Genomic DNA, 57,671 nt, shown 5'->3' on the forward strand with positions numbered 1-57,671 from the left:
TCAGACACAAGCAGATGATCTTCGTTCTCTTTTATTGAATAACGGGAGCGGTAAAGAAATAACGTACTTCGACAATCAGACTCTTTATCCAATACCGAATGAAGTCATTCAACAAGTTCTCCTCTACGTAAGAGACAACCTAACCCATAAGAGACTGACACGTAGCAAGGCAATTAAGTATCTTTACGCCCCCTTTCGCTATTGTCTTTCTCAGACGAAGCTCTGATTGAGCTAACCACTGCGATGGGAGACATCTACTGAATGTCCATTATATAGCTTCAACTCATACACCTACGCCAATTCCTCAAATTGAGGAAATCGAAATTAGATCGATGATGAGAGTACAGCCTATTAAGACTGTGGGAAAACTGGAGAATAACTAGGTGAATCAACCGGGTCAGATCAGACATCGCTGGAAGGACGGAACCTCGTTATTTCACCTAGTCTAATCTACCAAAAATCGCCAGTGGAAGGAGCATTGCGGCAGGGAGAGATTTTGTCTGGAATTTCTCTAGTACGCTTGAAATTGGTAGACGAAAACTCGCAACAACCCTATAAAGCTGTTAGGGAACCTATACCACATGCAATTATTGTCACCCAAGATTGTGATCTTGAGCAAGACTATGATGCTCGTTTTAATTCGACCGCTGGAAAACACAGAAAACTACCAAATATACTGTTCTGTGAGGTTGAGATAGCAGATGATGTTCAAGCAGAAAAGAATAGCAAAGAGGTAATAGAAGAAAAAAGGGTACGAAGTGAGAAACTTGATAGCGGTATATGGGAAGCCATTCCGCAAAACAAAGATGAGCGTTTTCAGTTTTTTGCGAGGTATTCTTCCAAGTGAAGATGCACTAAATCAGGGATTTCCTGATTTAGTAATTGAATCTAAGCGCTACTTTTACAGTGTCCACAGACCGAACTCTATCATCGCATAAAAAAACTGAGATATTCAGACGTTCGCAATTGAAAAGTCCATATTTAGAACATTTCACTGTGCGTTTTCACTACTATCACTACCGTATAGCGTTGCCGGAGGATCACTTAATAAAGAAGTAGAAATCAATTTTTAAGGTATATTTATCTTAACTGTTACATTCTTCGTTAATCTGCAAACATGGAGTTTGACGTTTGCTATGTCAGCGAGCGCTTTACCCCCCTCCATCTCCCGAGGCAGCGTGCGTCGAGGCGGCGCGGCTTGTGGTCGGCGTTCCCCGAGGATGGGGCGTTCGATCAACTGGTAGGTCACATAGGCCAGCGCCAGCGCGATCCCGAAGACCGCGGGGTAGACGCGCACCCCGGCCATCCCGGACGCCCCGACGATGAACAGCGCCAGCATGTGCCACAAATAGATCCCGTATGTCAGGTTGCCCAACCAGCGCACGAAGCGGTTTTCGATCACGAAATGCCCGGCGCTGATGTTCAGGATCAACCACGCGAAGACGAGCGTCATCGCATAATCCATCCACACGACATGCGCGGGAACTTCGGCGACGATCAGCAGGCCGAGCACCACCAGCAAGCCGATCCGCGCGGGCCGCGTGGTCAGCGTGCGTTCGACCGCCGCGCGGCGATAGTGCCATAAACACGCGGCCAACCCGCCCAGCGCGAGCGCATCCACCTTGAGATAGAGCACAATCTGATGCAGCGGGCTCTCGACCGGAGTCAGCGCGAGGAGCAGCAGGCGCAGGCCAATCACCAACCCGAAGGTCAGCGGGACGAAGCGCGCGCGCACCACCCACGGGAGCAGCCCGTAGAAGATGACTTCCACGCTCAGACTCCAGAAATGGCTGATCATGCCAGAGACACTGTTCAACGCCAGCGGAATGAAAGCGGCGAACAGCGCCGTCGCCGGGTACTGAAGCGCGTTGAACTGGCGACCAAACACGATCCCATAGTCGGGCGCGGTGGCGATGCTCACCCCCGCTGTGACGGCCAGCACCAGATAATAAGCAGGCACCAGGCGACGCAGGCGGCGTTCATAAAAGCGCAGGGGCTTAATCGGCTGCCGCTGTTTGTCGGAGAGCAGAATCGAGGTGAGCAGAAAGCCGGAGAGCACATAGAACAGCAGCACCGCTCCGCCCCCGGTCAAGGTCAGATTGCGCAGAATTCCCGTATTCACATCGATCAGGAACCAGCCGGGGATGAATTCGTGGACATGTCCGACGACGACGGATAGGGCTGCGTAGACCCGCAGCGTGTTTAAACCCGGGATATACCGGGCGTTTGAAGCCTTGAGAGATACATGCATTCCGGCATAATAGCACAGAACATGGCTGAACAGCACCCGCAGTCGGGTAAGACTGAGAAGACATTTATCCTATGGAAAGCGAGCAGCCTCTGTGGAAAGCATCATTTTGAGCGGCGAACGCGTCCGGTTGCGCGACTGGATACTGACGGATCTGGAAGCATTCGCCCACTGGCAGCAGCCCGGTCACCGGTGGCAGGAGCTCGACGGCCCGTACTACCCCGGCCCCAAAGCGGACGACATCTCGGGCATCGTCGAGCGCATCAAAACGCGCATCGAAAGCGGCAACTTCTCGACGCCGCGCCAGAACCTAATCATCGCACTCAAAGAGTCGAATCAGTTGATCGGGCAGGTGTCGCGCTACTGGATCAGCGAGGAAACGAACTGGTTAGCGGCGGGCATCTCGATCTACGACCCGGCGTTGTGGGGGCAAGGCTATGGAGCAGAGGCGCTCAGCCTGTGGACGGGCTACCTGTTTGCGGCCTTCCCGCAGATCGTGCGGCTGGACTTGCAGACGTGGTCGGGCAACCCGGGCATGATGAAACTGGCGACCAAACTCGGCTACCAACTCGAAGGCCGCTTCCGCCAGGCGCGGATCGTGCGCGGGGAATACTTCGACGCGCTCGGCTACGGGATCTTGCGCGAGGAGTGGGAGGCACGGTCACCCAAATAAAACGGGCAGACCGAATGTGGCTGCCCGCTGATAAGATCCCTGCCTACCGCGCCTAGTTGAGCGGGGCGGTGCCCTTGCCGTCGAGGGTTTCCGCGTCTTTCAGCGTCACAAAATCGTGAATGAAGCCGCCGCTGTTGCTGGCGATCAGCACGCCGCTCAGCTTTTCGACCTTCAGCTCGCCCGCGTGACTGATCGCGCGGCTGATCTGCTCGCGCACAATCAGCATCAGGTCATCCCAGAAGACACCGCGCGGGAGCTGCGGTTCGCGCAGCGAACGCAGGCTTTCCATGTACGCCATGACCGGCTCGACCTGCGGGAAGATCAGCTCGCCGGGGAGGTCGTGACGCACCACCGCATAAAAGTGCTTGGCGAGCAAGCGCACGCCATTTTCCAGCGAAAAACGCAGCGAATCGGGCTGCATGGGGCGGCGGTGAATGTTGCCGGGCGTGCTGAGCAGCAGCATGCCGCGATTGAGCAGCGCGAGGAATTCGCGCATAGTCTGTACGCTGTTGGTCGCGGTGATGAGCACGCCGCCCGGTTTGAGCACGCGTTTCATCTCGCGAATCGCCATGTCGATATCCGGCACATGGTAAAGCATGTGATTTGCCATGACCACGTCGAAGGTGGCATCGGCGAACGGCAGGTGCTGCGCGTCGCCCGTCAGCAGGCGCTGCGAGGCATTGTGCGTCGCCAGCATGCCCGCGGAGCGATCCAGCCCGTAGTAGGTGATGTTCGGCCGTTGTGCCCTGAGCGCATTGAAGTATGTCCCGGAACCCGAGCCCACATCCAGCACGACTTCATCTCCACGCCAATGAATGCGCGTGATCACCCAAGCGGGAAAATCCACCTTTGGCACACTATACTGATGATGAATATCCTGCCGGGTTTTCAGGAATATGTCGTTCGCGTACTGATGATTCAGTGCGTCGGAGTCGGAATTGGAAGTCATATGAGTCCAGAGGGTATCGTGGTTCACTCTTATGATTATACTCCATCTCGTTCGCAACACACTACTTAAGGAAACGGAAATGCTGAATTTAGGCGAAGTTGAAGCGGCGGCGGCGCGCCTGCGCCCGCACCTGCTGCCCACACCGCTCGAATAGGTCGGGGATAACCTGTGGTTGAAGCTGGAAAACGCCAACCGAACGCACTCGTTCAAGGTGCGCGGGGCGCTTAACGCGCTGCTGGCGCTCAGTGAGGCGGAGCGCGCCGCCGGAGTGATCACCGCGTCATCGGGCAATCACGCGCAGGGCATCGCCTACGCCGCCCACCTGACCGGGACGCGCGCCCGCGTGCTCATGCCGCTGCACGCGCCCAAAAAGAAGATCGCCGGGGTTAAGCGTTATGGCGCGGAAGTCGTACTACACGGCGAAGAGTACGGCGCGACCGAGATCGAAGCGCGGCGGCAGGAACGCGCGGACGGCCTGACCTACGTCTCGCCTTACAATGACCTGCGGGTGGCCGCGGGCAATGGTACGGTCGGGTTGGAAATTGTCGCCGCGCTGCCCGAGGTCGAGCGTGTGCTCGTCCCGGTGGGCGGCGGCGGGCTGATCTCCGGCATCGCGACCGCAGTGAAAGGACTGCGCCCGAACGTCGAGGTGATCGGCGTGAACGCGGCGGTGTCGCCGGACATGTACAACCTGTTCTACGGCGCGGCGCTGCCCGTCGCCTATGACACCTTGGCCGACGCGCTCCCCGGCGACATCGAAGCGGGGTCGATCACCGTGCCGGTCACGCGCGCACTGGTGGATCGCATTGTGCTGGTGAGCGAAGCCGAGATCGCCGCCGCCATGCGCTGGCTGATCGCCGAAGCGGGCTGGTTGGTCGAAGGCGGGGGCGCGGTCGGGTTGGCGGCGGTGCTCGCCGGGACGATCCCGCGCGACAAAAAGACCGCGGTCGTCATCAGCGGTGGCAATGTCGATTTAGAGGTTGTACGGCAGGTGATCGGGTAGGGCAACCTCACCCCAGCACACTCTCCAAAAAGAGGCGAGGGGGAGACGTGGCGAGCAATGTTGTCTCCCCTCCCTGAATTCAGTTGAGGGGCCGGGGGGCTCTCAGGGGTAGGTTTTTAATTGTAGGGACGAGGCATGCCTCGTCCTCCTGTGCTCACACAACCACCCTATCCGTTAAACCACCTCTTTTGCTTTCACAGACAAACGATCTATTGCCTAATCCAAAGGAAAAACCGGACGAGGCATGCCTCGTCCCTACAGGTTCTCAGCGAAGAAAACCGTATTCGATGGGGAAGCATAAAAACCTACCCTGTTAGGGGCCGGGGGTGGGTCGGACGCAGCGGACGCAATGAAGTGTCCCTACACAAGTACCGCAGGAATCACACGGGCGCACATGTGTGCGCCCGTGTGCCAAACCCGCTCGTTAAGTCGAGCAGGTGGAAACTCCGGTGAACCTTACCGCCGCCGCAAAACCAGCACAATCACGATCAGCAGGATGATCAGCACGAGCGCGATGATCAGGATCGGGATGATGTCGCCGCTGAACGGCGCGGTTTCGGTCTGCTGCGGCACGAGCGTCGGCGCGGGCGTCGGGCTGGACGCGGACTGCGCGCCACCATCAACGGGCGTCGGCGTCGGGCCAACCGCGCTCAAGCGGATTTCAATGGTCGCATTCGCTTGCGCGGTCGCGGTTGCCTGCGCGTCTTCAGTCGCCGTGCTTTGCGCGGCAGCCGTCTGTGCGGCGACATTGGCGCTGTCGGCGGTGGCGGTTTGCGCGGCGGCTTCCGTGCCCGTCGCGCCCGTCTCTGCGGTGACCGTGCTCGCCTGCGCCACTAACGTCTCTTCGGTCTGCGCGGCTTGCACTTCTTGGGTCTGCACTTCTACGGCGCTCTGCGTCTCAGCGGCGGTCTGGGTCGAGGTCTGCGCGGCAGCTTGCGTTTCTACCGCGGCTTGCGTCGCCTTCGCGTTCGCTTCTTCGGTTTGCGCGGCCTGCGTCGCGGCGTCACGAGTAGCGCGGGCGTCCTGCGTCTGCTGGACTTCAAGGCGCGTCTGCGCGGCGCGGGTTTCGAGCGCGCTGCGCGTTTCCACCTGACTTGTCGCGCCGATCTCCGCCCGGGCGGTTTCGCGGGCATCAACCGTGTTCTGTGCGGTCGCTGTCAGGTTGACGGCCTGCGTTGCGCTCGCATTCGCCTCGACTGTCGCGGTCAGCGCCACGGCGGCGGCGGTCGCGCTGGCGTTCGCCTCCTGCGTGGCCTGCTCAATGGCCGCTTGGGTGGCGGCGGCGTTCGCTTGTTCAGTGGCCGTTAGCGCCGCGGTCGCCGTCAGCGCGGCGAGCTCGGTGGCATTGAGATTAGCGGCTTGCGTTGCGGCAGCAGCAGCCGTGCCGGTGGCGCCCGCTTCTGCTGTGGCGGTGACCTGCGCGCCGCGTGTCACGGCGGCGACTTGGGTCGACGTAGCCTGTGCGAATTCGGTGGCGGCGGCATCGAGCGTGCTGCGCGCAATGTTGGTCGCGGCCTGATCAGCGGCGGCTTGCGTCGACGCCTGCTGATCGACGAACTGCTGGGTAACCGCCAGCACGGCGACTTCCGTGGCTGTTGCGTTGGCTTCGACGGTCGCGGTTTGCCCCGCAACCTGTGTCGCGGTGGCGTTCACGGCCAGCGTCGACTGCGCGCTCACCGTCGAAATCGCGTCACTGGTGGCCTGTGCCTGGGTCGCCGTCGCATTGGCGAACTCAGTCGCTTGGACAGCGGCGGCGGTCGCCTGCACGACCTGCGTCGCCTGCATAGCGGTGGCCGAGGCGTTCGCGACCTGTGTCGCGGTCGCAATCGGCGCTTCGGACACGCTGAACGGTACATCGAGCGTCGAGCTCTGGCCGCTGGCGTTGTCGGCGATGATGCGGAGGTTGTGCTCACCGGCACCGAGCGCCAGCACATCCAGCGTCACCGGGATCGGCAGCGCGGTGAAGTGCCCGACTTCGGCGTCATCCAGCAGCACGGCGACATGCACGACCGTGGTCTGGCTGTTGGCATTGATTTCGATCTCGCGGCTGGCATCCAGCGTTTCGCCGGGGGTCAAGCCGCTGATGAAGATCTGCGGCGGGAGCGCAGCGGTCAGGAAGTTGAGGCTGGTCGTGCCGCTCTGCCCGTTTTCGAGCGTGGCGCTGACGGTGATCGTCGTGCCGCCCGGCGGGAGCGTCATCGGGTCGATGGTATAGCTATTGTCAGCGTTCGGTTCGAGTTCTTCTCCGCCGACCGTCACTGTCACATCGCTAACGGGCACCTGCCCGGCAACGGTGACGCTGATGTCCACCGGACGATCCACCGTTTGGCCATCCTGCAAGCCGCTGATCACGATGGCGGGTGGGAGCGCGGCAGCGGTGAACGCGCCGCTGGCAGTGCCCGATTGGCCGCCTTCGTTGAGCGCGGTCACGGCGATGGTGTGTTCGCCGGGGGTGAACTGCGCCGGGTCGATGATGAAGGTGTACGGGGCGTCGAGTTCAACCGGCGCGTCGCCGTCAAACTGCACCGAGACGCCTGTGACCTGGGTCTGGCCGCCGCCCTCAACCGTGACGGTGACGGGTTCGGTCAGCGTACCGAGCGCGGCGAGATCCGGCGTGAAAGTCAGTTCCGGCGGCAGCGCGGCAATGCTGAACGTACCGCCCGATGTGCCGATGTCGCCCGTCGCGTCGAGCGCGCTCACGGCCAGCGTATAATCGCCGGGTGGGAACGCGACCGGATCAATCGTGAAAGTGAAGGGTTCCGCGTCGAGCAGCGACCCAATTTCCGTATCGGCCACTGCGAAATTGACGCCTTCGATGTCGTCATCGGCGCGCACGTCAGCGGTGATCGTCGTCGGTTCGGTGATCGGGGCATCCGGCAGCGTCAGGTCGATGATCGGCACAGGGATGGGCGCGCGCAGCGTCGCGTTGGCGACCGAAACGCCGCCGTCCGTGCTCACCTGCAAACCGAGCGTGTATTCCGTGCCATCGGCGGGCAGGTCGAGGTTGAGCGTAATCACGTACTGGCTGCGCAAAATCGTCGCCAGTTCGCTGTAAATTGCCAGCAGTTGATCGGGCGTGGGCGATTCGTAGTTGCGCGCGTTCGTCCCCGCCGAAAGTTCCTGCAAGTAGGTGCGATCCGTACCATAGCCGAGGCCGATGGTGTAGACCGGGACGCCGCGCGTGATCGCTTCTTCGAGCGCCGCGCCGCGCCCAACATTGCTGTGACCGCCGTACTCTGCGCCGTCGCTGAGGAGCACGACCGCGCGCCGCGGCACAGGCGAATTGGCGGCCAACTGGACGCCATCATAGGCCGCTTGATACAGCGCGGTCTGCCCGCCGAGCGGCAGGTTATCGATGGCGCTGAGCAGCAGATTTTTGTCAGTCGTGTAATCCTGAACCAAGCGTGTGCCCGTACCGAAGGTGAGAATCGCCACCGGGTCGTTCGCGCCGATGCTCTGCACGAACGCGCGGGCCGCATCTTTAGCGGCGAAGAACGGCGCGCCTTCCATACTTGTGCTGACATCGATTACCAGCACGGTCGCAATCGGCAGGTTCTGATCGGTGATGTTCTGCACATCGACGATCTGTCCGAAGGGAGCGAGGTCGCCGATCAAGCTGAAGTTGGCGGCAGTGAGATTGGTGATCGGCTGGTTCACGTTATCAAATACGTTGGCCGAAACCGTCACCGTCGGCAGTTGACTCGCGTTCACCCCGGTGATTTCGAGGCGCGGCGCAGGAAAACCCTGCATCACGCCCAGGCTTACGGGGAGTAGGATGATGAGCAGAAACAGAAAATATCTTGTGAGCCTCAAAATGCGCCCCCGCGTCTTATGCAAGCAAATCCATTAATTCCTGCTCTATGGTATGCGGGATTCGTGAAGGATGCAACAAATCGTTATATAGGCTGACAGAAGAATACGAGAAAGATATGCGCTGACTTATGTGAGGCGCGGTGCGCGGGGAATGCAGCAGTTGCCCCCTCTTCTACAGCCGAAGAGGGGACTGGTTAGCCATGGGTGCGCGGACGCGCTTACCCGCGCTTGTCCTTCTCGCTGAAGAGATCGCTGGTGGTGGACGGACGCCGGAAGAACAGCATATAGCCGCCCGCGAGGATCAGCAGGCCGGGCACGAGCCAGCGACCAATCGAGGCGTTGCTGTTGAAGATCAGCAGTTCGAAGAAAGCCGCAGCTACCACAAACGCGATCAGACCGAACTGCAGCAGGTTGCGCCCCGTCTTGATCTGCTGGGCGTTGTCGAGCCGCGTGCCGAGGTACATGGTCGCCGCGCCGACGAACACCGGGTAGAGCGTCCACACGTACGCCCACGTCTCATAGCGATCAAATGTGTCCTGGAACCACAGAATCGCGCCTGTGCCCGTGACAATCGCGCCGGGGATGATAAAACCCGCCGCGCGGCGGTCGCCCGTGAAGGCGATGATCAGGAAGATCACGCCGGGGATGACCACGAACAGCGGCCACGAAATGTCGAAGATCCGCCCGATATCAAAGTCAAAAATCTGCCCCGCGAGGAACAGGACACCTAAGCCGATGAGAATATACGCGCCGAGATTGTTGGATCTGGTCGTCATGATGAGTTAGCCCCCTGAATCTAACGTTCTGCATACATATACGGAGGCTGTCAGCAAAAGTTGCGCGAGGTGGACGTTGCGCTTACCTCACCCCAAGAACCTGACGGTTCTTTGCCCCTCTCCCTGGGGAGAGGGGCGGTTGAGCGGCGCGAAACGGGGTGAGGCTCAACGAAATGTTGGAGAGAAAATTACTTTACCGATGCCTAGAACCGATCCGCCAGCCCGAGCGCGCGGGTGATCTGTTCGATGTGGTTGACATCGTGCAAACCCAGCAGCCCTACCTGTTCGCTGACGGTGATTCGACCGAGCGACGAATGGATGCCGCAGCGGGCGTCGGTATCATCGGCGGTCAGCCCCTTGATGTAGCCGATCAGTTCGCGGCGGCGTTCCAGCCACTGCGCCAGCGTCGGCGCGAGCGCTTGCTCGCTGTAGCGGTTCTGCGCGGCCAGCGCGTCCGGGTCGAGCGGCGGAAAAGCGGGCGGGTTATCCGCGCTGCTGATCTTCATGCGGTCGCCGAGCACAATCTCGACATCGTTCAGGTGGCACAGGATCTCGATCACGTTCCAACCAGCACCGTCACGGGCTTGCCGGGCGCGCGTCTCATCGACATCCCGCAGGAGCGCCTGCAAAATAGCCGGGGTCTGCTGAATCGAGAGCAGACCGCGCGCAAGTGGAAACGTCATCTAGTCGTCTCCCCCGGCTTTACGGTCGGCGTTGTACTTCTTGAAGCCTTCCCAATCCTGACGCGCAGCATAGGCGGCCTGCTGCGCCCAGAACGGCAGCGTCGTACCGGGATAGCGCACCTGCGCTCCAGTGAGGATCTGCCGGAGCTGCTCTTCGGTGGCGTTCGCCAGCTTCTTGAACGAATCGATGCCGGCGGCGCGCAGCGCCCCGGCGATCTTCGGGCCGATGCCGTCGATGATTTCGAGATCGTCGGCGCTGCCCACGGCGGCTTCGGGATCGGTCACGGCGATAGTGAGTTCTTCCGAGGCAAGCGTGGTCGCTTTGGCGGCGGTCTCCGACGGCTGGTCGTTCACGACTTTGTCGACTTCTTCGGGGGTGAGCGTGCCCATAGTCGCCGTTTCGTAGGCTTGCTGCGGCGCGGCGGTCTTCTCCACCACTGATTCTTTCACGGGGTCGTCATGCGGCTGCGCGGTTTCACCCTGCGCTTCCGGCGGCGCCGCGGGTTTTTCCTGCGTGGCGGCGGCTTCGGCGGGGCTGTGCTCGGTGCGCGCGGTGAAGCCCGGCGTGGGCGCGGGCGCGCCTGGTTCGGTCGCTTTTTCCAACGGCATCCCCTGACTCGGCTTGTCCTCACCCGCATGGGGATCGATCACCGCGTTTTCGGGCGTCAAATCGACTTCGACGGCGGCGGGCGCGGCTGCCTGCGTGCTGGGAACGGGATGGGCGGCGCTCGGTGCTTCGTCGGCATCGGCGGCGCGTTCGGGACGGATGAACATGGTGTTGACGGGCGCGGCGGGCGGGGCAACCACAGCCGAATTATCGGCGGCGGGGAAGTCGCTCACGCGGTAGGTGCGTGTGCCGCCAACGGGCAGCGGCGCGAGCTCGGTCGTCTCCGGTTCGACATCAAATGCCGGAGCGGCTGCGCCCAGACGCCAGCCGAAACGATTCAGCAAAAGCAAGCCGATCGCCAAAACGAACAGCAGGATCGGCAGCCACCAATCCGCAAAGGGCGCGGCCTCGACAGCGCGATTGGCGGCGACGAGCAGCGCGGCGGTCAGCAGGGCGGCAGCGAGCAGCGTGCGACCTGAATTCTGTCCTTCCATCCTCAGTCCCTTCACAAGAAGCGTAATCTCAGCAGATCGTTATTATGACATGGTGAGCAGAAAGTTCACAGTTTACAGTTTTCAGTATATTCGACCCCACCTCGCACCGAGTGAGTCTATGCAAAGGGTGGTTTTTGTAGGGACAGACTCTGCGGCAGCACGAAGTCCATTTGGAAGCAGCGGACGCGGTAAAGAGGGTGTCTAAAAAAAGGACTTTCACGACACCCCTCACCCTGCTTGCTGCGCAAGCCGTCCCTCTCCCACGTAAACGGGGAGAGGGGACTTGACTCCCCCTTCTCCCCGCTTGCGTGGGAGAAGGGGCGAGAATGAGGGGCATTTAGACACCCTCTAAATCGCGTCACTACGAAAACGGTTTCGGTCTGGGAAACATGGCTGGCTCCCCTCTCCGAATTCGGGGAGGGGCTGGGGGTGGGGTCGGACATGTCGGACGCACCGCCTTCATCACCTCACCCCCCGACTTGGAATGTGCCGATCTCGACCTCGTTGCCCGCACATACGCCTGCTTCATTGAGCACGCAGAATGGTGCGATCTCCGGGTAGGTATACCAGCCGACGAACACGTGATACTCCCCCTCTGGCAGCGGAGTCGCGAAATTGATCGTCACTTCCTCCGCCCACGCCGAGCGGGCGAGCTGGACGCCGAGCGTGTTGTCCTGCTGGCCGACCAGCGTCCCGTTCGCGTCGAGCACGTGCACGTAGCGGATGTCGTTTTCGCCCCGCGCCTGTGTGAGCGTCCATTCCAGCCACACGGGCAGCGGTTCCCCGCTCGTAATCGTCGCCGGGACATGCCAGTTGCTGAGCGCCACGCCCCGGTCAAAGCGGTGATCGGATGGAATTTCGAGAATCGGCGGCGCATCGACGAATTCGACCGCTGGATCGCTCAAGGCAACGGTGTGACATTCGAGCGCGGGGTCGGTGTTGATCGGGCAGGCGGGATCAAGCGCGAAGCGCACGGTGCTGTAGCCGAACACGGGCAGCGGCACGCGGATCGGCGCTGCGCCGTCCACCTGCCAGCGATGCACGGGGACATCATCGAGCAGCAGAGTCACGGTGCGCGCTTCTCCAGTCAGCGTCGCCGTGAGTACTATCCAGTCGACTTCGTGGAAGGTGCAGCCGGGACAGCCGCGTTCCGGCGCATGCAAGTAGATGTCCGCTGTGTTGCTGATTTCGCCTTCCGGCGGGAGTGTGAACGTCAGCGTTTCCGGGTGGTCGGCGTCCGGGGTATTGAACAGGGCAACGCGCTCATCTTCATAGAACGGAGCGCCGAGCTGCGCCCGCGCCGCCGCTTCCAGTGAGCCATCGTCAAAGTCACGGTGGACGAGCACCACATCCGCGCCCGCGTCCTGCAGCAGCGCCGGATCGAACGTTTCCAGCAGATTCAGCTTGGCCGGGTTAACGGGCGTCTGCCGCGTGACCTGCCCGGCGATCAGCGCGTGCTGATGGGCCGTTTGCCAGTAGAGATCGGTCTTGGCAGCGACGAGATTGTTCCACGGCGCGCTGAAGATCGCCCGCACGTCGGCGCGGTCGGCCAGCGCCGCGACCCCGACGGGCACCGCGGCGGTGGTCGTCGGCAGCGGGAAGAACGTCTGATATTCGAACACGATGACCGCGCCGACGATCAGTGCGACGACTACGCGGAAGGCAGGACGGCGCAGCCACCCCCAGAGCACGGTCACACCGTAGCCCGCGAGGATGGCGACCGCCGCCGCCAACAAAAAGCCGAAGCGCCCCGGCGTGCGCGCCAGATTGAAGATCGGCAGGTCGGCGACCAGCGCGAACGGCATCGGGATGTAACTGCGATAGGCGTCTGCGCTCAGGCTGAAGGGCTGGTCGAAGATTTTGAGCAGCACGCCGAGCGACAATATCCATGCCAGCAGTCCGATCCAGCCCCACACCCGCGCTTTCGGCACGCGGATCAGCGCGACGAGCGCCAGCAGCCCAGCGATCACGCCGAGGTACAGCGCGCCTTCATCGAGGTTGATGCCGAGCACGGTATGCGTGTACGGCAAACGTCCAAACAGCGGATGATTGAAGGACGGCGTCACCAGCGCCAGCAGATCGGCGCTGTAGCGCACGGTGTCGCCCGTCTCTTCGTAGGCTGCCGTGCCGACCGCCGCCGTCGCGCTCGGCAGCGCGAAGATCAGCGCGAATGCCCCACCGATCACGCCAGCCGCGATCAGCCGCAGCAGGGACGCGAATTCGCGCCGGAGGAGCAGCCATAGCGCGTACACCCCCATCAGCGGCAGCACCACATAGATCAACTGGAGGATGTGCCCGCTCACGCTCAATTCGATGGCGACCGCCGCGAGGGACACATAGCGCCAGCCATCGCGCAGGCGGTAGAGCGCGTAGATCAGAATCGGCACGCCCCACTGCACCATCAAGCCCGCGTGCCCCGCGCCGAGATGTCCCTGCATCGTCGGGTAGAGCATGAAGATCAAGCCAGCAATGAAGGCCGAGATAACCTCACCCCCCAACCCCCTCTCCAGGGGGCGAGGGGGAGTTTGTGTTTCACGCTCTGTGTTCTCTGTGGTTAATGTCTTTTGCTTGGCAGTCAGGTACTTCACCAACCAGAACATGCTCGTGCCGTTGAGCGCGACCGTGAGCAGAATGGTCACGTTGGCAGCGACGGGAAGCGGCAGAACGAACGCCAGCAGCCACGCCGGGAAGAACTGGAGCGGGTGCGACCACAGCGTCACGCCGTTGATGCCGTCCGGGTAGGCGAGATTCGCCGCGAAGAACGGGTTTTGCCCCGTTTGCAGCGCGTACTTGATCCACCAGATGTGATGCGTCATCTCGTAGGCGTCGCCATGCACATAGCCGACCAGCGCCGTCGACAGGTTGAGGATCAGCGGGTAGGTGACGAGGATGGCGAGGACCAGATAGACGAGCAACGCGATCAGGGTGACGGGAAATTTTCGGCTCATGCTCATGACTGCCTGAGTGGGCGATAGTTGCGCAGTTCAAGTTGTTCGACGTGCAGCGGGCGGCACACCAGCGCCTCAGCGTTGGGCGGCGGGCACGCCGGATCGACGGCTAGGGTCAGCGTGTGATACCCGGCCTCCGTGAGGTCGATGGGCACATTCCAGCCCTGTTCCCCCGTCACCGTCCACGTGACCAGCGGCGCGCCATCCAGCAGCAAGCGCGCGCCGCGTCCGTCCGCGCTGATGCGTCCGGTCAGCGTGACCGTGCCGGGCGTGGGCGCGTACAGATAGACCGCCGCCGTGTCGGTCACCTCGGCGTCCACGCGGCTGATCCACGTGAAACCGGGCGCAGCCCCGGTAAAGGGCGCGACCGCGAACACGGCGAAACGTGCGTCTTCGTACAGCGGCACGCCGAGACGCGCATAGACGGCCGCCTCTAATTCTGCATCATCCCACTCGCGGTGCAAAATGACAAGATCCGCCCCCGCCGCGTCGAGCAGCGCCGGGTCGAAGGTTTGCAGCAGCCAACCCGCTGCCGGGTCGAGCGGCGTCTGCCGCGTGATATGCCCACCGATCAATGCCTGCTGATGCCCGGTTTGCAGATACAGCCCTTCTTTATCGACCAGCGGATGCTGAAACGGCACGTCGAACACGGCGCGTACGTCAGCACGCCCCGCCAAACTCCGGATCGCGTCGGGGATCACGGCGTCGGTGGTGGGCAGCGGCCAGAAGAACTGGTATTCAAAGGCGATCAACACGGTGAGGCCGAGCACGACGACCACGCGCAGTCGGAGCGGCTTGAGCCAGCGCCCGACGGTCGCCGCGCCATAGCCCGCGAGGATCGCCGCCGCAAAGCCGACCGCGAAATTGAAGCGTCCCGGCGTCCGCGCGATATTCAGCACGGGGATGTAGGGCAGCAGCGCGGCGGGCAGCGGGATGGCTGTGGCGTAGCCGCCAATGAGCACGGTGAGCGGCGCGTCGTCGAGTTTGAGCAGCGACCCGAGCGACAGCACCCACGCGCTCAGCGCGACGATCAGCCACCAGCGGGATTCTCGCCGCTTGATCAGCGCAACAGCAGCCAACGCCGCTGTAATCACGCCGAGGTAGGCCGCGCCCTCAAACGGGTCAATGCCGAGCACGCGGCGCGGATACTCCAACCCGCTGAACAGCGGATGATTGAAGGACGGCGACACGATGCCGAGCAGCGCCGCGCTGTAGCGCACCGCGCCCGGTTCAGACGTGCCGCCCGTCGCTTCACGCAGGGTGGGCAGCAGAAACGGCAGTGCCAGCAGCCCGCCGAGGATCAGCGTGAGCAGGGTGCGCCCCAGCAGCGACCAGTCGCGCAGGCGCAGGAGCATCAGCGCGTACACGCCGAGAATCGGCGCGAGCAGGTAAAACAGCAGCAGCAGATTGCCCCACAGCGACACGGCGAACAGCGCCGCGCCGATCCCGATGAAGCGCCGCCCGTCGCGCAGGCGCAGCAGCGCCAGCAGGAGCAGCGGCACGCCCCACAGCACAAGCAGCCCCGTGTGCGCGGCGGCCAACTGGCCCTGAAAGGTCGGGTAGAGCATGAAGGTCAGGCCAGCGAGGAAGGCTGGAAGCAGGACTGAGGGCTGAGGACTGAGGACTGAGCCCCCCTCACCCTTTGCTCCTCTCTCCCACGCAATTGGGGAGAGGGGGGGATCGGTCTCACCTCCCTGAGCCGGGGGTGGGGTCGGAATCTGACCTTTTGCAGCACGCTCATGCCTCGTCCCTACGACGACTTCCCCTTTTCCCCCCGGAGAGGGGGCTAGGGGGTGAGGTTGACTCAGGAGGAAGCGTGCCAACCGGAACATCGACCAGCCGTTGAGCGCCAGCGTGAGCAGCGCGGACAGGTTGAAGGCAGCAGGAACTGACATGACAAAGGCGAACAGCCACGCGGGGAAGCTTTGCAGCGGCGCGCTCCACAGCCACGCCGCCGACAACCCCTGCGGATACAACAGCAGCGGCTGGAAGAACGGATTCTGCCCCGTTTGCAGCGCATGCTTGATCCACCAGACATGCGCGGCGTACTCGGTCGCATCCCCGAAGGGATGCCCGATTAGCCGCGCGTCAAGCTGCGTGATGAGCGGAAAGTGATGACACACGCCACCCCGAAATAGACCGCGAACGCGGCGAGATCGGGGACGAAGCGCTTCAACGTTTGCGGGCGGTGATGGCGATGATATCGAACGGGTTGACGTAAAGTGACCATTCCGATAACCGGAAAGCGCGTTCCAGCGACTGCAGCGGTTTCGCCAGCGGCGGCAGATACATGCCCAGACGGTCGAGGAACAACCGCAGCGTGACGTACTTGCCAACGTGGTAGACATCGACCACTTCAAATCCGGCCTCGGTCAGCATGCGCCCCAGCGTCTTGGGCGAGAAATAGTAAAGGTGTTCTTCCGACAGCTTGTAGCCAACCCAGCGCTTCCCCGTGATGTGCGCGGGAATGCTGTCGACATCCGGCGTCGCCAGCGCAATCGTGCCGCCGGATTGCAGCAGTTCCGCCGCGCGCTGAATGTAGGCTTTGGGATCCGGCACATGCTCGATCACATCCCACAGCGACACCATCGCGTAGCTGCCGCGCTCAAAATCGAGCTCGGTGAAGCTGCCGTGCGACGCCGGGAAACCGAAGCGGTCGCGCGTGTAGTTGACGGCGAAACTGGAAACGTCCAGCCCTTCAACCTGCCAACCGCGCGCCTGCGCTTCCGCGAGGAAAAAGCCCGCCGCACAGCCGACATCCAGCAGCTTGCCCTTGCGGCTGACAAACCGTTCCAGACGGCTCAGGCGCCGCCGAAAGGTCTTGCGGATGTTGGCTTCATCGCGGACATAATTGGTGTAGCCGACCGTGCCGGAGTCGCTGTTCTGAAAGTAGGTTTCGCCGTACAAAGCGTAGAGTTCGTGGGCGTCCGGGCGCGGGCTGACGAACACGAGGCCGCAGTTCTGGCATTCAACCAGACCACGTTCGTTTTCGGGGCAATACGGAACGAGATCGGTTCCTCCACACAAGTTGCAGGGGATGTGTTTCTTTTCGACCTCTGCGCGCACGCGTGGGGACTGGTTTTCCGTGGACTCCGCCATCTGCTGACTCGCCTTATCTCGATTTTGTCGTGCAAAACTCGGACAGTATACAAGGGATTATAACGGTAGACAACCGCGCTTTAACATAAGACAAACTTCCTTCCTAGCCGGAAAATGCTAGAGTTTCTTGACATTGGCGCAAGTTAGCGAAATTCGGATGCCCAATGTATTCCTGTAGGGGCGGGGTCTAGCAGAGGTAGGTTTTCATTGTAGGGACGAGGCATGCCTCGTCCTTCTTTGCCAACACGGCTGTCCCCCCTGTTTGCCAAACGATGCTTTTTGACGTCAGTTAGGGATAAAACAGCCGAGTGGCGATGATTTTGCGTGACTGCCCTGTGTATCCGACCCTACCCCCGGCCCCTCCCCGAATTCGGGGAGGGAGACAGATAGTGCGTCTGTGTAGGGACGAGGCATGCCTCGTCCCTACGCGGTTTTTGGCGCAGGAAACCTGTATTCCGTTGGGAAGGATGAAAAAACTACGCCTGTCAGCGCGAATCGCCGTTCCCGTTCTGGTCTTTGAAGGGATTGCGCGGGCGGGTCGGCTCGTCGCTGTACAGGTCACGCGGAATGGGCAGCGGATTCACCGGGCGGTTGCTCGCCCCCATCATCTTCTGGATCGCCTGCATTTCCATCGTCGTCAGCGCGCCCATCACGCCGAACTCGTTGTCATGGTGCGCCTTGCCGAAGGCTTTGTGGAAGGCGATACGCTGAAACTGAATGTTCGCCATGTCGTGCACGAGCAGCGCGTTGGGGTTGATGCCGCGCGGAGCCATATCGGTGGAGCGGATGAGCAGCATGCTCACGCCGAGCAAGGCCACGCCCGCCACCTGCACCGGCGACAGGCGGTCGCCCAGCACGAGATAGGCCAGCGTCAGCGCCACGCCGATTTCGCCGATGGCGATGATCACCGTGCGCAGGCTGCCGAACACGCGAATGCTCGAAAACATCGCCAGGCGCGAGAGCGCGGTCGTGATGCCGAGCACAACAATCGGCGGGAGCGCCGCCTCAAAGACATCGAAGGACAGCGGCGTGCCGACCGCCGCCCACGCCATCAACACGACCACGCCCATTGTCGAGAGGATGTAGAGCGTCGCCGTCGGCGGCGGAATTTCGTAGAGCAGATACTGGCTGAACATCATCGTCCCGGCGAACATGAGCGCGCTGCCGAGCATCATGCCGACGCCCAGCCAATCCAGCGGTTGGTTGCCGAAGCCCGTCAGCATGACGAGCGCGATGATCGACAGGCCGAGGCGAATCGCGAGACTGCGGCTGAGTTTTTCCCCACCGAGATGCGACAGAATCACCGCGAACACGATGTACATGCCGTTGAGGAGCTGCGTCATCGAGGCGTCGAGCAGGCCGAGGCCACCGTAGAAGAAGAGCGAACCGATGCCGTTGATCACGCCGATGATGATGCACCCGAGCAAGCCCGCCGGGTAAATGAAGATGTACTTGCGGAACGCGATGCTGTAGAACAACCACAGCAGCACCACCGCCACGAGCGTTCGCCAGGCTGCTACAGAAAACGGATCGGCGCCCGCGCGAATCGCCAATTTACCGAAGATCGGCGCGACGCCGAGGAACACAGGTGTGAGCAGGGCGGCGGCGACCGCTTGGGCGTGCTCCGAGGGGCGGACCAGACGCATGATTACGGCTCTCGCGACTTCCGGGCCACGTGCGCCACAATCGGCAGCACGACGATGAACTCACTCCCCGGCAGACGGTCCGGGTCGTAACCCCGGCTCTGCATGGAGATCTGCCCCCCGTGCGCTTCGACGATGCCCTTACAGATCGCCAGCCCTAAGCCGATGCCGCCGCCGCGAAACGCCGTTTTGCTGGTCGAATGCAGCGAGAGATCGGTCGTGGTGTGGAAGCGCTCGAAAATCGTCTTCTGGTCAGCGGGCGCCACGCCGATGCCCGTATCGCGCACGCTCAGGCGGATGTGCTCACCATCGGACTGCCCGTGCAGCGTGATCGTGCCGCCATCCGGCGTGAACTTGATGGCGTTGCTGATGAGGTTGCGCATCGTCAGCTCCATCAGTTCCCAGTCGGCGGTGATGCGCTCGGAAAATTCCGCCCGGTTGAACACGATGTTGAGCTGGCGCTCTTGAATCACCTGTCCGTAGCTGTGGAGCACGCGCAGAATGATGCTGCCGAGGTCGGTCGGGCCGAGCGTCAGGTCGATGTTGTTGGTCATGATGCGGCTGATCGTCAAAATTTCGTTGATGATCCCCTGCATTCGTTCAATCGATCCGGTCAGGCCGTCCAGCAGCATGCGCATGCTCGGGTCGAAGTTGGCGATGGATTTGACGTCCGCGTTCTCTTCCAGCAGGCGGCTGTAGCCGTAGACCAGCGTGAGCGGCGTGCGCAGTTCGTGCGCGGTGAGCTGAATGAACGTGTCTTTCATCTTGTCGAGGCGGCGCAGCGACTGGTTGATCGCTTCGAGGTCGCGCACGCGTGTTTCCAGCCGCGCGACGACTTCCTGCGTGTAGCGGGCTTGGGCCGCCGACAGCAGCCCCTGATCGATTTTGTCCTGCCCACCTTCAAGGTAGTAGGCCACCTGCTGCAAAAGCTGATCGATATCGATGGGCTTGGTGATGTAGCCCGTGATCCCGGCGGCGAACGTCAACTCGCGCTGATCTTTGAGCGTCTGCGCCGTCAGCGCGACGATGGGCGTGTGCGTGAAGCGATGATCGCGCCGCAGCGCGGTCGTGATCTCGCGCCCGTTCATGTCCGGCAGGTTGATGTCGGTCAGGATCAGATCGAAGGTCTCGTGCCGCGCCATATCAATGCCTTCGAGACCGCACGCCGCCACGGCGACGTTATAGCCGCCGAAGCGCAGCGTGCGCTCGACCAGCGCGCGGCTGGCGGGATCATCTTCGATATACAAAATCGATTTGGTCATGCCCGCCTCAGTTGAGCTTGTCCACAAGATTCTCGATCACATCTTCGTCGATGGTCGAGCCTTTTTGCAACAGCAGATCCACCTGCGAATTCAGCCGCGCCCGCTCTTTGGCGGTTAGTTCCTTCGCCGTGATCACGACGACGGGAATGTGCTGGAGATCCGGATCAGCCTTCAAGGTATCGATCACCTCAAACCCGTCGACATTCGGCATCATCAAATCGGTGATGACCAGATCAGGCCGCATCTGGCGCACAATCTGCAAGCCCGTCGCGCCATCATGCGCGAGATGCACTTCCGCGCCCTTCGCCTGCAGCACGCGGCGAATCAGGCGGGCAGCGTCCGGCGTATCCTCGATCACAACGACGCGGCGCACCTGCGCGTCGATCTGCTCCATCGCCGACGCGAGCCCTTCCTGCGGCGGGAGCGGCGTGTGCGCGCGTTCCGACACATCGACCGAACGCTGCCACTGGTCGCCGAGAATCTGCGTTTCGACCGGCATAGTATGCCCGGAACAGTTGACGACGACCACATCGTCCGGCTTGATCACGCCCTCGCGCACCATCTTGAACAGCCCGGCGAAGGCGACCGCCGTCGCGGGTTCGACTGACAAGCCATCGTTGCGCGCGACTAACCGCGTCGCATGGAAGGCTTCTTCATCGCTGGCCGACGTGAAATGCCCGCCGTATTTCGCGACGTAATCGTAGAGCAGTTCGTAGGCGCGACCGGGGTTGCCCGTCGCCAGCGTGGAGATGATCGTCTGCGGGTCTTCGACCGGGGTGGCGATGCGCTGCCCGCGGTTGAACGCCTCGACCATCGGCGCACAGCCCGTCGACTGCACCATGCCCATCGCGGGCATTTTGTCGACCAAGCCGAAATCGATCATCTCACGGAAGCCCTTGCCCACGCCGATTGGTCCCATACCGCCGCTCACGCCCTGAATGAACCAATCCGGGGAGCGCCAGCGCTGCCCACCTTCGAGCTGTTCGCCCAACTGCTCGGCGATTTCGTAGGCCATCGTCTTCATTGCTTCGATCGCCGCCACGCTCTTAATGCCGCGGTCGAGGAACAAGCCCTGCCGCTTGGCGTAGCGCGCCGCGATCTCTTTGGTCTGGTCATACGTCCCGGTGATCTTGATCACCTCCGCGCCGTAGACCGCCGCTTCGCGCATCTTTTCGGCGGGGGCGAGGCTCGGGAAGAACGCCCACAGCTTGATCCCCGCGCGCGCGCCGTAAGCGGCATAGGCAATGGCGACGTTCCCCGTGCTGGCGACCACGACCGAGTCGACGCCGATCTCTTTCATGGCGGAGATGGCGACGGTCGCCTGCCGATCTTTGAAGCTGGCCGTCGGTCCCTGTCGCTCATCTTTGATGAACAGGTTGCGCAAGCCGAGCATCGAGGCGAGCGCTCGCGATTTAACAAGCGGCGTGCCCCCTTCGCCCAGACTGACGATGTTCGCCGGGTCATAGAGCGGCAGCACCTCGAAGTAACGCCACAGACCGCGCCCGCGCTGCTTGATGGCCTTGAGCCATTCCTGCACGTTGATCAGGCTGAGATCGTAGCGCGCTTCGAGGATATTCTCACCACACTGAGGACATCCCGCGACCGACTTGGTCAGCGGGATGCGCGTGTGGCAGTTGATGCATTCCAGTTCAATGCGGTTGGTATCTTTGTGAGTGAGCAAATTGCTGTTTCACTTTCCGGGTTAACAGCGGGACGCCCTTGCAGGCGTCCCGACCAAGGTTCTGCTGCTGGTGGTCAATTCTTGCTGTCAAGGTAAGCCTTGACGCCTTCCAGGAACAGCCGGTAGCTGTCCGTGCTGATTTCTGACTTGTACAGCACATTGAGGTTCGTGAGGCTTTCGCGTTCCTGCGGATTCAGGGTTTCACCGGTGACAATCAGGATCGGAATGGTAGCCGTCTCCGGGTTACTGCGCAACTCGCGCACCACGTCGAAGCCGTCCATTTCGGGCATGCGCAGGTCGAGGATGACGAGGTCGGGGCGGCGGCGCGCCACGAGCGAAATGCCGTCCATCCCCGTGTTCGCGCTGAACACGCGATACTTGCCGTTCTGATCCAGCAGTTGTTCCAGCAGGCGCACGGCTTCGGGTTGGTCGTCGATGATGAGGATGCGGTTGATGCGGCTTTCCTGTTCGGCGGCGCGCACGGCGTCGACCAGATCTTCCGGCATGAACGGGCGGCTGATGAAGCGGAATACGCCTCCGTTCAGGGCGCGTTCGACTTCCTGACTCAGCGAGACCACCACCACCGGGATATCCGACATGTCGTCGCGGCTCTTGAGCTTTTCGAGGATGTTCCAGCCCTGCCCGTTGGCAAAGTTGACATCCATTACGATCAGCGTGGGATGCAGGCCGCCCGCCATCGCTTCGGCTTCCAGCGGCAGCGACGCCGAGTAGATGTCGAAGCCTTCGCGACCGAGCGCGCGCCGGATTTGGTCGACCATGTCCGGGTTATCCTCGATGATGAGGATCTGGCGCTTGATGTGCATCGGCGGGCGCGCGGAGTAATCGCCATTCGTGTCGACGGCGGGCAGCAGCCCGGTCACGCGCGGCTGCGTGGGCGCTTCCTCCACATACGACTCGGGTTCGGCTTCCGCGCCGAGGTTGTCGGTGGATTTCTTCTTCTCGTCCGTTTCGATGGGCTCCACGGGAATGAAGATGCTGAAGGTCGAACCGTAATTCACCCGCGACTGCACTTCCATTCGCCCACCCTGCATTTCGCACAGTGACTTGGCGATGGGCAGACCGAGACCCGTTCCACCGGCTGTGCGCGTCAGCGACGAGTCGACCTGGCGGAAGGCTTCGAACAGCAGCGGGATGTCGGCTTCGGCAATACCGATACCGGTATCCGTCACATCGGTACGCACCATCTGCCGTCCGGTCTCCGGGTCGAACATCGGGTAGACGTGGATGGTGATCGCCCCTTCGCGCGTGAATTTCGACGCGTTCGAGACGAGGTTGAGCAGAATCTGGCGCGTGCGGAACTCATCGCCGAACACGGGCTGCAGGCCGGGCGCGAGATCCACGACGATGTCAATCGGCTTGTCCTTGACCAGACCGATACCGATGGAGCGCACACCGTCGATCACGGGCTTCATCTCGAAGTAGTCGAGCTGCAAGTCCATCTTGCCCGCCGCGATCTTCGCCTGATCGAGGATGTCGTTGATCAGGTTGAGCAGGTGCAGACCGGAGTTGTAGATCGTGCTCAGGTCTTGCTCCTGCATTTCGGTCAGCGGCCCGTCGATGCCCTTGAGGATCACGCGGCTGAAACCGATGATCGAGTTGAGCGGGGTACGCAGCTCATGGCTCATATTCGCGAGGAAGTCGCTCTTCAGGCGGTCGAGTTCACGCAGCTGATCGTTCGTCTTTTGCACTTGTTCGAGCAGTTGACGATTCTGGATGATGGCGGACAGTGTCCCGGACAGCGTACGCAGCAGCGTGAGCGTGTCGTTGTTGTAGGCGTTGAGCTGTTCGCTCTCCATCGCGATCAAGCCGATGAGCGCCGCGCCCGACGACAGCGGCACGATGACCGCCGACCGTGCTCCGGCGACCACCGGAATGTAGCGCGATTCGTTCTCCACGTTGTTGAGGATCATCGCGCGGCGGTTGTTGGCGGAACTCGCGATCAGGTTGAACGACTCGTCGAGGCGCACTTCCGACAGTTCCGTGAGCGGCTGATCCGACCCGGCGAGCGCGATTGGCTGCAGGACGGTGAAGGTATTCTCGTCGGCGTCGACGTAGGTCTGCGGCAGGTAAATGCTGACCGAGAGCGATTCCAGCGAGTCGCGCAGTTCGTCGGCGACGTTCTGGATCGCGCCTTGCAGCGATTCGGCAGCGGCGGCGCGGCTGGTCACGTCGAAGAGGAAGGCCATTTCATCCGCGCGGCGGCTGGATTCCTCGAACAACTGCGCGTTATCGATGGCGACCGCGATCTGCCCGGCGAGCGTCGTCAACACGGTAACGTCGTCGTCGTCGAACGCGTTCGGCTGGTTGGACTGTACGTCCAGCGCGCCGACCACGCGCCCCTTCAGTTTGAGCGGCACGGCCATTTCGGAACGGGTATTCGGCAGGTAGGGGTTCGGACGGTGCACGACGCGCGCGTCGGCGGTGTCCAACGCGACGATGGGTTCACCGCGCTCTGTCACCTGCCCGATGACGGAGGCCGAGCCTTTGCTCAGCTTGTGGCGAATGCTGAGGAGTTGGTGCCCGGCTTCGCCCGTACTGGCGCGGAGTTCCGCGAATTCGTCGTCGCCATCCATGAGGAAGACCTGCACGTGGTCGTAGTAGAACGAGTCACGGATGATGTCCACCATCTTGGGGAGCAGGTCGTTGAGGTCAAGAATGGAGCTGGCGATCTGGCTGACCTGCGTGGATGTGGCAAGCTGACGCGCGCGGCGTTCCGTTTGTCCGAGCAGACGGGAGGCTTCCATACGCAGCGAGGCTTGTTCTGCGAACGAGCGGTAGATACGCAGGTCACGCTCGGTATGCGTATACGGCTCGCTGGAACCGAGCACAATTGCGCCGATGGAGCGCCCCGCCACACGCAGCGGCAGAATGCTGATCGAGCGCATTTCCAGGCTTTGCACGCCGATGCGCTCGTTATCGTCGAGCATCTCGTCGATTTCCACATCGTCGATCATGACGACGTTCTGCGCGGCCAGCAGCTTCCACGCGGGGTACTGTTCGGCCATCAGCGTGATGCCCGTCAGGTCGATAACGTTCTCGCCTTCGCGGTGCCAGCTCGACACCACCTGCGCCAGCGCTTCCGGGCTTTCCCAGTCACTGCTGAGCAGCGTAGCCAGGAAGACCTGGGTCACCGGACGGTTAGTCAGGTGGGCGACAACCACATCGAGAATTTCATCCGTGCCGCCCGCGTTGCTGAGCGCGCGGCTCGCTTCGTACAGGATACTCGTTTCGTCGAGCGTCGTCCGGATTTGGTCGAGCAGCAAGGTGTTGGCGATGACGATGGAGCTGGAGTCCGCGACCGCACTCAGGTAGCGCTGTTCGCCGCGGCTGAACAGACGCGGTTGGTGATAGGCGGTGATGAGGCACCCGCGCGAACCGGGCATGTAGATCAGCGCGAACGAGCGGATGTTGCCGAGCGCCAGCAGTTCCTGTTCGAAGGCGTTCGGGTTTTCCCGCGTGCGCAGCTCTTCGACGTAAGTCGTCTTGCCGTCCAACAACCCGTGCCGTGTGATCAGCTCCCCGAAGGGGATGGGCGGGCCGTCGAGGCTCACGTTGAACAGTTCGCGGACCGTCCCCGCTTCGAAGATGTAACCTGCATAGATGTCAGGGGTCTGCGAAGCGAGCGATTCTTGCAACGCGCGCAGAATGTCGGCCTGAGTCTGCGCCCGGCTGATGCTGGTGGTCGCGCCGTACAGCGCCGCCGTTTCATTGAGTGCCGATTCCGTATCACGGAGCAGGTAGCGGTTGTCGAGCGCGACCGAGGCGCCGTCGTTCAGTGTCGTGAGGAAGCGCACCTGCGCCGTGAGGTTCAGGTTAGCCTGACTGTAGGTCATCAGCAGCCATCCGAGGGGTGCATTGCGCCGCGAACGCGCTTGCAGCGGCATGGCGACGAACGCGCCGATTCCCGCGCTGAGGATCGTCTGGCGGTGCGGGTCGGTGAAGTGCGCGGCGACATCCGGCACGATCAGCAGTTGGCGCGCGTCGAGCATGTCGAGCGGCAGCGTCCACTCATCGCCAATGCGCTCTTCGTCGCTGGCGCGGAAGATTTCGATATCGCCCTGATCATCCAGCAGCAGCGCGTAGGCTTGTTCCGGGTTGGTCGTCAGCAACTGCGCGAACGCCACTTCGAGCACCGTTTCGATGTCGTCGGCTTCGGCGAGCGCGCGGGTAGTCTCATACTGCGACACCGACTCACGCAGGTTCTCTTCCAGTTCGGCTTCCGCTTTTCGCAGCGGCGACACGTCCTGGAAGGCGGTGACGATGGCGGTGACGTTGCCCTGCGCGTCGACGATGGGCGCGGCATTGACCAGCAGGTCGATGCGTTCGCCGCTGCTCCGTTCGACGCTCAAGTCGTCGGCGAAGGCCGGGACGCCCGTGTGCGCCGCGCTGTAAATCGGCAGGCGGCCCGTTTCATACAGACTGTTCGACTTGCCTTGCAGAATGCCGTATTCGTCCACGCTGAAGGGTGTATCAAAGTCGATGGTGCGGTTGAGCAGATGCTCGACCTGTTGATTGAACTGGAGGGGTTTGAAGGTCACCGGGTCGAGCACGAGCACGCCGGCGGGCAGCGTGTCGAGGACCGTACGCAGACGGGCGCGTTCGCCTTCCGCCGACGTGAACAGGCGGCGGTTCTCAATCGTGATGGCGACCTGCGCCGCCAGCGTCGAGACGAGCTGTTCGTCGCGTTCATCGAGGTCGGCGTCGTAAATCGAGCGCCCGACCAGCAGCACGCCGATGGTCTCCGTGCCGATGCGCACGGGCGTCGCCAGATGCTTGCCGAACGCTTCCGCCACGCCCACATGCGCTTCATCGGTGAAGGCCGGGTACGTGAACGGATTATTGACGTAGACCGTTTGGCTGGTGTGGTAGGCCTGCATCACCGGATATTCGTCGCGGACGACTTCCAGCTTGTGACCAGCCACCAACGGCATGTGGTCGGTGATGGTTTCCAGCGCTGTGCCGCGGTCGGCACGCAGGAGCAGCAGCCAGCGGTCGTATTTGGCGGGCTGCGCCACCCGGGCGAAGACTTCGCCGAAGCCCGTCGTGAATTCACCTTCGATACGCGCGGTAAGCTGACCGGCTTCCGCGAGCGCCAGCGCGCGCTGCGCCTGCGTCTGCGCTTCTTCAAACGACTGGATGCTTTCCACTGCGACCGAGACTTGATCCGTGAGCACGCGCATGAACGTGCCGTACGCGGTGTTGAAACTGTTGGGCGTGCTGCTTTCGACCATGATCACGCCGTACCAGCGCTGGCGTGAACTGATCGCGGTGAGGGCGGCGCTGTGCGACCCGCTGCGCTCAAGCACGGCGATGAGCGCCGGATGCGCGGCCAGATCGCGCCGCAGATCGTTGAGGCGGGCGACGCCGTCATGTTCGGCCAGCACAGCCGTGAAATCGACCAGCGAGCGCGCGATGCGCTTGCCCACCGTGAGATCCGAGCTGGCGTTGGTCGGCGACCACACATACGCGTATTCGACATAGTCCGGGTGTTCGACCTGCGTCGGCCCGGCGAGCATGACGACCACGCGGGCGACATTCGACCCGGCCATATTGAGGTGCGTTGCCAGCGCCGCGAATACGTTCTGCGCGTCGGCAGCGGTCGCGATGGCGCGGCTGGCGGCGTACAGACGCCGGGTTTCGTCGAGCGCGCGTTCCGTCTGTTCAAGCAGGCGGCGGTTCTGGAGCACCGTACTCATCTGGCCGGTGAGCGCGCGGTAGATTTCAAAGTCTTCGTTGGACAGGTCGCGGCCTTCCGTCGATTGGATGAAGAACAACGCAATCGGCTGGTTGATGCTGTAGAGCGGGAAGGCGGCGGTGAACTGGTAGCCGCGCGACCGCGCCAGCGCCAGCATACTGCTGACCATATCGTCACCGTTGACCAGCCCGCGATCCTGCACGATCTGCGCGTCACGGCGGCGCAGCGGCGAGTCGGCGGGGATATGCAGGTCGTAGTAGGTGTCTTCGGTCGCGATTTCGCTGCCGTGCGATGACGCCATCACGCGGATCGCCGTCGGCCAGCCCGTGGTGTCCAGCGCCCCTTCGAACACGCCGATGGCAAAGTCCAGCGTGGGGTCGTTGGCGGTGTTCACGGCGGCGCGCACGAGGTCGACGAAGTTCTGCGCCATGTTGATGATACGGCTGCCCGTATACAGACGCTCGATTTCGTGGAGCTGCGCTTCGTTCTGGCTGAGCAGCATACGGTTGTCGATGGCGACGCCCGCTTGGTCGATCAGGGCGGTGTAGATACGCCCGTCACGTTCGCTGAACTCGCGCGTTTGCGGGAACTGGATCATCACGAGACCGCGCCACACACCACGCACGTTGAACGGGATGAGCACCATCGACCGCGCTTTCGCGCTTTGCACGATGGCGTTGGTCACCTCGTCAATGCGGGTATCGCGCTCTGTGTCGGTGATGAGCGTGACCTGCGTCGAGTTCATCGAGGCGAACAGCGGGTGATCGGGGATGTGCAGTTCCAGCTCGGTCAGTTTGACTTCGCGGTTTTCTTTTTCGGTCGCCGTCCAGTCTGCGCTGATGATCATCCATTCCGGCGCGTGACCGGGGGCGTACTCGTCAAACACGCCGATCTGACCGCTGCTGGCATCCGGCATCACCGAGATGATGATCGCCTGCACAATGTCTTCGAGGCTGTTCGCTTCGTTGAGGTAGCGGCTCAGTTGATACAGTGTGTACGTTTCGGCCAGCGTGCTCTGCGATTGTTCGAACAGGCGCGCGTTTTCAATAGCGATAGCGACACGATCCGCCACCGCGCGCATAATCGCTTGATCGCCGTCGGTGAAGACCGAACCATCCGGCATCGCAGCGTCCAACGTGCCGATGGTCTCGCCGCGAATGCTGATCGGCACGCTCACGCCCCCCGGCACGTCGGCGGGCACATCTTCCGTGCGTTCGACGGTCAGCAGATCGTAGCGGTAAATGCCCGTGAGGTTCGACCGTTGACCAGCTTCTTCCCATGCGCCGCGGGTGAGCTGCCGGTTGAGCGTGTCGATTTGTTCGACGCGCGTTTCCGACTCCACAAGCAGACGCACGTTCTGGATCGCGATGGCGATCTGGTCGGCGAGCATCTGGAAGGTCCGCACGTCGTCATCCTGAAAAGCGTTGACATGATCGCTCTGGATGTCCAGCGCGCCGATGACTTGATCGCCGATGCGCAGCGGAATCGCCATTTCGGCGCGGGTTTCCGGCAGCAGCGGGTTGTAGCGGTGGGCGATGCCTTCGTCGCGGCGGCTGGTGTCGTTGATGACCACGGGTTTGCTGCCGCTGGTCACGGTACCGATCACCGATTCCGAGCCAATCGGAATCTTGTGCCGCTGGTCAAGCAGCTTCTGACCAACTTCGCCGTAGCTGTAGTACAGGATGGCGTTCTGGCCGATGTCGTCGACGAGGAATACCTGCGCGTGATAAAAGCCGTAGGACGACACGATCAGGTTGATGGCGCGGTTGAGCAGCGTGTCGATGTCGTACAAAGCGGCGGTTTCGCGGCTGATGCGGCCCGCGATATCCATACTGCGGGTGTAACGCAGGCGTTGGTCGCTGAGTTCCGTACTCAAGTGATCGATTTGGCCAGAGAGTGACTGGAGCGCGCGCATCACCTCGCCGATGTCATCGCCCGACTCGCTGACGAGTTCCGCGTCAAGCGGGCTGAGCTTGCTGCCTTCACCGACCAGCCCCTTGGCCATGATCTGCACGCTGCGGAAGCTCTGGAAGGTATTCTTCAGCAGGTGATTGGTGACCGCCAGCACAACTACGCCGACCAGCAGACTGGCGAAGAACCCGCCAACCGGCATGACCAGACCGTTCGCGCCAAAGAGGCTTTCGACCAGCACCATGCGCCATTCGGTGTCGCCGCTGTTGCCCAGCGGGAAGCGTTCGACCGAATACAGCGTCGCGCCATCAACCACGTCGCGAATTTCCGTGCCCGGGTTGAGCGCGCCCGCAAACTGCGGGTAAACGATGCCCAGATCCTGATTGCTGCCGATTTCGAGATCGGCGAGGTAATTCACTTCGGGATGGTGCGAATCGACGAGGACATGCCCCAGATTGTCCGCAAGGATGATATGGTGCACGTCACTTTCAGTGGCGAGTTCGGCGCCCAGCGTGCGGGCATAATCGATCAGGCCGTCGATGCGCACTTCAAATTGGAGCACGCCCGCCACGTTCGTCAGGTCGTTGTCGGAAACGACGGGCGTGGAAAAGCGCACGTACGGGAGCAGTATCCCGCGGAGGAGCGTCTCTTCCGTGCTGGCGAACTCGATATTCCCGGCAATCACGCTGCCGGGTTCGGAGAGCAGCGCCTGCACGATGGTGGTTTCATCCGCGAGGGCGTTCAGCCGCACACTGTTATCAGCCAGCGGCGCGAGGTTGTCGTATTTAGTGACTTCTGACCAGACCGATCCGTTGAAGGTCACATAGCGCGCCGCCATGAAGATGTCGCTCTGATTGCTCAGAATGCCCGTCAGCTCGCCGAGGAGCGCCGTCTGGCTGGTTTCCAGCGAACTGCTGGCGGTCGCCACGAGCGTCTCACGGGCGAAGCTGCGCACCGTGCGGCTGGTCCCGGCGATGCGCACCTCGTTGACGATGTGCTCGATCTGCGCGTTGAGCGCCGCCGCCGCTGTTTCGCGTTCGATGCGGTGCTCGGCAAACTGGACTTCGCTGTCCGCCGACCGCAGCACGAAGAACATCACAACGCCGACCACGACCGAGATGCCCATCACCAGGGGGATGAGCAAGCGCATCACACGATTGTGCATTGATCTGGGGGTTGATCGTCTGGTTTGTGCAGCAGCCATTAGGATGAACTCCCGTTCCCATTTTCGTGTACGCCGTTCGGGCGGCGCAAACTAATGCTGACTTGCGGTGCGCGGAGCGCCTGCCCAACTTCGCGGACAGCCGTCTGCAAAATATCGTTGATGTTGTTCTGGGTCGTCAGCTTGGCGGCGATGTTGTTCACCAAACGTTCGCGTTCCGTCGCGCGCTGGCTTTCCTGGAACAGACGTGCATTGTCGAGACTGAGCGCGAGCCGGTTGGCCAATTCTTTCGCCAGTTCCAGTCGATCTTCACCAAAGCTGGCGGCGGGCACTTCCCACTCCACGGAGCCGAGCGTTTGCCCGCGCAGTCGAATGGGCACGGCGATGGGGACGGTGTTGCGCGCTGTCAACTGCCCGAGCGCGACTTCCCCGGTGCGCATGGGCCTGCTGGCGCAGCGGCGACATGTCGAGATCCGTCGGCGAACCAGCTTCTTCGACCAGCGTTTGCGTGCGTTGGTCGCGCATGTAGTCCTGCCACGCGCGCAGCGTCGCCTTGCGGTTGATGTCTTCGACTTCCGCCACGCGGCGCGTCGATTCTTCGTACAGACGCGCGTTCTGAATTGCCACCGCGATCTGATCCGCCATTGTCGAGAGGATCGCGACTTCATCTTCGGCGAAGGCGTCGCGCAGACGGCTTTGCACGTCCAGCGCGCCGATCACATCGTCGCCGATGCGCAGCGGAATCGCGAGTTCCGCGCGGGTATCCGGCAGGAATTCGTTGCGGCGGTGCACCTGACTGACCGCCGTATCACGCGCGACCACCAGACGCCCCTGCTGCGTCACCTGACCGATGACGCTCACGCTGCCGACGCCGAGGCGGTGACCACGGGCGAGCAGCTGCCGACCGGGTTCGCCCGTGCTGGCGCGTAAGACCGCCCATTCCGTCGCGCTGTCGACCAGAAAGATCTGCGCGTGGTAGATGTTCGGGAAGCGTTCGACGATCAAATCGACGACGCGGTTGAGCAGCAGGCCGAGGTCACGCTGACTCACGGCGAAACGGCTGATTTCCTGTGTCGCGGCGATATCGCGCGAGCGTTTCTCGACGCGTTCTTCGAGGTCGTCGATTAAGCCGCGCACTTGGTCGCGCATGGTGACGAACGAGACGGCGAGCGCGCCGATCTCATCGCCGCGCTGCACGTCGGCTACATCCACGGTGAAATCGCCATCGCGCATCGCTTGGGTCGCGCGGCGCAGGCGGTTGAGCGGCGGCACGATCAGGTTGTTGAAGACCGCCACCATCACGCCGATCAACACGGCCATGCCGATCACGACGACAAAGCCGCGAATGGTGAAGTAGCCGAGCGCGTAGTTATAGGCGTTCTGCGTGGGCGTTTGCACGACCAGCGCAAACGGCGTTTCGCGCAGCGGCGTGAAGTAGCCGATATATTCGGCAGAGGCATCGCCCTGCGTCACCACGTAGGTTTCCACGCCCGTATTGCCCGCCAGCCCTTGGTCGACTGCGACCGACTGGCTGAGGTCGAGGGCCGCGGTCAGCGCATTGGGCGGCGCGATCACGACGTTATTGGCGGTCGTGAGGAAGCTGTATGCCTGATACGGGTTGTTGGCGTCGGCGAGGCGCAGATAGGTGTACAGACCGCGCGTATTGCTCAGGCGGACAATCAGGAAGCCAATCGGGTTGCCATCGCGCCAGTTGATCACCTGCGCCAGTTCGATGATGCCGCCGCTGGCCGCCGATACGGCGAGCGCCTGTGTCTGACCTTGCAGCAGAGCCGCGGTCGCGGCGCGGTAGGCGGGCGCATTCGACTCATCAACCTGGGTGATGAAAGTTGACGTGGTCGAAATCTGCGCCACCACTTGCCCCGTCCGTGTGAGCACGCGCGCCCCTTCGAACAGGCTGGAACCGACGTTGATCAGGCTGTCGCGGAACAGATTGACGACATCGTTCTCTTCCACATTGAACGGGTTCGTCGAGCCACCGACGTTGCGATCCTGCAGCAGCAGCCCGATGATGGTCTCCTGGTTCGCTTCGATCGCGAGGAAGTTGGACAACTGCACGCGGGCGCTCAACAGCGCGCTTTCGATCTCCTGCTTTTGTTCGGTACCCACGTTGTACAAGTACGTGCGCGCGCCCTGCATGGCGATCTCGTCAATGCCGCCGCGTAACCACACGAACCCCGGCGCGGCCAGCACGAGCAGCGCAAAGGTGAACCCGATGAGCAGCTTGACCCAGATCGGGAAGGTATTGAAAGATAAACGATTGCCGCGCGTGTTCAATTTGCGTCTCCGCTCTTAATCAAGGTTCCGGGCTGCAAGTAGACGCGGGTATGGATCGCCCCGAGGGCTTCGTGGAAATTATCGGCGGCGAGGCTGAGCACGCTTTCGACGTTGGTGGCCGAAAGCAGCACGCTGCCGATCTCGCTCGCCTGACGTTCACGGCGAGCTTGCGCTTGCGTTTGTTCGAGCAGACGATTGTTTTCCAGCGCGACGCTTAAGCGGTCGGCGACCGTGCGGATGAGTTCGATCTGGCGGTCGGTGACCGGGCGTTCCCGCGGCACATTGAACGACATCGCGCCGAGCACTACATCACGGAAGACAATCGGCACGGTGACCACTTGATCGCCCCCCGTCTGCTGGATATGGACATCGCCGCGCAGCAGCGTTTCGCGGATGGCATCCGGCAGCGCGTCCGAGCGGATCGGCGTGAGCTTGCCGCCTTCGCCGACGAGATCAAAGCCGAACGCTTCAGTCATGCGGGCGTTAAAGAGCGTATCCCAACCGGACATGCTGGCTTGGCGACCGCGCCCCTGAATTTCGTTGAGTTGGCGGGTGAAGCGGTTGATCACGCCGTCCTGATCGCGCACGGTGGTTTGCAGGTCGCGGATGGTCGAGCTGTAGTCGAGTTCGCGCGACGCCTGATCCACCAGACTGCGCAGCACGAGCAGTTCATTGCGCGAGAACGGACGCGGGCGGCTCGTCTGGATGTCCAGCAGCGCGACGACCGTATCCTGTTCGATGATCACGAGCGTGCAGCTCTGGCGCGCGGGCGGGATCAGGTGCAGCGCGCGGAAGCTGGTGTCACTGCTGTTGACGACCACGGGCTGCCGTGTGCGGATCGCTTCGGTCAGCACAGAGAGGTCGCTTTCCGTCAAAACGACTTTACGCGGCGCGGCGCCGAAGCTCAAACGCAGTTGGCGCGCAAAGCTGCCCGATTCATCCGGCAGATAAATCTGCGCGACCTCGTAGCCGAGGTTGTTCTGCGTGATCTCCAGCAGGCGCGTATAAATCGCCGTGTCGGTGAGCACCGCGCCTAACCCGCTGGCGAAGTGGCTGACGGTGTTCAACTGCTCGACCTCGCGCGAAGCTTCGGCGGCGACGCGTTCGGCGACACCGCTGAACGAGAAGACGAACAGATTCATGATGGTGTAGCTCATGCCGACAATCAGCAGTTCGTAGCTGATTTCCTGAGCGGGGATGTAACGCTGCGCGTCCGTGACCTGGCTCAGATTGGCGTAGCGGACGAGGAGCCCAATCGTGATGACGACCAGCGTCGCGACGAAGCCCCGCCGCCCCAACAGCAACCCGGCGGCTAACATGACGATCGGCGTGGTCACGTAGATCACCGCGCTGGGAATCGTGGCCAGCGCGGGCACGATCACCAAGGCCAAACTCGTGACGAACAGGTGAATGGCCGACTGCAGCCGTCCGCGTTGAATGAGCAGGTAGACGACAACGCTCAGGACGACGATCCCCACATTGAGCGGATCGACGATGGTTTGTCCCGCCAGCGCCTGCCGATTGAACAGAGCAAGCAGCAAAACAATAATGATGTAGAGGCCGTCGACAAAGATCAGCGCCGCGCTCATACGCAGCAGATTCAACGCGCGCTGCTGGACAATGGGGTTCTCGTAGCGGTAACGGACGTTGAGGTAACGATTGATAGCAGCGATCATGATTCGACAGCTCCGTTCTGCACGCGTCCGAGGCGAATTGCGCCGCCCTTCGCGCCCAGCGTTGCGCCCACTTCAACCAGCGCGATGCGCAGCAGTTCGTCAATCGTGCCCGTCGTGCCGAAGCGCGCGGCAATTTCATTGATCTGCTGCTCCTGATACGCCGATTGGCGGGTTTCTTCGTACAAACGCGCGCTTTCAAGGCTGACGGCTAAACGCTGCGCTACCGCCTGCGCAATTTCGACCGTTTCGGTCGGCGTCGCGCGCCCGGGGTCGACTTCAATCGCGCCGATCACTTCACCACGCAGCACCACCGGCACGGCGATCACGTCGCTGGTGGTGACGGCTGCACCCCCTCGGCGCGCTTGAGCCAGGTTGGGCGTCCACTGCGCTTCCGGAACCATTTCGTCGCCTTGCAGCGTGATCCCGGTGAGTTCAGTATGTTCGGTGAGATACTCGCTCCACTGCCCCTGTGTCACTTCGCGGTTCAGGCGGTCGTTGTCGCGCTGGAGCGTGGTCACTTCTTTAGCGAGGCGTTGATTTTCCGCGCTCAACACCGACTGTTCCGCGCCGAGCCGCCGGTCGCGCAGGCTGGTCGAGAGCGCTTCGGCGATCACTTCCAGCGCCTGCCGATCAACATCGGTGAAGCTGAAGGGGACGGTGCTCTGAATATCCAGCGCGCCGATCACTTTACTCCGGTCTTTCAGGGGGATGGTGAATTCGGCGTGCGTGTTGGGCAGCAGTTCATTGCGGAAGAACACGACTTCGTCTTCGGTGTTCGCGACGAGCACGGGCACACCGCGCAGCACCGCTTGACCGACCACGCTTTGCGAACCAACCGTCAATTGGTGGCGGCGGGAGAGCAGTTGATAGCCGACATCGCCCGTGCTGGCGCGCAGTTCCGCTTGGTCGCCGCTTTCGTTGAGCAGAAAGACCTGCACGTGATAGAAGCCGTATTTCTCGCGGATAGTGTTGATGGCGAAATTCATCATGTCCTGCGCGTCGTTGTACTGCCCGATCAAGCGCCCGGTGTTCGTCGCCGTCGAAATGGCGACGGCGATGCGGTTCGCGCTTTCCGCGCTGCTCAACAGCGAATTGGTGATGGTGCGCGCGACGGCGGCGATGATGGCGAAGGTCATGATCTGGAGCAGCACCGTAACCAGGGGGATGTCGCCCCCGGGCGCGGCCAGCGCTGCGTTCAGGTCAAACAGCAAACGCAGGAAGATCAGCGCGACGACGGTGAAGAACAGCGGTCGCCGCAGGAACAGCGCCGCCGTGATGAGGATGAGCGTTCCGGCAATCGGCACCACGTCATAGGTCAACGCGAGGTAACCGCCGAGCAGCGTCAGCAGCAGACCGAACGCAGCGATTTCGACACGGTTGCCGCGCAGCAGCCACAGCCAGACCAGCGACATACCCATCGAAATGAACACGGCGATCAAGCCGGAGGGTTCACTGGTTCCGATCTGGCTGTTGTTAATGGCGATCAGCAGCAGACCGGCCACATTCGACAGCAGCATGATGATCGCCAGCAGGTTGAGGTACTGCTGACGTAAGCGCAGCAGTTGAGGTGATGACAGCTTGAGCATAGCTTAGTGTTCCTCTACCCCATTGGACTTAGGCGGCGCGCCGAGCCGGATGGCGACGCGAGTCGCGCCGAGCGAGGCTTGCAGGCCGCGCGCGGTTTCCGCCAGCAGCGTGTCGACCGTATTGGTCGTTTGCAGACGACTGCCGATCTGGTTGAGCGTGGATTCACGCTGCGCCACCCGGCGGCTTTCTTCATAGATGCGGGCACTTTCCAGCGCGAGGCTGAAACGTTCGGCCACACCGTTCACCAGTTCAATGTCTTCGGGCGTGAATTCATCCGCGCCGACTTCAAACTCCATCGCGCCGATCACCTGACCGCGCACGCGCAGCGGCGTGCTGATGACTTGCAGATCACTGGCTTGCGCTTGTACCGTGCGGCCGTCGCGCATCGCCGTACTGAGCGTCGGCGTGATTTCCGCGCTTTGCCGCACAATGTTGTTGTCGAGATCCACGGTGACGCCGAGTTCGTCGCCTTTATACGACAGGAAGGTCTGCCACGAGCGCCCGGTCAGTTCGAGGTTGAGGCGCTCGACTTCGCGCATGGTGGTGCGCATCTGGTCGAGCAGACGTTGATTTTCCTGCACGCGGCTTTCCGTCTGTTCGAACAGGCGCGCGTTATCTACGGCGATGGCGATGCTGTCGGCCAGCGACTGGAAGATCGACAGACCGTCGGGGTCAGAAAACGCATCGACCTGCTTACTCTGCAGGTCGAGCGCGCCGATCAGCGCATTGCCGAGGCGGAGCGGGAACGCGGCTTCCGCGGCGGTGTCCGGCAGATACTCGTTGCGGCGGTGCACGGTCTCGGTACCTGCCGCGGCGGCGATCACCGCCGTGCTGGTCGCGGTCACCTGACCGATGACGCTGCGGCTGCCGATGGGCAGGCTGTGCTTACGGCGCAGCAGCATCTTGCCGACTTCGCCCGTGCTGGCGACGAGGCGGGCTTCATTCGCTTCCTCGTCGGTCAGGAAGATTTGCACGTGGTAAATGTCCGGGTAGGTCTTGCGGATGTCTTCGACGGTGCTGTCGAGTAGTTCGGACAGAATGAAGTGGCGCGAAATCCGTTGGGCAAGCTGCGTGGTGAGGGTGGCGAGTTCCTGCCGACCGCGCGCCGCCTTGCCGACCTTTTCATCCAGCCCGATTTCCTGCAGGCGCAGGAACAACTGCAGGATCAAGCCCGTGAGCACGAACAACACGGTGAACAGGATGAAGGCGAACGGCGCGTTATCCGGTGCGTTGGGGATATTCTGGCGCTGGAGCATCGCCCCGGCGACGATCAGCGTGGAGAGGCCAGTCGTCAGGCCGATGCCGCGTTCGCCGAGCAGAAAGCCGCCGATCATGATCATGACCAGCAGCGGCGCACCCATTGGCGCGTAGATCAACCCATTCGGGATCGAGATGACGATCGAAGCCGCATAGAACGACGCCAGCATCATATAGGCGCTGGCGGTTCGCTTGCCCAACCGGGTGATGATGACGGTCGCGAGCGCGCCGCCGTACATCGCGATCAACGCCAGCGGGACGTACAGGTCGAGCCGCTGGTCGATGCCCTGCATGTCGCTGAAGGCCAGCGCGCCGGAGCGCCCGACGATCAGAAACAGTGAATAGATCACGACCAAGCCGACGGTCAGCCCCATGATGGCGCGGGCGCGGGCTTTGTCCGCAACAGTTTTATAACGTTCAGTACTTAAGGGGGTGCGCAGCACGTGCAGCATTTGGTTAGCCCTCGCTCACATGTAAGCGGACGCGGGCGCGCCGCGCGCCCAGTGCTCGGCCCAACTCGCTGACCGCCGCGGTCATCATGCCCTGAATTTCGTTGGTCATCTGCATCTGAATGGAGATGTCATTGATCAGCGCTTCGTTCTTGGCAATGCGTTGGCTGGCCGCAAACGCGAGACTGTTTTCAATGGAAGCGACGAGCTGCGTGAGCATTTGGCGGAAGATGGCCTTGTCTTCGTCGGCGTAAGCATACGCGTCGACCGCGCCGATGTTCACCGCGCCGATCATGCGTCCACGCGAGCGGACGGGCGCGATCATCAGCGACCGCACGCTCAAATCCTGCGCGCGGCGGATGCCAGAACTCGTCTGCGTATCGTTGATGACGAGCATTTCCCCCGACTCCCACACCTGACCGATCAGCGTGCCGGAAGTCGAGATGAACGGCCCGTTCTCAACATCGATATAGGTACGTTCTTCATCGTATTGGGCGACCACGCGCAGTTGATCCGTGCGGTCGTCGAGGAGCGCCACGCTCACCCGGTCGGCGGTGATCGTCTGGCGAATTTCACCGAGCAGCGCGGCGAGAATATCGGGCAGGTTGAGCGTGCCTTGCACGAGCTGGCCGAAGTTGGCGATCTGCTGGAGTTGTTCAGCGCGGCGCTGCGCATCGCTGTACAGACGAATGTTTTGCAGGGCGATGGAAAGCTGCGCGACCATCGTCTGACCGATGTCAATCATATCCGGTTGGAAGAAGCGCCCGCGCTCGTAAATGTCGAAACCGATGGAACCGATCAACTTTCCTTCGATGATGATGGGGAGGATCATCATCGAATAGACGCCAAGTTTCAGCAGCACCTGCTTCGAACTATTGGGGAGCAGATCCGTCTTTTCCACGCTCTGGATCAAGACCGGGCGGTCGGGATGCTGCCGCAGCAGATCGATCGACTGATCGATTTCCATCTTCGTGCCGATGGTGACCTGTGCCGGGTATTCGCTGATGAGCGTCCCGGTTTCCAGGCTGCGGTCGAACATGAGCACGCCGACGTGATCAATGCCCATCGCCGCGACCAGGTACTGCGTCGCGTAGTCGAACAGCTCTTTTTCGCTGCGGTACATGCTCAAGCCGCTCGACAACTGGTTGATCGTCTGCAGCAGGCGCACCTGCCGCGACAACTGGAGTGCGTTCTTCTGGGCATCGCGCAGCAGGCGTTGGTTCTGGAACACAATCGTGATTTGATCCGAGAGCGCTTCGAAGAGACGGCGGCGGCGTGGGAGAATCGTTGGTTCATCAGGGTAGGTCACGACGATGATGTCTTCGACAATGCCGTATTCGCGGACGACGATCATGGCCGCCGACTGCGCCGGATACCCCTCGCTGATCAGCGTCAGCGCGGACGGCGGTTTGCCGACGAGCTTCTCGAAGAATTCAACAGTCGTCGTTTCGTAGCGGTCGAAGAGTTCGGTGGTGCGGTTCAGCCCGACGAGCGGGCGGTCAAGCGCCTGATCTTCGCTGGCCGTCAGGATGTGCCGAATGGTGATGTTTTCGGCGCTGCTGTCGGGCACATGCTCCACGCCCACATGGATGATTGCGCTGTTCGGGCTGGCGGTGTAGGTGCGGACGATCCGCAGCACATCCAGCGGGTCGAGCGCGCTCAGCATGGCGCGGTTGATCTCGTACAGCATCCCGACTTCGTCGAGCGAGGCGGCGGTGCGGCGCAGCAGTGACTGGTTTTCGAACACCACCGCGATCTGGTCGGCAAGCGAACGCACAGCGCGCAGCAGCGTCGACGAGAAATGCACCTGTTCGGTATACGAAAAGACGATCAACCCGGTCAGGCGCTGGTTCACTGCCAACGGAATCACCAGCATGGCGGCGACCTTCTGGTCGATCAGGCTCTCGCGTTCGGCGTCGGTCAGAAAGGGGTCGGTCGTGACATCTTCAATATTCAGAACTTCGACGGCGGCCAGTGCTTCGTAAGCCGGGTAGTCCTGTAAGCGGGCCGGTACACGCGCGGCGCGAAAGCCGGTCGCATCCCCGGTGGCGAGGATATTGATGGTATTCGGATCGTTTTCCTCGTCAATCAAGCCGAGATGGACATTGGCGAAGGGAATCCCAGTGAAGCTGACCAGCGCATTGAGAATTTCGACCGGATCGGTTGACCCGTAGATCGTGCCCGAAGCCTGATACTGCGCTTCGGCAATTTTGAGCGTCTCGATGCGAACGATGTTCGAATCTTCTATTTCCATTCCCATACTTCTTCGCCCCTCAACAGTCGGCGGATTTGCGCGGGGAAGCGGTCCGGGTCGAGCGGCTTGCCGAGGAAGCCGTTAAAGCCCGCCTTCTTGGCTCGCCGCATTTGGTCTTCGCTGGCTTCCGCGGTTACGGCGCATACACAGGTATCTTTCAGGCGGGGGTTGGCGCGCAGTTTTTGCAGCGCCTGATACCCGTCTTCGTAGGGCAAACGGATGTCCATCAGAATAAGATCGACGCGTGGCAGGGTGTCGGCAAACTGCACGACCTGCCACCCCGACGTCTTCCATTCGCAGCGCTGCACGCCCATAAATGCCAGCATACGCGCGATGAGGACAAAGTTCGGGACGTTGTCTTCGACCACGAGTACATGCGCTTCGCTCGGTTCAATGGGACTCGGTTTAATGCTGGGCGCGTCGGTCATCTTTACTCCTGATGTAGAACATTACTTCGTCTGGCAACTTATCAACGTCGACCGGTTTGCGAATGTAACCGTCACAGCCAGCACTTAAACTGCGGTCGCGGTCTTTGTCCATGGCATTCGCGGTGAGCGCGACAATGGGAATTCGGCAGAGTTCCGGAATTTGGCGAATATGCTGGGTCGCCGTCAGCCCATCCATCTCAGGCATGCTGAGATCCATCAAGATGATGTCCGGGGGCTGAGCCTGCGCCATTTCAATCCCTTTGCGAGCACCATCAGCTTCCTGAACGACAAAATCGTAGTCGGACGCCATCAAGATGCGCCTCACGAGCATACGATTATCTGGATTGTCTTCGATATAGAGCACACGCGGCATGGGACTGTCTCTCTAAAATTTATGTTGGCTTCCCTGCAATTCGGATTATAACCCACTTGATTTAAGTAGATTGCTAAAGACTTTGCGTGAACCGGAGATCAATCTATGAATAATACGATATACTACCTTGCCCTGATCAAGTAGCAAAGGAAATGCAATGGCTTCCAAACAGTACAGCCAAGCCCCCGCACTGGGGATCGATCCGAACAAGCAGTACACCGCGCACTTTCACACCACCAAAGGCGATTTTGACGTTAAGTTGTTTGCCAAAGAAGCGCCGATCACCGTGAATAATTTCGTATTTCTGGCGCGGGAAGGCTTTTACGATGGCATCAGCTTCCACCGCGTGATCGCGAACTTCATGATTCAGGGTGGCGATCCGTCGGGCACGGGCCGTGGTGGCCCCGGCTATAAGTGGAACGACGAGCAGTCGGCGCTGCGCATCAAGCATGGCACCGGCTCGCTGAGCATGGCGAACGCGGGCGTGAACACCAACGGCTCGCAGTTCTTCATCACCCACGCGCCGCAGCCGCACCTCGACGGCAAGCACGCCGTTTTCGGTCAGGTGACGAGCGCCGAAGGTCAGGCGATTGTCAACAAGATCGCGCAGGGCGATCAGATGATCAGCGTGACGATCAGCGAGGCGTAACGCGCATCATGAGTTGTCCCGGACAGCGGCGGGCTGCTGGCAGCCCGCCGCTGTCAACCTCACCCCAACCCCTCAACCGAATTCAGAGAGGGGAGCCAACATTGCTCGGCAAGCCGGATTCGTGTTCGTAGGGCGCGATAAAGCGCGTCCGTTGATGGCTATCACTGACAGCGACCCGCGGGCGGCTTTTTAAACACCCTCCAGCCTCACCCCGTTCGGAGAAGGGCAGGGTGAGGCCAACAAACCAAGACTTCACGATAGTCTGCACACTGCACTCAATCCCTCGCCCCGACAATTCCGGCCTTGACTGCACCGCACAAGCGGGTTAATCCCCCATGAGCGGAGTCCATGCCGATTGATTTCCCACCCCCCATGCGCTACACTTCCCAGCATTCTAGTCAGTAAACATGGTCATATCCTCCTAAAACGAGATGAGAGGAGTCCGGCGTTGACAACTCAGACGTTGGCGATAGATAAAGAGCGGCTGTTGGACTGGTACTACCAGATCGTCCTCATCCGCAAATTCGAGAATAAGTGCGACGAACTGTATCACCAGAAGCGCATCACCGGCGTGTATCTACACTTGTACAGCGGACACGAAGCGACGGGCGTTGGCGCACTGGCGACGCTGGGCAAAGACGATCACGTCATCACCGCGTATCGCGATCATGGGCTGGCACTGGCGCGCGGCGTCGACGCCAAGCCGATCATGGCGGAAATGATGGGCAAGCGCACCGGGACGAGCGGCGGCAAGGGTGGGTCGATGCACATCGGCAGCCGTCCGCACAACTTCTGGGGCGGCTACGCCATCGTCGCCGGGCATCTGCCGCTCGCGGCGGGCATCGCCCTCAAAGAAAAGTACAACGAAACCCAGAACGTCGTCATGTGCTTCATGGGCGACGGCGCGACCAATAACGGTTACTTCCACGAATCGCTCAACCTGAGCGCCGTGTGGGATCTGCCGGTTGTGTGGTTGATCGAGAACAACTTCGTCGGCATGGGCACGCGCATTGAAGACTCCAGCGGTCAACCGGAACTGGTCAAGCGCGCGATTTCCTACGGCATGAAGGAAGGCCCGCGTGTCGATGGTCAGGACGTCGTCGCCGTCTACGAAGCGGTGAGCGAAGCCGTCGACTATGTGCGCAAAACCAGCAAGCCGATCCTCATGGAATCGCTGACTTACCGCTACAAGGGTCACGGCGTCTCCGATAAGCAGTACGCCGAACGCGAAGACATGAAGCTGGAACTGCAAGCGTGGAACGAGAAAGACCCCATCACGATTGCGCGCCGCCACCTCACGAGCAACTTCAAGAACATTGAGAAGAAGCTGGACGAACTGGACGCCAAGGCGGATCAGGTGGTGCAGGAAAGCGTCGAATTTGCTGACAACAGCCCCGTCCCCGATTACAACGACCTGATCAACAACATTTACGTGTGAGGAAGCATGGCTGAGAAGAATATGCCCATGCGCGAGGCGCTGCGCGCGGCCTTGCGCGAAGAGATGCTCCGCGATGAATCTGTCTTCGTCATGGGCGAGGAAGTGGGCGCATGGCAGGGTACGCACCGCGTCACCCGTGGTTTTCTCGAAGAATTCGGCCCCAAGCGCGTCCGTGATACCCCGATCAGCGAGATGGTGATCGCCGGGGCGGCGGTCGGCGCGGCGATGGCTGGTCTGCGTCCAGTCGCGGAGATCATGACGATCAACTTCGCCTTCCTCGCTATCGACGCCATCATCAATCACGGCGCGAAAGTGCATTACATGTTCAACGGGCAGTTCAAGTGCCCGATGGTGATCCGCTGCGCGTCCGGCTGGGGTAATCAGGCCACTGCCACGCACTCGCACACCCCGGAACCGATTTTCGCGCACTTCCCCGGCCTGTATGTCGCGTGCCCGGCCAACGCCTACGACGCGAAGGGCATGCTCAAAGCGGCGATCCGTGACGACAACCCGGTGCTGTTCACCGAGTCGATTGCGCTGTATCCCAAGCCGTCGCCCGTGCCGGAAGAAGAGTATGTACTCCCTATCGGCAAGAGCGATGTCAAGCGCCACGGCAAAGATGTGACGCTGGTGACCTACGCGCGCGGCGTCGAATGGTCGCTGCAAGCGGCGGATATGCTGGCGAAGGAAGGCATCGAAGCCGAAGTCGTCGACCTGCGCTGGCTGCGCCCGCTCGATCTGGAGCCGGTGTTCGAGAGCTTCAAGAAGACCAATCGCTGCGTCGTCGTCGAAGAGTCGCTGCCGCACTTCAGCTTCGGCAGTGAAATCGCCGCGCAGTTACAGGAGGCCGCGTTCGATTACATGGACGCGCCGATCCAGCGGGTGAGCGCGATGGATGTTCCGCTGCCGTATGCCGCCGAAATCGAGCTGATGGCGCTGCCCAACGCTCAAAAAGTCGTGGATGCTGTGAAAAGGGTGCTGTAAATCATGGCGCAACAGATCAAAATGCCGAACCTCGGCTCCGACATGACCGAGGGTGTGCTGCTCAACTGGACGAAAAAAGTTGGCGATCAGATCAACGCTGGCGATGTGATCGCGGAGATTGAAACGGACAAAGCGACGGTCGAAGTCCCCGCCGAAGCGGGCGGCACGTTGCTCGCGCTCATCGGCGAACCGGGGTCGAGCCTCAAAGTCGGCTCGGTGATCGGGTGGGTCGGCGCGGCGGGTGAAGACGTCCCCGCGGCCAACGGCGGCGCGCCCGCGCAGCGTCCGGCGTCCACCTCCGCCCCAACCGCGATTTCGGCGTCGGTGACCCCGACGGCCATTTCGCCCTCGGTCACGCCGACCCGCCCCGGTGGTGGTTCACCGCCCCCGCCGCGCCCCACGCAGAAGCCCGCCGAAGACGATGTCGACGAAAACCTGCCGGATGGCATCAAAGCCTCTCCGGTGGCGCGCGCCATCGCCCGCGAACGCAATATCGACCTGCGGCAGGTGAACGGCACGGGTCCCGGCGGCCGCATCATCAAGGCCGACGTGGAAGCGTGGCAGCCGCCCGCCGCTCCCGCGCCCGCCCAAGCGCCCGCTGCGGCTCCGATTGCCGCGCAGACGTTTGGCGAACTGCCGTCCGGCCCGGATGTCGAAATCATCGACACGAGCAAGATCCGGTCGCGCATCGCCCGCCGCATGATCGACGCCAAGCAGCAGACGCCGCACTTCTACGTCACCAACGAACTCGACGTCGAAGCGCTGCTCGACTTCCGCAAGCAGATCAACGCTGGCTTGGACGACGCGCACAAGATCAGCGTCAACGACCTGATCGTCAAGGCGACGGCGCTCAGCCTGCGCGAATTCCCGAACCTGAACACGCACTACTACGGCGACAAGCTCGTGCGCCACAAGCGGATCAACATCGGCATCGCCGTGGCGATCCCCGGCGGTGGTCTGGTCAACGTGGTTGCGAAGGACGCAGATCGCGTCTCCTTGAGCGCGCTGGCGCAAATCAATAAAGAGATGATCGGTCGCGCCCGCGAAGGCAAAGTCAAGCCGGACGATATTCAGGGCAGCACCTTCACGGTGAGCAACCTCGGCGCATATGATGTCGAGCACTTCCTCGCCATCATCAACCCGCCGGAAGCCGGCATTCTCGCCATCGGCAGCGCCATGAAGATCCCGGTCGTCAAGGCGGATGGCACGCTCGGCATCGGCAACCGGATGCGCGTGACCGTCAGCGTCGATCACCGCGTGAGTGACGGCGCGGAAGGCGCGCAGTTCCTGCAAGCCTTCAAGAAGTACATCGAAGCACCGATGCGCCTCATCTAGAGGGCAGAGAACTACAGGACTGAGGACTGAGGTCGGTTTTCTCATGTAGGGGCAGACCTATGTGTCTGCCCCTTTTCGGGCGCACACACAGGTGCGCCCCTACAATTGTGAGTATATGAACCTATCTCAGTCAGCAGCTTGTGCAGTTCTCAATCCTCAGTCCTTTCACCTCAGTCCTTCTTTTGAGTACCCAACCCATGACCGCCACAATCAACGACACCACCCAGACGGAAGCAGTTCAGCCCCCCCTCACCGATCAAGAACGCAACGCCATGCGCGCCTTTTTGCAGCGCTGCGAAGTGCGCCTTTCCACCCTGCACCGCATCGCCACGGCGTTCATCGGCGGCGCGGGGCTGCTCCTGCTGCTGCCGGTCTTCTTTAAAGACGAAGTCGTCACCATCATCAAAATCTTTCTGGCGCACCTGACCGATACGTTCCCGGCCCTGGGCGCGAATCACACGTTGGGCATTGTGCTGCTCTACACCTGCCTCGCCTACCCGGTGATCCTCTCGCTGAGCATTCCGCTCTACGCGCTCTACCTGCTGCTCAAAGACATCGTCCACTTCTATTTCACGATCTACACGCCGGGCTTCAACCCCAGCCTGATCACGCCGTCGTTCGCGCTCGGCGGGCTGGCGTTCTCGCCGGATGAATCAGAGAACGTCAAGCGCGGCGTGTACGAGTACCAGTACCACAGCAGCTCGATCAACTACACGATCCCCTTCAGCAACGAGAAGCGGGAGCGGTACTTTGAGGAAACCATTCGCAATACAGATGGCAAGATCATCCCCGCGACGCGGCGCTGGGAAGTGCTGGCTGAACAGAACGTGATCCCATCGGATGCCGATCGGCCGACGGTTGAGCACTTCAACGCGGCCCTCGGCCTCGCGCGCACGCTGGATCGCCCGCTGGTGCGCGAAGTTGCCAACACGGAACTGGCGCTCGTGCGCCACATTCTGTATCTGCGCCGGTTGATGCTGCGCTATATCAAAACGCTGATCATGTTCATCTGGACGGCGATGATCTCATTCGTGCTCATCCCGTTCTTGCAGGATGACAAGATGCCGACCTTCTTTGTGATGGCGAGCGGTTATTTCGTGTGGTCGCTGTTCGCTATGCCGGTGCTGCGGCTGCCGATGCGCTGGATTTACCGCCACCGCCAGGCCATGCCCGACCGAACGCACATTGACCAGCAGTTGGTTGTGCTCGAATCGCAGGTGGAAGTGTTCATCAAGATCTCAGTGGTCATTTCGGCGGTCGCCGTGTTGTTCAGTCTGTACCTGTACGCTGCTCAGTAGCGAATTCCGGGGTAGGTTCCGCAGACGGCACTTTGAGCAGCGGCAGCAGCACGGTGAAAGTGCTGCCCTGACCGACTGTGCTATCGACCGTGATCTCGCCGCCGTGCAGCTTGACCAGTTCGCGCACGATCATCAGCCCTAAGCCCGTGCCAAAACTGATATCCTCGCGGGCGCGGAAGAACGGCTCAAACAGATGGGGGAGGTGTTCCGGCGCGATGCCGACCCCATTATCGCGCACGCTGATGCGCGCCTGCTGATCGTCGGTCGCCTCGACGGAGACAACAATCTCTCCATTGGCGGGGGTGTAGTGAATCGCATTCGTCACCAGATTCGTGAGGATCTGCGTCAGGCGCTTGTAATCAGCGGAGACGGTGATCGGCGGGTCGACCAGCTCCGCCCGCAGCGTCAGGGTCGCTTTCTCCGCTTCGGGCAGTTGGATGTCGATCACATCGCGCACGACGGTTTGCAGTTCCAACCGGGTGCGGTTCAGCGTGATCGAACCGCGCTGAATGCGGGAAATCTCCAGAATTTCGTTGATCAGATCGCGCATATACGTCGAGACCAGCTTGAGCACGCGCAGATGTGCCTCAAGCTGCTGCGGCTGTTTTTCCAGCAGATACACCCGCGTGATGATGTTGGTGAGTGGGGTACGCAGTTCGTGCGAAGCGCGGGCGAAGAACACATCTTTCTGCGCTTGCAGCCGCGCGAGTTCGCGGTTCTTCTCTTCGATTTCGCGCGTGCGTTCGTCCACGCGCGTTTCGAGGTCGGTGTTCAACTGGCGCAGTGCTTCCGACGAGCTCTCCACGGCGGCCAGCAGCGTGTTGATGCCGCCCGCCAGATGCGCCAGTTCATCTTTGCCGCGCACGGGCAGGCGCGTACTGAAATCCTGCGTGGTGCCGATCGCGCGCACATCGTGGCTCAGGCGCAAAATCGGCACGAGCACAAAATTTTCGAGGATGTAGAGCACGCACAGGATCAGAATCAGGCCGATGATCAGCAGGGTGACCAGATAGTAGAGGGTGCTTTCGAGTCCTTCGCGAAACACTTCGCGCCCGACGGCAACCCGCACAACGATGCTCGGCTCGTCGCTCAGGTCGTTGACCAGCGAGTAACCGTAAGCCACCCGTGAAAATGAGGTGTCGCTGACGTAATCGGCATTCTTCGTCGTCAGTTCCGCAATCGCCGTGCGATAACTCGCGTCCAACTGAGGATCATCTACCGTCATCAGCGAAAAGCGATGCGTCAGCGACTGCATATACTGCCCGATCGACTCCTCGTCGAGAAGCCGTACCCAGATCAGTGTGCCGTTGGCCGCCCCGCTGGAGTCGTTGTTGAGGATCGGGCGTCCGGCAGCCATCACGACCTGGTTATCGACCGCGACGAAGCCCGAAAACGCCAGCGGCGCGCGCAGATCATAATGGGCAGCAATCGCATCGAGAAACGGTGTGAGCTGGCGCTGGCTCATGTTGAAACCGGTCGGCGTCATGCCGCCGATATACACCAGCTCCCCCTGACGATCCAGAAAAGCGACGACATTGATTTGCAGGGTATCGAAGATATCCGGGTAGAGCAGGTTCTCGGTGATATAGCGCTGATTGTGGTCAGAGACAAACGTGTAGGAATCGTCCCAGCTCGACCAATCCGAGAGGCGGTTGTAGAGGCCGTCCGCTTCCATGGTGAGAAACGTCAGCACCCCGTTGACTTCCGTCTGAATTTCGCGTTGTTCCAGCGCCGTGAAGCCATTCAGGAGAATCGACCGCAGCGCGACATACAGTGCACTGATCAAGATGATCAGAGTGACCCCGGTGAGTGTCAGTGTTTTAAGTCGCAGCGTCATAGTTCTATACGATTCGCCCGGTGCGGGGATTTGCCAGTTACACCAGATTACATCTTAGCTGTAATTGTCAAAAAAGGGCACACCTTGGCGACGCTAAAACTCATAATTCAGATTTTTTTAGGAATTCCCCGACCACGCGCTTGAAGCCTTCCCAATCCTGTTCGTGGACGCCATGCCCGGTGTTGAACATCACCAGTTGGCCGCGCGGCGTGCGGTCGACGAAGTTCTGCCCATAGGCCTGCGGGTTCAGTCGATCCTGTTCACCGAGCATGAGCAGCACCGGCGCGGTGATCTGTGGCGCGAGGCCAATGCTCAGATCGCCGCCGGAGTCGATGATGAACTTAAGCGCCTGCACCCATTGGAGCACCATCGGGTTCGGGTCGGTGATGCCATGGAGCTGTTTGGTCTCCTCGTCCATCCACGTTGCCGGGTAGTTCGCCTGCACGACCGGACGGATGATCTCGCCAAAGTAGCCAATCGCGCCCCACACCGACACCGACTTGAAGCGTTCCGGCGCGAGTCCCGCCGCCACGAGCGCCGTCTCGCCGCCATCCGAATAGCCGATGAGATGCACTTGATCCAGCTTCAGCGCGTCCATGAAGGCGAGCACATCGCGCGCGTCCCGGTGATAGAAATCGAGCGGGAAATCGCGCGGTTTAGGCGTCGATTCACCGTAGCCGCGCAGCGACGGGCCATAGACGCGGTAACCCTCCGCGCTCAACCAGTCGAGCACGCCGCCGAGATCGACGCGCGCCGTGCCAAAGCGTCCGTGCAGCGCCACCACGGGCACGCCCTGCCCGACATCCTCATAATGAAACCGCGCGCCCGTCGCCAAGTCTACAAATGGCATAGTGTTCACTTCCTGTGTGCTGTCTGCTCATAAAAACGAACCCCACCCCGCTGCCGCTGACGCGGTGATCAAGGTGAGGTTAGACGATCTACCGATCGCGTAAACGCTACGTGCTTACGCCGCCGTCTCGGTCTTTTCGGCGCTCATCACATCGCGCAGCGATACGCCGAGCGCCAGCAAGCCGATCACACCCCACACCGAGTAGGTGATCACCGTGACGCCGTGGAACAAAAAGCCGAGCGTGCTCGCATCAACCGCGGGGATACCAAACGCCTGCGCGCCGATGCGCACCGCGCCCTGAAACGGCCCAAGGCTCGCCACCGTCACCGGAATGGCGATGCTGAACGCGACCAGCGGCACGGTCAGCGCGCCCGCCAGCCACATGTCATAGCCGACGAGCGTCAGCGACCGCTGCACGGCGTAGAACGTCGCCAGCGAAAACGCCCACGCGATCAGCGTCCAGAGGATCGCGTGCGTCGCATGGCCGAGATGCGTCAGCGGCTTCAGCCCGTCGATCATCTCTTCGAGGCGGCGCACGAGGTTCACGCGCTTGAGGAACGGCAGGCGCGCCTCAATCCACGTGAGCAACCGATGCGCGAACGCCGGGTAGCGCGCGAACAAAATCAACACGATGAAGCCCGCCACCGCCGCGACACCGAACAGCGCCGCCGTTTGCACCACCAACGGATCGACGTTGGGTAGGCGGCTGAGCGCGAAGGCCAGCAGCAGCACGACCATCACAATATCGATCAAGCGCTCGACGACAATGCTGGTCGCCGCCGTCACCACCGGCACGCCGGAACGGGTCGCCAGCAGCACACGCGCCAGTTCGCCCACGCGCAGCGGCACCTGATTGAGCATCATCATCACGTTCAAAATGTGAAACGTCTTGCCCAGGGGGATTCGATTATCAAGCAGCCCGCGCCAGCGCACCGCGCGCGTCAACTGTGCGCCGACCACGCCCGCGAAACTCACCAGTATCCAGAAGATCTCTGCCCGTTGGATGCCCGCCCAGACTTCCGCCAGCGGAACATCCCGCAGCGCGAGCCAGAGGAAAAAGACACTGACCACGAGACTCGCACCATATACGATCCAACGCCGCATAAGTTATTCGCCTAACAACCAGTCAATTGCCGCTTGTTCCTCTTCAAACAGCTTGCGTTCGCGCGCCTGCGCGGTGATCCCGCGTTCGAGGAACATCGCCAGATTCTTGAAGCTTTCGTTCGTGTCGATCAATAGGGCGATGCGCCCTTCCAGATCGCCGAACTTCGCCGCCAGATCCCGCGCCCGCGCCATCCCTTCGGCGCTGAGCAGATTACCGCTGTTCCGCAGATCCAGCAGCACCAGCACCCGCTCGTTATTTTGCCGCCAAGTATCGTAGTTCACCATCATTTCGGTGTACCATTCTTCAGCGGTAGCACCGCCCAGACTGTTGAACCGGAAACACAGGATTTTACCGCCCGCAATCCACTGCCGGGTATAGGCATTTTGCTGGGTCATCGATTATCCTCATTGAGTAACGTCATATGGCGTTAGGACTTATTGTAGCGACATTTTCCTGACGTGCCTACCGGAGAGCCTTGCATGAACCGTTCGCTCCTTGTGCTGTGTCTGCTACTGCTGGCGGCGTGTTCCTCCGCGCCGTCGACCACGCCACCCCCGCCCACCACCCTCCCCGAAGAGGAAGCTTCCAGCGGCGCGCTCGAAGCGCTGCTCGGCAACGGCATACCCCCCGACGAGCGTCCCGCTTGGCACGCGACCCCGCTCACCGAGGTCATCACGGGTTCGGCCTTTACGCTGGCCGACTACGCGGGCAAAACGATCTACGTGCAGCCGATCACCGCGGGCTGCGCGGAATGTCTGCTGCAGCAGATGGAAGTGCAGACCGCCAAGGAGCGGCTCAATCCGGAACAGTACCTGTTCATCACCGTGAGCGCCGACCCCAGCGACATGCTGCGCAATTACGCGACCCGCTACAGCTTCGACTGGTTGTTTGCGACCGCCACGCCGGCCTTCTTTGCCGACTTAATGACGACCTTCGGCACGGAAGTCACGACCTTGACCGATACGCCGCACTTCATCATCAGCCCGCTCGGCGCAACCTCGACGCTTTCGACGGGGCAGCAGACCACCGATCAACTGATCGCGCAGCTCACCGCCGCCGCCGGTGCATAAACAGCTTAACCGCAGAGGAAAGATTCTCACGCTCTGCGCCCTCTGCGTTCTCTGCGGTTCAAATCGCTTTCGTTAGCTCTCTGTTCGCTGGATTTAGGAGATACAATGCGCTATTTTGTCACGGGAGCAACAGGCTTTATCGGCGGGAATCTGGTCCGGGAACTGATTCGGCGCGGGCATCAGGTGAGCGCGGTGGTGCGCACGCCCGCCAAAGCCGACGACCTCAAGGCGCTCGGCGTCGAGATCTATCAGGGTGACATCACCGAGCGCGCCAGCCTCGTCGAACCGATGCGCGGCGCGGATGGCGTGTTCCACGTTGCGGCGTGGTACAAAGTCGGCGCGAAAGACGGGCACATGGCCGATGACATCAACGTTGGCGGCACGCGCAACGTGCTTGAAGTCATGCGCGATCTCGGCATCCCAAAGGGGGTGTATACCAGCACCTTGGCGGTCTACTCCAACACCAACGGGCGCGCCGTCGATGAGAGCTATGTCTTCACAGGCACGCACCTCAGCAACTACGACCGCACCAAAGCTGACGCGCATTACAAAGTCGCCCTACCGATGATGCAGGCCGGCCTGCCGCTGGTGATCGTGCAGCCGGGGCTGGTTTACGGTAAAGATGACCCGAGCGCGGTGGGCAATTCGCTGCGCAGCTATTTGCAGCGCCAACTGCCCATGCTGCCCCAGCAGAGCGCGCACGCGTGGGCGCATGTCGACGATGTGGTCGAGGGGCACATTCTGGCCATGGAGCGGGGCAAACCGGGCGAGTCGTACAACATTTGCGGGGAAATCATCCGCTTGACGGACGCGTTCAAGCTGGCCGAACACATTACGGGCATCCCCGCTCCCAGATTGACCGCGCCGCCCGTGCTCTTCAAGCTGATGTCGGTGCTCGCCAAGCCGTTCGACGCATTCCTGCCGGAAACCTATACCTCCGAAGGGCTGCGCATCGTCGCGGGCGTGACCTACATCGGCTCCAATGCGAAAGCGAAGCGCGAACTCGGCTACAAACCGCGTCCGGTGGCGACCATCCTCCGCGACGTGCTGCCGTATGAGATGCAAAAGCTCGGCATTAAAAGCTAGGACTGAGGACTAAGTTAAAAGGACTGAGTAAAGGCAGCCGTCCGCTGCGCTTCACTCAGTCCTCAGTCCTGCGTTTATCTCAGTCCTGCGTTCTACGCCGGATCCAGCTCGTTGATGGTGCGCTCGGCGAGATCAACACATTCCCGTACAATCCCCGCATCAAAGCCGAACTTCGCGCCCGCGGCGGCGAACAGCTTCGGCAGCGGTTCGGTGCCGCCGAGCGCCAGCGCCGAGCGGTAATCCGCGACGGCTTTGGCCTGATTTTGCAGCGAGTTGCGCCACACCTGCACCGCCCCCAACTGCGCGAGGCCGTATTCCACGTAGTAGAACGGAATCTGGAAGATGTGCAGCTTACGATGCCAGCCCGTCACCTTGGAGTCTTCCAAGCCGCTGTAGTCGATCCCCTTCATGAAGCGATCCCACTGTTCGCCCCACACGCGGTCGCAGTTGGCCGGATCTGCGGCTTCTTCCTGATGGGTGTAGACCCAATGCTGGAACGAGTCGACGACCGCCATGTACGGCCAGAACAGGATCACACCTTCAAGGTGTTCGACACGCGCGCGCGCCGCTTCGGCGGGATCGGCGTAGAAGCCGCCCTGATCCTGCGTGAGGTAGGGCGCCGCCAGCAGTTCCATCGACATGGACGCGACTTCGCAGAATTCAATCGGGGCATGCTGCGTGCGGTAGGCGGGCAGGTTGGCCGCTTCAAAGACATGGAAGGCGTGCCCACCCTCGTGGAGCAGCGTCTGCACGTCGTCGTGAATGCCGACTGCGTTCATGAAGATGAACGGACGCTTGATCACGGAGAAGCCCGTGCAGTACCCGCCCGGCGCTTTGCCCTTGCGGTTCGGCAGGTCGAGCAGCTGTTCCTGCCGCATGATCTCGAAGTAGTTGCCCAACTGCGGGTCAACCTTGTGGAACATCTGCGCAGTAACCGCTTCCATATGCGCGGCATCGGTGAACGGCTTGAGCGGTTCGCGACCTTCAGGATCGACATCCAGGTCCCACGGGCGCAGCGTGGCGAGGCCGAGGCGCTGGCGGCGGCGTTCGTAGATGCGCTGCGCGGCGGGCACGGCCACTTCTTCAATCGCACGGTGGAAGGTCATGCAGTCTTCGGGGGTGTAGTCGTAGCGCTTGAAGTCGCGCCAGCGGTACGCGCGGAAGTCGGCCATATCCGCATTCGCGGCCATCTGCGTGCGAATCTTGAGGAACTTGCCCCACAGGTCGTTGAGCGCCTCCCGGTCGACGAGTTGGCGATCCGACGCCAGACGCCACGCCTGTTCGCGCTTGCTGCGATCCGTATCCAGATAGATCGGCTTGAGCGCGGGCAGGGTCTTCTCTTCGCCATCCAGTATGACGGTCTGCGCGCCGATGATTTTGTCGAATTCCGTGCCGAGCTTGCCCTCTTCGGTTTGCAGCGGCAGGTTTTCGTCGCGGAAGAGTTCCGCTTCGGTGCGCATGTCACGCAGTTCGATGTTGTAATTCGGCGGTTCGATGCCGCTGGCCAGCAGCTTCTCTTTGAGCACCTGACCAGCCGCCTGCGCGGGTGGAATGACGTGTTCGATGTAGTTGATATAGGCTTGATTGGCGGCTTCGTCGGTCGTATCGACGGTGGTCGCCACTGAGAGGCGGCTGTACGTCTCACTGATGATATCGCCGATGCGCGACCAATCGGTCAGCCAGTCGATGACGTTGTCGTCATTGATGGCTCGCGCTTCGAGGTCTTTATAGTAGGGTTCCAGGCGCGCCCAATCCCAAGTCTTGAATTCATTAACGTCAGTTGGTAACTGTGAAAACATCTCACACCCTTTTCTTTGAAATGTGACATTAAAGATACCTCAAATGAACAAAAAAGTTCAAGAGAGCCCCTGCCTCTTGACATACCGACCGTCTGGACGGTATGATGCTATTAGACCAACCGTCCAGACGGTATGGAAAGGACTACTATGTCAGTCAAACACGATGCAGGCGTGCAGACCCGCCAGAAACTGCTGCGCGCCGCCATTGAACAGATCCGCACCAGCGGGATCACCGGGCTCACGTTGGACGCGGTCGCCAAAGAAGCGGGGGTGAGCAAAGGCGGACTACTGCACCACTTCCCCTCTAAAGACGCGCTCGTCAACGGCTTGATCCGCCAATTCTTCGCCAACTTCGAGGAACGGGTGCGTGCCTACTACGAGCGTGACGAAGAATCTAAGGGACGGTGGACGCGCGCCTATGTTCAAGCCACCTTTGACGACGCTCCAATGCTGCTCGAACTGCTGTTGGTTTCCACACTCAATGATGAGCTGATGAAACTGATCCGTGATGACTTTGACCATTGGAATCAGCGCCTGCTCAATGACGAGATTTCGCCCGTCCGCGCCACCATCATCCGCCAATCGGCTGACGCCTATTGGACGGAGCGCATCATCCAGCCCGAAATTGACCCGGCATTGCGTGCAGCCCTCCGCGACGAACTGCTGCGCATGACGAAGGAGGCCTAAATGTCCACGGCGCTGCTCCTCTCCGTGGCAGGTCTTGGACTGCTCGACAGCATTAATCCGTCGCTGTTCATTGCCCAGTTCATTCTGCTGGCCACCCCGAAGCCAACCGTGCGCGTGATCGCTTACATTCTGGGCGGCGTGCTCGCCTACTTCGTCGGCGGCGTGCTGATATTGAGCGGGTTCAATCTCATCCTCGAACAACTCCTGACCCGCATTCAGCCAACAGTGGGTTACGCCCTTGTGATCGTACTCGGGGTGGTGCTGTTCATCTTCGGGCTGCGCGTGAAAGCCACCTCCCAACCTGACGCCGCACCTGTGCCGCTATCGCTCGCCCCCATCCATACATTTTTTCTCGGCATCGTGCTGATCGGCAGTGAAGTGACTACGGCGCTGCCGTACTTCGCCGCGCTGGAACGCATCGCTCAGGCGGAGCTCGGGCTGCTCGCGAGTGTCGTCGTGCTCGGCGTTTACAACGTCATCTTTGCACTGCCGATGTTCGGGTTTCTGGGGGCGTTTCTGGTGCTGCGCCAGCGTGTTCTGCCGTATCTGGAACGCATCGGCGCAACGCTGATGCGCTGGTCGGCTCGGTTGATGAAGTGGGCATCACTGCTGGGGGGCACGGCACTGATCGCGCACGGCGGCCTGTATTTCCTGACCGGCACGCCGCTGTTTTGAGGCTATCCTAGTCAACTGCAACAAAAAGGACGAGGCATGCCTCGTCCCTACGACCACTGCTTATGTGAATGCTTGACCTATTCGCCCGTGCCCGGGGTGGCAGGGCTGAGGTGCAGCACACGGCGCACCATGCCGATCAGACCGTCGCGCATTTCCTTGTCCTTGAGGACATGGTACACGCTCGGCAGCAGCGATACAAAGATGATCACGATGATGATCGGCAGCAGATACTTGTCGACATCGGGGATAACACTGCCAAGCACATAGCCGCCAATCGTCACGCCGACACCCCACAGCAGGCCGCCGACGATGTTGTACGTCACGAACTTGCGATATTCCATTTCGCCGATGCCCGCGACGATGGGGGCGAACGTGCGCACGATGGGCACAAAGCGCGCCAGCACAATCGTCTTGGCGCCGTGCTTTTCGTAGAAGCCTTCCGCGGCGGCGAGATGTTTCTTCTTGAAGAGAGTCGAGTCCTCGCGCTCAAACAGGCGGCGTCCCACGCGTCGACCGAACGTATAGCCGACACTATCGCCAATGATCGCCGCGAGACCGCAGCCAATCGCCAGCGCGGGCAACGAGAAGACCCCCTGTGATGCGAGAAAACCAGCGGTGAACAGCAGGCTATCTCCCGGCAGGAAAAAGCCAATCAGCAAGCCGGACTCAGCGAAAACGACAAGAAATACACCGATCAAGCCGACGGTCTTGATTGCCTCGATCATATCGATGCCGAAAGTCATACCTGAAATGCCTCCGCAAATTGCTTAAAAACGCGTTGAGTTCATTGTACATGAGGGTCAGCGCGTCCAACAATGGGGATATTCTTATCCAACGCTAAGGTAAATAAACAGGTCTCCGTAAGGAAAATTCAAGGATGCTCTGTAAAAATCATCTTGTTCATTCATTCCAAGGAGATGTGCATGTCTGGACTTCTCGATCAGCTCGCGACGTTCATTCAAGACCTGATCATGGCTTTAGGCTATCCCGGCGTCGGTTTGATCATGTTGGTGGAAAATGTGTTCCCGCCCATCCCGTCGGAACTCGTCATGCCGTTCGCGGGCTTTGTCGCCGGTCAAGGCGAATTGAGCTTCGTCGGCGTGTGGGTCGCCGGGACGCTGGGGTCGGTGCTCGGCGCGCTCGTGCTGTATTACATCGGCATGGTGCTGGGCGATACCATCGTCCGCCGCCTGCTGCGCCGCTATGGCAAGTGGATCACCGTGTCGGAAGCTGATTATGACCGCGCGCTGAAGTTCTTTGAGAAGTATGGGGCGGGTATCGTGTTCTTCGGGCGGCTGCTGCCCCTCGTGCGCAGCCTCATTTCGCTGCCCGCAGGCGCGCAAAAGATGCCCCTGCCCAAGTTCCTGATTTACACGACGCTCGGCTCGGCCATTTGGAGCGGTCTGCTCGGTTACGCGGGGATGCTGCTCGGCGAAAACTGGGAAGAGGTGACGCTGTTCATCGAACAGTATCAGGAACTCACGGTGATCGTCATCGCCGTCACCCTCATCATCGTCATGCTCTGGATGATCAACCGGGGTTTGCGCAATCGCTCGGACTACGCCGACGCGGAATAATCGTCAGCAGTCAGCTTGAATGCTAAAGGGCGCACCGAAATGCGCCCTTTTTATTATATGGCTATGCCAGAACTCAGCCTCACCGCGCCAAGCGCTTGACTCGTTCGATCCACGCGTGAATCTCTGCGCGCTTGGCGCGGAGCTGATTCGGCGTCACCATCACGACGATCCCGAAAGCACCGCTCGCCGCCATCATCGCGCACAGAAACACTTGCGTCAGCAGCGCGCCAAACCAGCGGAAAACGTTATAGGAGATGCAGTCACTCGGTAAATAATTGTTCGCAATGCACCAGG

At 61.2% G+C, this 57,671-nt stretch carries 42 protein-coding genes (1 of these 42 running past the window's edge); 14 read left to right on the forward strand and 28 right to left on the reverse strand.

The genetic code is table 11. The annotated features are described in order from the left end of the window. Positions 1–496 precede the first annotated feature (496 nt). Positions 497–847, forward strand: coding sequence for a hypothetical protein (locus IPK17_RS05455; protein WP_343416665.1), 351 nt, complete (start codon positions 497–499; stop codon positions 845–847). Between the two features lie 222 nt (positions 848–1,069). Here the strand turns inward: IPK17_RS05455 and IPK17_RS05460 are convergent, their stop codons facing one another. Continuing rightward, positions 1,070–2,251, reverse strand: coding sequence for an acyltransferase family protein (locus IPK17_RS05460; protein ID WP_343416666.1), 1,182 nt, complete (start codon positions 2,249–2,251; stop codon positions 1,070–1,072). A 91-nt stretch (positions 2,252–2,342) separates the two neighbouring features. Here IPK17_RS05460 and IPK17_RS05465 point away from each other — a divergent pair, with 91 nt between their 5' ends. After that, entirely contained in the window at positions 2,343–2,921 is a 579-nt protein-coding gene (locus tag IPK17_RS05465; protein ID WP_343416667.1) for a GNAT family N-acetyltransferase, read from the forward strand. Positions 2,922–2,973: 52 nt separating this feature from the next. On the opposite strand, the gene IPK17_RS05470 is transcribed toward IPK17_RS05465, so the two are convergent. Further along, entirely contained in the window at positions 2,974–3,870 is an 897-nt protein-coding gene (locus IPK17_RS05470) for a class I SAM-dependent methyltransferase (protein WP_343416668.1), read from the reverse strand. Positions 3,871–3,901: 31 nt separating this feature from the next. Here IPK17_RS05470 and IPK17_RS05475 point away from each other — a divergent pair, with 31 nt between their 5' ends. After that, positions 3,902–4,024 carry a hypothetical protein gene (locus IPK17_RS05475; RefSeq protein ID WP_343416669.1) on the forward strand — a complete coding sequence of 41 codons (123 nt, stop codon included), beginning with the start codon at positions 3,902–3,904 and terminating at the stop codon, positions 4,022–4,024. 12 nt (positions 4,025–4,036) lie between these two features. Continuing rightward, complete coding sequence (locus tag IPK17_RS05480; RefSeq protein ID WP_343417287.1) at positions 4,037–4,873, forward strand: threonine ammonia-lyase; 837 nt, start codon at positions 4,037–4,039, stop codon at positions 4,871–4,873. A 456-nt stretch (positions 4,874–5,329) separates the two neighbouring features. Here the strand turns inward: IPK17_RS05480 and IPK17_RS05485 are convergent, their stop codons facing one another. From IPK17_RS05485 to IPK17_RS05575, 19 genes are all read right to left on the reverse strand, one after another. Beyond that, positions 5,330–8,686, reverse strand: a complete 3,357-nt coding sequence (locus IPK17_RS05485; RefSeq protein WP_343416670.1) for an Ig-like domain-containing protein — start codon at positions 8,684–8,686, stop codon at positions 5,330–5,332. Positions 8,687–8,904: 218 nt separating this feature from the next. Then, positions 8,905–9,462: a hypothetical protein gene (locus IPK17_RS05490; protein WP_343416671.1), complete on the reverse strand. Its 558-nt coding sequence runs from the start codon at positions 9,460–9,462 to the stop codon at positions 8,905–8,907. A 203-nt stretch (positions 9,463–9,665) separates the two neighbouring features. Then, a complete protein-coding gene (locus tag IPK17_RS05495) occupies positions 9,666–10,145 on the reverse strand; it encodes a DinB family protein (protein WP_343416672.1) in 480 nt (159 codons plus the stop codon). Then, positions 10,146–11,246, reverse strand: coding sequence for a helix-hairpin-helix domain-containing protein (locus IPK17_RS05500; protein WP_343416673.1), 1,101 nt, complete (start codon positions 11,244–11,246; stop codon positions 10,146–10,148). Between the two features lie 467 nt (positions 11,247–11,713). Further along, positions 11,714–14,194 carry a putative glycosyltransferase family protein gene (locus IPK17_RS05505; RefSeq protein ID WP_343416674.1) on the reverse strand — a complete coding sequence of 827 codons (2,481 nt, stop codon included), beginning with the start codon at positions 14,192–14,194 and terminating at the stop codon, positions 11,714–11,716. A gap of 2 nt (positions 14,195–14,196) precedes the next feature. Continuing rightward, positions 14,197–16,317 carry a carbohydrate-binding protein gene (locus IPK17_RS05510; protein ID WP_343416675.1) on the reverse strand — a complete coding sequence of 707 codons (2,121 nt, stop codon included), beginning with the start codon at positions 16,315–16,317 and terminating at the stop codon, positions 14,197–14,199. Positions 16,318–16,366: 49 nt separating this feature from the next. Next, positions 16,367–17,293: a class I SAM-dependent methyltransferase gene (locus IPK17_RS05515; protein WP_343416676.1), complete on the reverse strand. Its 927-nt coding sequence runs from the start codon at positions 17,291–17,293 to the stop codon at positions 16,367–16,369. Between the two features lie 485 nt (positions 17,294–17,778). Then, positions 17,779–18,939 (reverse strand): DMT family transporter, encoded by a 1,161-nt coding sequence (locus tag IPK17_RS05520; RefSeq protein ID WP_343416677.1) that lies wholly within the window; start codon positions 18,937–18,939, stop codon positions 17,779–17,781. Positions 18,940–18,941: 2 nt separating this feature from the next. Beyond that, positions 18,942–20,198 (reverse strand): ATP-binding response regulator, encoded by a 1,257-nt coding sequence (locus IPK17_RS05525; protein WP_343416678.1) that lies wholly within the window; start codon positions 20,196–20,198, stop codon positions 18,942–18,944. Between the two features lie 7 nt (positions 20,199–20,205). Next, the gene (gene thrC / locus IPK17_RS05530) at positions 20,206–21,879 is read right to left on the reverse strand and encodes a threonine synthase (protein ID WP_343416679.1); all 1,674 of its coding nucleotides are present in this window, start codon (positions 21,877–21,879) and stop codon (positions 20,206–20,208) included. A 74-nt stretch (positions 21,880–21,953) separates the two neighbouring features. Next, positions 21,954–30,671 (reverse strand): GAF domain-containing protein, encoded by an 8,718-nt coding sequence (locus IPK17_RS05535; RefSeq protein WP_343416680.1) that lies wholly within the window; start codon positions 30,669–30,671, stop codon positions 21,954–21,956. A gap of 38 nt (positions 30,672–30,709) precedes the next feature. Next, on the reverse strand, positions 30,710–31,000 hold the full coding sequence (locus tag IPK17_RS05540; RefSeq protein ID WP_343416681.1) for a hypothetical protein: 291 nt from the start codon (positions 30,998–31,000) through the stop codon (positions 30,710–30,712). Continuing rightward, positions 30,978–32,963 (reverse strand): GAF domain-containing protein, encoded by a 1,986-nt coding sequence (locus IPK17_RS05545; RefSeq protein ID WP_343416682.1) that lies wholly within the window; start codon positions 32,961–32,963, stop codon positions 30,978–30,980. Before IPK17_RS05545 ends, IPK17_RS05540 begins: the two co-directional genes overlap by 23 nt. After that, positions 32,960–34,639, reverse strand: coding sequence for a GAF domain-containing protein (locus tag IPK17_RS05550; protein WP_343416683.1), 1,680 nt, complete (start codon positions 34,637–34,639; stop codon positions 32,960–32,962). The genes IPK17_RS05545 and IPK17_RS05550 overlap by 4 nt, the downstream gene beginning before the upstream one ends. Further along, a complete protein-coding gene (locus IPK17_RS05555; RefSeq protein WP_343416684.1) occupies positions 34,636–36,225 on the reverse strand; it encodes a GAF domain-containing protein in 1,590 nt (529 codons plus the stop codon). The genes IPK17_RS05550 and IPK17_RS05555 overlap by 4 nt, the downstream gene beginning before the upstream one ends. A 3-nt stretch (positions 36,226–36,228) precedes the next feature. After that, complete coding sequence (locus tag IPK17_RS05560; protein WP_343416685.1) at positions 36,229–37,935, reverse strand: GAF domain-containing protein; 1,707 nt, start codon at positions 37,933–37,935, stop codon at positions 36,229–36,231. A 4-nt stretch (positions 37,936–37,939) separates the two neighbouring features. Further along, positions 37,940–40,186: a GAF domain-containing protein gene (locus tag IPK17_RS05565; RefSeq protein ID WP_343416686.1), complete on the reverse strand. Its 2,247-nt coding sequence runs from the start codon at positions 40,184–40,186 to the stop codon at positions 37,940–37,942. Beyond that, on the reverse strand, positions 40,177–40,614 hold the full coding sequence (locus IPK17_RS05570; RefSeq protein WP_343416687.1) for a response regulator: 438 nt from the start codon (positions 40,612–40,614) through the stop codon (positions 40,177–40,179). Before IPK17_RS05570 ends, IPK17_RS05565 begins: the two co-directional genes overlap by 10 nt. Continuing rightward, complete coding sequence (locus IPK17_RS05575; RefSeq protein WP_343416688.1) at positions 40,592–40,987, reverse strand: response regulator; 396 nt, start codon at positions 40,985–40,987, stop codon at positions 40,592–40,594. Before IPK17_RS05575 ends, IPK17_RS05570 begins: the two co-directional genes overlap by 23 nt. A gap of 157 nt (positions 40,988–41,144) precedes the next feature. Between IPK17_RS05575 and IPK17_RS05580 the strand changes: the two genes are divergently transcribed. The 5 genes from IPK17_RS05580 to IPK17_RS05600 all read left to right on the forward strand — a co-directional run bounded on the left by IPK17_RS05580 (position 41,145) and on the right by IPK17_RS05600 (position 46,691). Beyond that, a complete protein-coding gene (locus IPK17_RS05580; RefSeq protein ID WP_343416689.1) occupies positions 41,145–41,636 on the forward strand; it encodes a peptidylprolyl isomerase in 492 nt (163 codons plus the stop codon). A 448-nt stretch (positions 41,637–42,084) separates the two neighbouring features. After that, a complete protein-coding gene (locus IPK17_RS05585; protein ID WP_343416690.1) occupies positions 42,085–43,074 on the forward strand; it encodes a thiamine pyrophosphate-dependent enzyme in 990 nt (329 codons plus the stop codon). Positions 43,075–43,080: 6 nt separating this feature from the next. Continuing rightward, positions 43,081–44,058 (forward strand): alpha-ketoacid dehydrogenase subunit beta, encoded by a 978-nt coding sequence (locus tag IPK17_RS05590; RefSeq protein ID WP_343416691.1) that lies wholly within the window; start codon positions 43,081–43,083, stop codon positions 44,056–44,058. A gap of 3 nt (positions 44,059–44,061) precedes the next feature. After that, positions 44,062–45,393, forward strand: coding sequence for a dihydrolipoamide acetyltransferase family protein (locus tag IPK17_RS05595; RefSeq protein ID WP_343416692.1), 1,332 nt, complete (start codon positions 44,062–44,064; stop codon positions 45,391–45,393). A gap of 197 nt (positions 45,394–45,590) precedes the next feature. Beyond that, on the forward strand, positions 45,591–46,691 hold the full coding sequence (locus tag IPK17_RS05600; protein WP_343416693.1) for a hypothetical protein: 1,101 nt from the start codon (positions 45,591–45,593) through the stop codon (positions 46,689–46,691). On the opposite strand, the gene IPK17_RS05605 is transcribed toward IPK17_RS05600, so the two are convergent. From IPK17_RS05605 to IPK17_RS05620, 4 genes are all read right to left on the reverse strand, one after another. Beyond that, positions 46,663–48,528, reverse strand: a complete 1,866-nt coding sequence (locus IPK17_RS05605) for a sensor histidine kinase (RefSeq protein WP_343416694.1) — start codon at positions 48,526–48,528, stop codon at positions 46,663–46,665. The two genes, IPK17_RS05600 and IPK17_RS05605, sit on opposite strands and share 29 nt — an antisense overlap. Before the next feature lie 100 nt (positions 48,529–48,628). Beyond that, positions 48,629–49,378, reverse strand: a complete 750-nt coding sequence (locus tag IPK17_RS05610; protein ID WP_343416695.1) for an alpha/beta fold hydrolase — start codon at positions 49,376–49,378, stop codon at positions 48,629–48,631. Between the two features lie 114 nt (positions 49,379–49,492). Then, positions 49,493–50,482, reverse strand: a complete 990-nt coding sequence (locus tag IPK17_RS05615; protein WP_343416696.1) for a lysylphosphatidylglycerol synthase transmembrane domain-containing protein — start codon at positions 50,480–50,482, stop codon at positions 49,493–49,495. A 3-nt stretch (positions 50,483–50,485) separates the two neighbouring features. Continuing rightward, entirely contained in the window at positions 50,486–50,878 is a 393-nt protein-coding gene (locus tag IPK17_RS05620; protein ID WP_343416697.1) for a hypothetical protein, read from the reverse strand. An 84-nt stretch (positions 50,879–50,962) separates the two neighbouring features. Here IPK17_RS05620 and IPK17_RS05625 point away from each other — a divergent pair, with 84 nt between their 5' ends. Both IPK17_RS05625 and IPK17_RS05630 read left to right on the forward strand, forming a co-directional pair. Further along, positions 50,963–51,553 (forward strand): thioredoxin domain-containing protein, encoded by a 591-nt coding sequence (locus tag IPK17_RS05625; protein ID WP_343416698.1) that lies wholly within the window; start codon positions 50,963–50,965, stop codon positions 51,551–51,553. 105 nt (positions 51,554–51,658) lie between these two features. Continuing rightward, a complete protein-coding gene (locus IPK17_RS05630; protein WP_343416699.1) occupies positions 51,659–52,639 on the forward strand; it encodes an NAD-dependent epimerase/dehydratase family protein in 981 nt (326 codons plus the stop codon). A 92-nt stretch (positions 52,640–52,731) separates the two neighbouring features. Here the strand turns inward: IPK17_RS05630 and IPK17_RS05635 are convergent, their stop codons facing one another. After that, complete coding sequence (locus IPK17_RS05635) at positions 52,732–54,438, reverse strand: M3 family oligoendopeptidase (RefSeq protein WP_343416700.1); 1,707 nt, start codon at positions 54,436–54,438, stop codon at positions 52,732–52,734. 147 nt (positions 54,439–54,585) lie between these two features. Here IPK17_RS05635 and IPK17_RS05640 point away from each other — a divergent pair, with 147 nt between their 5' ends. Together IPK17_RS05640 and IPK17_RS05645 are read left to right on the forward strand one after the other, a co-directional pair. After that, positions 54,586–55,125 (forward strand): TetR/AcrR family transcriptional regulator, encoded by a 540-nt coding sequence (locus tag IPK17_RS05640; protein ID WP_343416701.1) that lies wholly within the window; start codon positions 54,586–54,588, stop codon positions 55,123–55,125. Further along, positions 55,126–55,800, forward strand: a complete 675-nt coding sequence (locus IPK17_RS05645; protein WP_343416702.1) for a GAP family protein — start codon at positions 55,126–55,128, stop codon at positions 55,798–55,800. It abuts the gene before it with no gap. Between the two features lie 77 nt (positions 55,801–55,877). Here the strand turns inward: IPK17_RS05645 and IPK17_RS05650 are convergent, their stop codons facing one another. Then, the gene (locus IPK17_RS05650; RefSeq protein ID WP_343416703.1) at positions 55,878–56,543 is read right to left on the reverse strand and encodes a DedA family protein; all 666 of its coding nucleotides are present in this window, start codon (positions 56,541–56,543) and stop codon (positions 55,878–55,880) included. A 180-nt stretch (positions 56,544–56,723) separates the two neighbouring features. On the opposite strand from IPK17_RS05650, the gene IPK17_RS05655 reads away from it, so the two are divergent. Next, a complete protein-coding gene (locus IPK17_RS05655; protein ID WP_343416704.1) occupies positions 56,724–57,377 on the forward strand; it encodes a DedA family protein in 654 nt (217 codons plus the stop codon). Positions 57,378–57,456: 79 nt separating this feature from the next. On the opposite strand, the gene IPK17_RS05660 is transcribed toward IPK17_RS05655, so the two are convergent. Next, positions 57,457–57,671, reverse strand: the end of a protein-coding gene (locus IPK17_RS05660; RefSeq protein WP_343416705.1) for a hypothetical protein. Its footprint extends 814 nt past the window's final position; the window shows 215 of its 1,029 coding nt (coding positions 815–1,029); its start codon lies beyond the right edge, outside the window — the gene reads right to left on this strand; it ends in the stop codon at positions 57,457–57,459.

This window comes from Candidatus Flexifilum breve, assembly GCF_016713355.1.

Excerpts from the sequence above, each read along its gene's own strand:
- IPK17_RS05580 (WP_343416689.1), top strand. The coding sequence starts at position 41,145 with ATGGCTTCCAAACAGTACAGCCAAGCCCCCGCACTGGGGATCGATCCG.
- IPK17_RS05500 (WP_343416673.1), bottom strand. The coding sequence starts at position 11,246 with ATGGAAGGACAGAATTCAGGTCGCACGCTGCTCGCTGCCGCCCTGCTG.
- IPK17_RS05605 (WP_343416694.1), bottom strand. The coding sequence starts at position 48,528 with ATGACGCTGCGACTTAAAACACTGACACTCACCGGGGTCACTCTGATC.
- IPK17_RS05590 (WP_343416691.1), top strand. The coding sequence starts at position 43,081 with ATGGCTGAGAAGAATATGCCCATGCGCGAGGCGCTGCGCGCGGCCTTG.
- IPK17_RS05520 (WP_343416677.1), bottom strand. The coding sequence starts at position 18,939 with ATGCGTCTGGTCCGCCCCTCGGAGCACGCCCAAGCGGTCGCCGCCGCC.
- IPK17_RS05470 (WP_343416668.1), bottom strand. The coding sequence starts at position 3,870 with ATGACTTCCAATTCCGACTCCGACGCACTGAATCATCAGTACGCGAAC.
- IPK17_RS05625 (WP_343416698.1), top strand. The coding sequence starts at position 50,963 with ATGAACCGTTCGCTCCTTGTGCTGTGTCTGCTACTGCTGGCGGCGTGT.
- IPK17_RS05610 (WP_343416695.1), bottom strand. The coding sequence starts at position 49,378 with ATGCCATTTGTAGACTTGGCGACGGGCGCGCGGTTTCATTATGAGGAT.
- IPK17_RS05525 (WP_343416678.1), bottom strand. The coding sequence starts at position 20,198 with ATGACCAAATCGATTTTGTATATCGAAGATGATCCCGCCAGCCGCGCG.
- IPK17_RS05645 (WP_343416702.1), top strand. The coding sequence starts at position 55,126 with ATGTCCACGGCGCTGCTCCTCTCCGTGGCAGGTCTTGGACTGCTCGAC.
- IPK17_RS05650 (WP_343416703.1), bottom strand. The coding sequence starts at position 56,543 with ATGACTTTCGGCATCGATATGATCGAGGCAATCAAGACCGTCGGCTTG.
- IPK17_RS05565 (WP_343416686.1), bottom strand. The coding sequence starts at position 40,186 with ATGGAAATAGAAGATTCGAACATCGTTCGCATCGAGACGCTCAAAATT.
- IPK17_RS05655 (WP_343416704.1), top strand. The coding sequence starts at position 56,724 with ATGTCTGGACTTCTCGATCAGCTCGCGACGTTCATTCAAGACCTGATC.
- IPK17_RS05560 (WP_343416685.1), bottom strand. The coding sequence starts at position 37,935 with ATGCTGCACGTGCTGCGCACCCCCTTAAGTACTGAACGTTATAAAACT.
- IPK17_RS05600 (WP_343416693.1), top strand. The coding sequence starts at position 45,591 with ATGACCGCCACAATCAACGACACCACCCAGACGGAAGCAGTTCAGCCC.
- IPK17_RS05630 (WP_343416699.1), top strand. The coding sequence starts at position 51,659 with ATGCGCTATTTTGTCACGGGAGCAACAGGCTTTATCGGCGGGAATCTG.
- IPK17_RS05475 (WP_343416669.1), top strand. The coding sequence starts at position 3,902 with ATGATTATACTCCATCTCGTTCGCAACACACTACTTAAGGAAACGGAA.
- IPK17_RS05615 (WP_343416696.1), bottom strand. The coding sequence starts at position 50,482 with ATGCGGCGTTGGATCGTATATGGTGCGAGTCTCGTGGTCAGTGTCTTT.
- IPK17_RS05640 (WP_343416701.1), top strand. The coding sequence starts at position 54,586 with ATGTCAGTCAAACACGATGCAGGCGTGCAGACCCGCCAGAAACTGCTG.
- IPK17_RS05570 (WP_343416687.1), bottom strand. The coding sequence starts at position 40,614 with ATGACCGACGCGCCCAGCATTAAACCGAGTCCCATTGAACCGAGCGAA.
- IPK17_RS05490 (WP_343416671.1), bottom strand. The coding sequence starts at position 9,462 with ATGACGACCAGATCCAACAATCTCGGCGCGTATATTCTCATCGGCTTA.
- IPK17_RS05495 (WP_343416672.1), bottom strand. The coding sequence starts at position 10,145 with ATGACGTTTCCACTTGCGCGCGGTCTGCTCTCGATTCAGCAGACCCCG.
- IPK17_RS05555 (WP_343416684.1), bottom strand. The coding sequence starts at position 36,225 with ATGCTCAAGCTGTCATCACCTCAACTGCTGCGCTTACGTCAGCAGTAC.
- IPK17_RS05635 (WP_343416700.1), bottom strand. The coding sequence starts at position 54,438 with ATGTTTTCACAGTTACCAACTGACGTTAATGAATTCAAGACTTGGGAT.
- IPK17_RS05535 (WP_343416680.1), bottom strand. The coding sequence starts at position 30,671 with ATGCACAATCGTGTGATGCGCTTGCTCATCCCCCTGGTGATGGGCATC.
- IPK17_RS05595 (WP_343416692.1), top strand. The coding sequence starts at position 44,062 with ATGGCGCAACAGATCAAAATGCCGAACCTCGGCTCCGACATGACCGAG.
- IPK17_RS05515 (WP_343416676.1), bottom strand. The coding sequence starts at position 17,293 with ATGGCGGAGTCCACGGAAAACCAGTCCCCACGCGTGCGCGCAGAGGTC.
- IPK17_RS05460 (WP_343416666.1), bottom strand. The coding sequence starts at position 2,251 with ATGCATGTATCTCTCAAGGCTTCAAACGCCCGGTATATCCCGGGTTTA.
- IPK17_RS05575 (WP_343416688.1), bottom strand. The coding sequence starts at position 40,987 with ATGCCGCGTGTGCTCTATATCGAAGACAATCCAGATAATCGTATGCTC.
- IPK17_RS05550 (WP_343416683.1), bottom strand. The coding sequence starts at position 34,639 with ATGATCGCTGCTATCAATCGTTACCTCAACGTCCGTTACCGCTACGAG.
- IPK17_RS05620 (WP_343416697.1), bottom strand. The coding sequence starts at position 50,878 with ATGACCCAGCAAAATGCCTATACCCGGCAGTGGATTGCGGGCGGTAAA.
- IPK17_RS05505 (WP_343416674.1), bottom strand. The coding sequence starts at position 14,194 with ATGAGCCGAAAATTTCCCGTCACCCTGATCGCGTTGCTCGTCTATCTG.